Annotated in this window: 50 protein-coding genes (2 of these 50 running past the window's edge); all 50 read right to left on the bottom strand. The window is 39.0% G+C overall.

The annotated features are described in order from the left end of the window. Positions 1-1,071 carry the 5' portion of a DNA mismatch repair endonuclease MutL gene (mutL, locus tag C9J31_RS06165; RefSeq protein WP_107947878.1) on the bottom strand. Its footprint begins 783 nt before the window's first position, so only the first 1,071 of its 1,854 coding nucleotides appear in the window; its start codon is at positions 1,069-1,071; its stop codon lies off the left edge, out of view. 13 nt (positions 1,072-1,084) lie between these two features. Continuing rightward, positions 1,085-3,652 carry a DNA mismatch repair protein MutS gene (mutS, locus tag C9J31_RS06160; protein ID WP_107947923.1) on the bottom strand — a complete coding sequence of 856 codons (2,568 nt, stop codon included), beginning with the start codon at positions 3,650-3,652 and terminating at the stop codon, positions 1,085-1,087. A gap of 127 nt (positions 3,653-3,779) precedes the next feature. Next, the gene (gene cotE, locus C9J31_RS06155) at positions 3,780-4,445 is read right to left on the bottom strand and encodes an outer spore coat protein CotE (protein WP_193766988.1); all 666 of its coding nucleotides are present in this window, start codon (positions 4,443-4,445) and stop codon (positions 3,780-3,782) included. 210 nt (positions 4,446-4,655) lie between these two features. Further along, positions 4,656-5,093, bottom strand: coding sequence for a YlbF/YmcA family competence regulator (locus C9J31_RS06150; protein ID WP_054767160.1), 438 nt, complete (start codon positions 5,091-5,093; stop codon positions 4,656-4,658). Beyond that, positions 5,094-6,638: a tRNA (N6-isopentenyl adenosine(37)-C2)-methylthiotransferase MiaB gene (gene miaB, locus C9J31_RS06145; RefSeq protein WP_107947876.1), complete on the bottom strand. Its 1,545-nt coding sequence runs from the start codon at positions 6,636-6,638 to the stop codon at positions 5,094-5,096. It lies immediately after the preceding gene. Between the two features lie 341 nt (positions 6,639-6,979). Then, a complete protein-coding gene (locus C9J31_RS06140) occupies positions 6,980-7,993 on the bottom strand; it encodes a histidinol phosphate phosphatase domain-containing protein (protein ID WP_107947874.1) in 1,014 nt (337 codons plus the stop codon). Continuing rightward, entirely contained in the window at positions 7,993-8,775 is a 783-nt protein-coding gene (locus C9J31_RS06135) for a DeoR/GlpR family DNA-binding transcription regulator (protein ID WP_107947872.1), read from the bottom strand. Before C9J31_RS06135 ends, C9J31_RS06140 begins: the two co-directional genes overlap by 1 nt. Next, positions 8,772-9,773 (bottom strand): ABC transporter ATP-binding protein, encoded by a 1,002-nt coding sequence (locus C9J31_RS06130; RefSeq protein WP_107947870.1) that lies wholly within the window; start codon positions 9,771-9,773, stop codon positions 8,772-8,774. Before C9J31_RS06130 ends, C9J31_RS06135 begins: the two co-directional genes overlap by 4 nt. Next, positions 9,770-10,555, bottom strand: a complete 786-nt coding sequence (locus C9J31_RS06125; RefSeq protein ID WP_107947868.1) for an ABC transporter permease — start codon at positions 10,553-10,555, stop codon at positions 9,770-9,772. Before C9J31_RS06125 ends, C9J31_RS06130 begins: the two co-directional genes overlap by 4 nt. Continuing rightward, a complete protein-coding gene (locus C9J31_RS06120; protein ID WP_420798408.1) occupies positions 10,555-11,385 on the bottom strand; it encodes an ABC transporter permease in 831 nt (276 codons plus the stop codon). Before C9J31_RS06120 ends, C9J31_RS06125 begins: the two co-directional genes overlap by 1 nt. A gap of 47 nt (positions 11,386-11,432) precedes the next feature. Next, a complete protein-coding gene (locus C9J31_RS06115; protein ID WP_107947863.1) occupies positions 11,433-12,269 on the bottom strand; it encodes an alkaline phosphatase family protein in 837 nt (278 codons plus the stop codon). Then, entirely contained in the window at positions 12,259-13,347 is a 1,089-nt protein-coding gene (locus tag C9J31_RS06110; RefSeq protein ID WP_107947861.1) for an ABC transporter substrate-binding protein, read from the bottom strand. Before C9J31_RS06110 ends, C9J31_RS06115 begins: the two co-directional genes overlap by 11 nt. Before the next feature lie 712 nt (positions 13,348-14,059). After that, the gene (locus tag C9J31_RS06105; protein WP_238602005.1) at positions 14,060-14,437 is read right to left on the bottom strand and encodes a 2-oxoglutarate ferredoxin oxidoreductase subunit beta; all 378 of its coding nucleotides are present in this window, start codon (positions 14,435-14,437) and stop codon (positions 14,060-14,062) included. A gap of 129 nt (positions 14,438-14,566) precedes the next feature. Continuing rightward, complete coding sequence (locus C9J31_RS06100; RefSeq protein ID WP_107947857.1) at positions 14,567-15,961, bottom strand: sensor histidine kinase; 1,395 nt, start codon at positions 15,959-15,961, stop codon at positions 14,567-14,569. Beyond that, a complete protein-coding gene (locus tag C9J31_RS06095; protein ID WP_107923010.1) occupies positions 15,949-16,611 on the bottom strand; it encodes a response regulator transcription factor in 663 nt (220 codons plus the stop codon). Before C9J31_RS06095 ends, C9J31_RS06100 begins: the two co-directional genes overlap by 13 nt. Before the next feature lie 29 nt (positions 16,612-16,640). Further along, positions 16,641-17,396: a lantibiotic immunity ABC transporter MutG family permease subunit gene (locus tag C9J31_RS06090; RefSeq protein ID WP_107947856.1), complete on the bottom strand. Its 756-nt coding sequence runs from the start codon at positions 17,394-17,396 to the stop codon at positions 16,641-16,643. A gap of 4 nt (positions 17,397-17,400) precedes the next feature. Beyond that, a complete protein-coding gene (locus C9J31_RS06085; RefSeq protein ID WP_107947854.1) occupies positions 17,401-18,135 on the bottom strand; it encodes a lantibiotic immunity ABC transporter MutE/EpiE family permease subunit in 735 nt (244 codons plus the stop codon). 1 nt (position 18,136) lies between these two features. Beyond that, positions 18,137-18,844: a lantibiotic protection ABC transporter ATP-binding protein gene (locus C9J31_RS06080; RefSeq protein WP_107947852.1), complete on the bottom strand. Its 708-nt coding sequence runs from the start codon at positions 18,842-18,844 to the stop codon at positions 18,137-18,139. 294 nt (positions 18,845-19,138) lie between these two features. Further along, entirely contained in the window at positions 19,139-20,005 is an 867-nt protein-coding gene (locus tag C9J31_RS06075) for a 2-oxoacid:ferredoxin oxidoreductase subunit beta (RefSeq protein WP_054767154.1), read from the bottom strand. Next, a complete protein-coding gene (locus tag C9J31_RS06070) occupies positions 20,005-21,744 on the bottom strand; it encodes a 2-oxoacid:acceptor oxidoreductase subunit alpha (protein ID WP_107947850.1) in 1,740 nt (579 codons plus the stop codon). Before C9J31_RS06070 ends, C9J31_RS06075 begins: the two co-directional genes overlap by 1 nt. 660 nt (positions 21,745-22,404) lie before the next feature. Further along, on the bottom strand, positions 22,405-22,671 hold the full coding sequence (locus C9J31_RS06065; RefSeq protein ID WP_010858535.1) for a stage V sporulation protein S: 267 nt from the start codon (positions 22,669-22,671) through the stop codon (positions 22,405-22,407). 593 nt (positions 22,672-23,264) lie between these two features. Beyond that, on the bottom strand, positions 23,265-24,062 hold the full coding sequence (locus C9J31_RS06060) for a TIGR00282 family metallophosphoesterase (protein WP_107947848.1): 798 nt from the start codon (positions 24,060-24,062) through the stop codon (positions 23,265-23,267). 143 nt (positions 24,063-24,205) lie between these two features. Further along, positions 24,206-25,327 carry an acyltransferase family protein gene (locus C9J31_RS06055; protein WP_107947846.1) on the bottom strand — a complete coding sequence of 374 codons (1,122 nt, stop codon included), beginning with the start codon at positions 25,325-25,327 and terminating at the stop codon, positions 24,206-24,208. 72 nt (positions 25,328-25,399) lie between these two features. Next, positions 25,400-26,908: a lipopolysaccharide biosynthesis protein gene (locus C9J31_RS06050; RefSeq protein WP_107947844.1), complete on the bottom strand. Its 1,509-nt coding sequence runs from the start codon at positions 26,906-26,908 to the stop codon at positions 25,400-25,402. A 13-nt stretch (positions 26,909-26,921) separates the two neighbouring features. Beyond that, the gene (locus C9J31_RS06045) at positions 26,922-28,004 is read right to left on the bottom strand and encodes a glycosyltransferase family 2 protein (protein WP_238602003.1); all 1,083 of its coding nucleotides are present in this window, start codon (positions 28,002-28,004) and stop codon (positions 26,922-26,924) included. Beyond that, positions 27,994-29,340 (bottom strand): hypothetical protein, encoded by a 1,347-nt coding sequence (locus tag C9J31_RS06040; protein ID WP_107947842.1) that lies wholly within the window; start codon positions 29,338-29,340, stop codon positions 27,994-27,996. Before C9J31_RS06040 ends, C9J31_RS06045 begins: the two co-directional genes overlap by 11 nt. Beyond that, a complete protein-coding gene (locus tag C9J31_RS06035) occupies positions 29,337-30,518 on the bottom strand; it encodes a glycosyltransferase (protein WP_107947841.1) in 1,182 nt (393 codons plus the stop codon). Before C9J31_RS06035 ends, C9J31_RS06040 begins: the two co-directional genes overlap by 4 nt. Positions 30,519-30,577: 59 nt before the next feature. Further along, positions 30,578-31,696: a glycosyltransferase family 4 protein gene (locus C9J31_RS06030; protein WP_107947839.1), complete on the bottom strand. Its 1,119-nt coding sequence runs from the start codon at positions 31,694-31,696 to the stop codon at positions 30,578-30,580. A gap of 94 nt (positions 31,697-31,790) precedes the next feature. Continuing rightward, entirely contained in the window at positions 31,791-32,546 is a 756-nt protein-coding gene (locus tag C9J31_RS06025; protein ID WP_338016320.1) for a tyrosine-protein phosphatase, read from the bottom strand. 38 nt (positions 32,547-32,584) lie between these two features. Beyond that, a complete protein-coding gene (locus C9J31_RS06020) occupies positions 32,585-33,247 on the bottom strand; it encodes a CpsD/CapB family tyrosine-protein kinase (protein WP_107923292.1) in 663 nt (220 codons plus the stop codon). A gap of 49 nt (positions 33,248-33,296) precedes the next feature. Next, positions 33,297-34,001 (bottom strand): YveK family protein, encoded by a 705-nt coding sequence (locus tag C9J31_RS06015; protein WP_107923022.1) that lies wholly within the window; start codon positions 33,999-34,001, stop codon positions 33,297-33,299. Positions 34,002-34,258: 257 nt separating this feature from the next. Then, positions 34,259-35,818: a ribonuclease Y gene (gene rny / locus C9J31_RS06010; RefSeq protein ID WP_107923023.1), complete on the bottom strand. Its 1,560-nt coding sequence runs from the start codon at positions 35,816-35,818 to the stop codon at positions 34,259-34,261. Positions 35,819-36,598: 780 nt separating this feature from the next. Further along, on the bottom strand, positions 36,599-37,666 hold the full coding sequence (gene recA, locus C9J31_RS06005) for a recombinase RecA (RefSeq protein WP_107947835.1): 1,068 nt from the start codon (positions 37,664-37,666) through the stop codon (positions 36,599-36,601). A gap of 161 nt (positions 37,667-37,827) precedes the next feature. After that, on the bottom strand, positions 37,828-39,087 hold the full coding sequence (locus tag C9J31_RS06000; RefSeq protein ID WP_107947833.1) for a competence/damage-inducible protein A: 1,260 nt from the start codon (positions 39,085-39,087) through the stop codon (positions 37,828-37,830). 17 nt (positions 39,088-39,104) lie between these two features. Then, the gene (gene pgsA, locus C9J31_RS05995) at positions 39,105-39,683 is read right to left on the bottom strand and encodes a CDP-diacylglycerol--glycerol-3-phosphate 3-phosphatidyltransferase (protein ID WP_054767153.1); all 579 of its coding nucleotides are present in this window, start codon (positions 39,681-39,683) and stop codon (positions 39,105-39,107) included. 47 nt (positions 39,684-39,730) lie between these two features. After that, positions 39,731-40,624, bottom strand: coding sequence for a helix-turn-helix domain-containing protein (locus C9J31_RS05990; RefSeq protein ID WP_107923026.1), 894 nt, complete (start codon positions 40,622-40,624; stop codon positions 39,731-39,733). 25 nt (positions 40,625-40,649) lie between these two features. After that, on the bottom strand, positions 40,650-41,438 hold the full coding sequence (locus C9J31_RS05985) for a DUF3388 domain-containing protein (protein ID WP_107923293.1): 789 nt from the start codon (positions 41,436-41,438) through the stop codon (positions 40,650-40,652). A gap of 226 nt (positions 41,439-41,664) precedes the next feature. Then, entirely contained in the window at positions 41,665-41,922 is a 258-nt protein-coding gene (locus tag C9J31_RS05980; protein WP_107923027.1) for a DUF3243 domain-containing protein, read from the bottom strand. Positions 41,923-41,967: 45 nt separating this feature from the next. Next, on the bottom strand, positions 41,968-42,696 hold the full coding sequence (ymfI, locus tag C9J31_RS05975) for an elongation factor P 5-aminopentanone reductase (RefSeq protein ID WP_107947831.1): 729 nt from the start codon (positions 42,694-42,696) through the stop codon (positions 41,968-41,970). After that, positions 42,693-43,994 (bottom strand): EF-P 5-aminopentanol modification-associated protein YfmH, encoded by a 1,302-nt coding sequence (gene yfmH, locus C9J31_RS05970; RefSeq protein WP_107947829.1) that lies wholly within the window; start codon positions 43,992-43,994, stop codon positions 42,693-42,695. The genes ymfI and yfmH overlap by 4 nt, the downstream gene beginning before the upstream one ends. Next, positions 43,991-45,262, bottom strand: a complete 1,272-nt coding sequence (gene yfmF, locus C9J31_RS05965) for an EF-P 5-aminopentanol modification-associated protein YfmF (RefSeq protein WP_107947828.1) — start codon at positions 45,260-45,262, stop codon at positions 43,991-43,993. The genes yfmH and yfmF overlap by 4 nt, the downstream gene beginning before the upstream one ends. Positions 45,263-45,436: 174 nt before the next feature. Beyond that, on the bottom strand, positions 45,437-46,396 hold the full coding sequence (locus C9J31_RS05960; protein WP_054767151.1) for an ABC transporter permease: 960 nt from the start codon (positions 46,394-46,396) through the stop codon (positions 45,437-45,439). 1 nt (position 46,397) lies between these two features. After that, complete coding sequence (locus C9J31_RS05955; protein ID WP_107923030.1) at positions 46,398-47,444, bottom strand: ABC transporter permease; 1,047 nt, start codon at positions 47,442-47,444, stop codon at positions 46,398-46,400. Next, on the bottom strand, positions 47,444-48,985 hold the full coding sequence (locus tag C9J31_RS05950) for an ABC transporter ATP-binding protein (RefSeq protein ID WP_107947826.1): 1,542 nt from the start codon (positions 48,983-48,985) through the stop codon (positions 47,444-47,446). The genes C9J31_RS05955 and C9J31_RS05950 overlap by 1 nt, the downstream gene beginning before the upstream one ends. Positions 48,986-49,534: 549 nt before the next feature. After that, positions 49,535-50,617, bottom strand: coding sequence for a BMP family lipoprotein (locus C9J31_RS05945; protein ID WP_107947824.1), 1,083 nt, complete (start codon positions 50,615-50,617; stop codon positions 49,535-49,537). A 53-nt stretch (positions 50,618-50,670) separates the two neighbouring features. After that, positions 50,671-51,399, bottom strand: coding sequence for a GntR family transcriptional regulator (locus tag C9J31_RS05940; protein ID WP_107923032.1), 729 nt, complete (start codon positions 51,397-51,399; stop codon positions 50,671-50,673). 199 nt (positions 51,400-51,598) lie between these two features. Continuing rightward, positions 51,599-53,893 (bottom strand): FtsK/SpoIIIE family DNA translocase, encoded by a 2,295-nt coding sequence (locus C9J31_RS05935; RefSeq protein WP_107947822.1) that lies wholly within the window; start codon positions 53,891-53,893, stop codon positions 51,599-51,601. A gap of 274 nt (positions 53,894-54,167) precedes the next feature. Beyond that, entirely contained in the window at positions 54,168-55,835 is a 1,668-nt protein-coding gene (locus C9J31_RS05930) for a ribonuclease J (protein WP_107947820.1), read from the bottom strand. Positions 55,836-56,334: 499 nt separating this feature from the next. After that, positions 56,335-57,234, bottom strand: coding sequence for a 4-hydroxy-tetrahydrodipicolinate synthase (dapA, locus tag C9J31_RS05925; protein WP_107947818.1), 900 nt, complete (start codon positions 57,232-57,234; stop codon positions 56,335-56,337). A gap of 13 nt (positions 57,235-57,247) precedes the next feature. After that, a protein-coding gene (locus C9J31_RS05920) for an aspartate-semialdehyde dehydrogenase (RefSeq protein WP_107923036.1) crosses the window boundary here: on the bottom strand, positions 57,248-57,671 show its 3' end. It continues 614 nt past the right edge of the window; 424 of the gene's 1,038 nt are visible here — the last part of the coding sequence; the start codon falls outside the window, past its right edge; its stop codon occupies positions 57,248-57,250.

Genomic DNA, 57,671 nt, shown 5'->3' with positions numbered 1-57,671 from the left:
ATCCAGCTTCGGTGTAGGTTTCCATATATTAAGTTGCTCGGTTGCTGGGATGGCTACTTTTTCTTTCTTCACCATCTGCGGCACGCGGATAACACCACGAATCGTCTCACGAATCGTTTCCTCGATAAGCTTCAATAATTCAGGCTCTTTACTCAAGCGGATTTGATGCTTTGCTGGATGAACATTTACATCCGTTAAATAGGGATCCCCTTCTATATAGAGCGCAACAATCGGGAAACGTTCGATGGGCAAATACGTATGATACGCATCCACAATGGCTTTTTGTACCAAATAATGCTTTACCCAGCGGCCGTTCACAAACAGTGACATATAATTTTTCGAAGCACGCGTCACTTCAGGTAATGATACAAAGCCCGATACCTTATAATCATGTGACTCACCTTGAAATGACACCATTTTTTTTGCATTATGCACACCATAGATAGCAGCTAATACTTGCTGTTCGTCACCACGACCATTCGTCTGTAACAGTTGCTGACCATTATGGAGCAATCGGAAGGCAATTTGAGGATTTCCTAGCGCTAGACGATTCATCAAGTCGATGGTATGGCCAAGCTCGGTTTGAATGGTCTTCATATATTTTAAACGAGCAGGTGTATTAAAAAACAACTGCGCTACCGTAATATCCGTGCCTTTCCGTAACGGACCGGGCTTATGCGTAGTAACATGTCCGCCTTCTAACTCAACATATGTACCAGATTCACCATTTGATGTAATAAGCGTCATTTTTGATACAGATGCAATGGACGCCAATGCTTCACCACGAAAACCTAATGTACGGATACGAAATAAATCATGTTCCTGGTGGATTTTACTTGTGGCATGGCGTGAAAAAGAGATGAGTGCATCATCCTCGTCCATGCCTATGCCATTATCAATCACTTGAATGGAAGTGAGCCCTGCTTCTAGTAAAAAAACATCAATGGACGTACTTCCTGCATCGATGGCATTTTCCACAAGCTCTTTCACAACAGATGCTGGCCTTTCGACCACTTCCCCTGCCGCGATTTTATTGGACAGCCATTCATCCATTATTTGTATTTTACCCATAGCACATCACTCCTTATTTTTTCGCGTTGACCAATTGCTGTTGTAATTCATATAAAATATTCATCGCCTGCATCGGTGAAGTTCCTAAAATATTAACCTTCTCCAGACTTTTTAAAACCTCTGTTTCAGCTGGTGAAACGGGTTCTCCCTCTGCAAATAGCGACATTTGTACGGGCTGATCTGCAACTACTTGTGGTGCCGTCACCTCTTTACCTGCCTCGAAATTTTCGAGCAGTACACGTGCTCTAGATAAAATCTCTTCTGGCAATTGCGCAAGTTGTGCCACGTGTATCCCGTATGATTTATCGGCAGCTCCTTTTTTTACCTTATGTAAAAAGACCACCGTACCATTTTTTTCAGTAGCAGATACATGAACATTTTGCAGACGAGGAAGCTCTTTCTCAAGTGCTGTTAACTCATGATAGTGTGTTGAAAATAGTGTATTCGCCCCGATTTTATCGTGAATATACTCCATCATCGATTGCGCAAGGCTCATGCCATCATATGTTGAAGTCCCACGACCGATTTCATCAAACAACATTAGGCTATTTTTAGTCGCATGCAAGATAGCGTGTTGTGATTCTAACATTTCCACCATAAATGTAGATTGCCCTGCTGCTAAATCATCCGCTGCACCAATACGTGTGAAGATTTGATCGGTGATTGGCAATCTAGCTTTTTCGGCTGGCACATAACAACCCATTTGTGCCATAACGACAATGAGTGCCACCTGACGCATATACGTACTTTTACCAGACATATTCGGCCCTGTAATTAGCATCATATTGTGATGTTCTTCAAGTACACAGTCATTTGGTACATACATTTGCTTATTCAGCATTTTTTCAACAACGGGGTGACGTCCTTCAAGAATCTCTAGTGAACGCCCTGTATGAAATGCTGGTTTCGTAAAACGATATTTCTCTGACACGCTTGCAAAGCCAAGGAGGACATCTAACTCACTAATACTTGCCGCTAGAGCCTGTACACGTGGAATAAAAGCCTTTAATTCTTCACGGATTTCCACGAATAAATTATATTCAAGCAATAAACTTTCTTCCTCGGCATTTAATATGAGTGCCTCTTTTTCCTTCAGCTCTTGCGTAATATAGCGCTCAGCGTTGGCTAGCGTTTGTTTCCGTTCATAGCGCGTTAAATCTGCTAAATGAATATTCGATTTTGTTATTTCGATATAGTAACCAAAAATACGATTATAACCGATTTTCAAATTTTTTATACCCGTTTTAACACGTTCTTGTTGTTCCAGCTGGGCAATCCAGTCCTTGCCATTGCGAGATGCGTAACGCAGCTCATCTAAGCGATCATTGTATCCATCCCGGATGACATCGCCTTCTTTAATGGTAATTGGAGGATTATCTGTAATCGCACGTGCCAATAATGTCTCGACGTCTGCACATATATCAAGGGTGCTACCCAAATTCTGCAGTGTTTCTTTGCTTGATTCCAAAAGCTGTTGTACAATCACAGGCACTTGACGCAAAGAATCTCGCAGTTGTGCTAAATCACGGCCTCCCACATTGCCAAATGCCACACGTCCCGCCAAACGCTCTAAATCATATACTTGTTTAAGAGAAGTTTGTAACTCTGTTCTTACAAAATATTCTTCTAATAAATCAGTGACAATCTCAAGTCTTGACTCAATGGCAGAACGCGTAGCAAGAGGTTGATGTATCCATTGTTTTAACTTACGACCACCCATGGCTGTAACCGTGTCATCTAACAGCCAAAGCAATGTACCCTTTTGATCGCCACCTCGAATCGATTGGATCAGCTCTAAATTACGTTTCGAGCTAGAATCGATACGTAAATAATTTTTCATTTCATTAAATGTGAACGTTTGAATATGCGATAACGAGCGCATTTGCGTTTTGTCAATATAGGCCAGTAGACGTAGGCAAGCCACTTGTAATTGTGCTGGTACTGCTGCTACATAATTCACAACCTTGTCCAATGCCATTTCATCTACTTCAATAGACAGCACAATCCCCAAATTCACGGCATGCTCTGCCAATAAAAGCTGTAGACTCTCTGTTACGACAAGCTCACGAATACCATATGCCTGCATTTGCATTAGCAGTGCTTTGGCATCACCTTCAATCGATGAAGCAGTCGCCTCGCCTGTAGATAAGTCTAAATAGGCATAGCCAAAAGTTGTAGCATCTAACTGCTCAGCTGCACCAATAAAATGATTCGATTTACCATCAAGCGCCTTTCCTTCCATAATTGTGCCTGGTGTTATAAGTTGTACCACTTCACGTCTAACTACGCCTTTTGCTTGTTTCGGATCTTCCGTTTGCTCACAAATTGCGACCTTATAACCCTTTTGTACTAATGTTTCAATATAATTTTTAGCCGAATGATGCGGCACACCGCACATTGGAATACGGTCCTTCGCGCCTGCATCTCGGCTTGTTAATGTGATTTCTAAAATTTGTGAGGCATTAACTGCGTCCTCAAAAAACATCTCGTAAAAGTCACCTAATCTAAAAAATAAAAAGGCATCCTTGTAATCTTCTTTTACTTGCAAATATTGTTGCATCATTGGTGTATATGTTGTCATATCATCTTTCCCTCGCTCTTGCCATATAGATAATTTCATTATAACAAAAGATACATGCGAAACGCCCATTTCACCTTTGTAAAGATGCTAGCATTTCGCATGTATTAAAAATGTTTCAGCTTGTAGTTTATCTTGGGCGCTCATCAGGAAACGATGAGGACTCTAAAACATACCTTCCTTCACTGCTCGAACTTGAACTTGAACTTGAACTGGAGCTAGATGAAGATGAAGAAGATGATGAGGATGAGCTTTCATCATTAAAACTCCATTCCTCTTCGAAATCTAGTGGATGTACACTAATACAAATTGTCATTTCACCCATCACTTCTACGACAATTTCTCGTTCTACTACTATTTCAAATTTCGTTCCACATGGAGAAATTACCGCTTCCATGCAATTTGGTTCTTGGATTACACGAACACGTACATCATCGCCAACGCTCACTTCACCATCTCTGAAATGAAGCTTCACTTTGTCTTTATAGTGAACCGTTTCTGAAAACACTGCTGTTTTCGAATGGTTACTATAGGCATACCAAACATTGACATCAAATTTCCCTGATACTTCTACAAATTTACCGACTTTTTTTGCTGAGCAAGTATGATTGATTACCCAGCAACCAAGAATACTCGTCGGTTTATTTGTTGGGCATAATGTTACACGATCTTCCGTTCTTTTCTTCCCCTTGGCAACTACTGCTTTCGTCACGATTTGTCGTAAACGTTTCAGCGCAATTCCTCCTTCGACTCTTTTCACTCCATCATATGCAGGTAGCGCCCATTGGGTGAACATATTTCATAGAATCCAGTCGAATCACTTTATATCTTTTTCAGATTACGGGCACCGTTGGTACATCACGCAAAAAACTTTTTGAGCATACTAAAGCTACTGTAGCAGTACATATTCGCTTAGTCCAGGCAGCTTTTCCTAAGCATTACTATCCTTAATACCATGATAAAAAAATAGCCCGAATGCAATCATTCGAGCCATTACTTCTATTATTTATGAGCAGCTACCTGGTTGTGTATTCGCTACGTATGACCCCGTTTCACCACGTAGTAAATCGCCACCTGTTGAACGGATAATTTCATTTGTGACATTGTTAGCGATTGTGTTGGACACTAATTGTAATAAATCATTCACATCAACTTGTGATTCTTTAAATTGTTGAACGACTGGGATTGCGTTAATTTCTTCTTCGATTTTCGCAATTTTATCTTCAATCATTTTCAGCGCTTTTTCTTTGCCTAAGTGTTGGAAGTTTACAGCTTGTTTTTGCAAGCTCTTCAGACTAGCAATACGTTCACGTACAAGTTGATTTTCGTTAATTTGTGCTTCTGCCTTTTTGAAAAACTCAACCTCTGGTGTATTGGCAATCATATGTGCAATTTCATGTGATTTCTTAATTAAATCTTCTTTTGTATACATTACTTCTGTCATTTACGCTTCCACCTTTTCATTTTTTACTACTTCCACAAATTCACCACGTAATGAATAGGAAGTAGCTTCGATTATTTTAACTTTCACTAACTGACCAATAAGCTCTGCTGGCGCTTTAACATTCACGAGGCGATTTTTACGTGTGTAACCTGCAAGGACATCCTCACGACGTTTACTTGTTCCCTCAACTAACACCTCTACAATCTCGCCTTCCAAACCTGCCAATGCTTTTCGGGAATACTCTTGTACAACGGCATTTAAACGATGAAGTCGTTGTTTTTTCACATCTTCTGGCACATTGTCAATCATCTTCGCTGCTGGCGTACCCTCACGTGGAGAATAAATATACGTAAATGCCATATCGAAGCCAACTTCACGATACAAAGACAGCGTCTCTTCGAATTGCTCCTCCGTTTCGTTTGGATAACCAACAATAATATCAGTTGTTAATGTGACCCCCGGGATAGCCGCTTTAATTCTATCGACTAAGCCAAGGAAATGCTCCCGTGTATATTTGCGCGCCATTATTTTTAACACTTCATTTGAACCTGATTGCACTGGCAAATGAATATGCTCCACTAGGTTACCACCCTTTGCAAGTACCTCGATTAAGTGATCATCAAAGTCGCGTGGATGGCTCGTTGTAAAACGAATACGTGGGATATCGATTTTTCTTAACTCATCCATCAAATCTCCAAGTCGGTACTCCATGTCCTCAAAATCTTTTCCGTAAGCATTGACATTTTGTCCAAGCAACATGATTTCTTTATAGCCTGCAGCCGCGAGCTCTCGAACTTCGGCAATAATTTCCTCCGGACGGCGACTACGTTCCTTACCACGCGTATACGGTACGATACAGTAAGTACAGAACTTATCACAGCCGTACATAATATTCACCCAAGCTTTAATAGAACCAAGTCGTTTTTTGGGTAGATTTTCGATAACGTCGCCCTCTTTTGACCAAACTTCGATGACCAATTCTTTCGACATATAAGCTTCTTTTAAAATATTTGGCAGTCGGTGAATATTATGCGTGCCGAATACCATATCGACGTGAGGGTAAGTTTTTAATATTTTGTTTACAACGGATTCTTCTTGTGACATACAGCCACATACACCGATGAGCATTTCTGGATTTTTACGTTTATATTTTAACAGGAAGCCAAGTTCGCCGAATACTTTGTTCTCTGCATTTTCACGAATTGCACATGTATTCAGTAACACAACATCCGCTTCCTCAATTATCTCTGTAGCGGTATAGCCTAGTTGCATAAATATCCCAGCCATCACTTCAGTATCGTGCTCATTCATTTGGCAGCCATATGTACGAATATAAAACGTACGTCCCTCGCCCATGCCTGCAAACTCTTCTGCAATATTAAAATCCTTATGGTACTTAATTTCTTCTTTCCCACGTTTTTTAGCATCTTTTAATGAAGGTGCTGTAAAGACCTTCTCAAAATATTTACTATAATCCTTTTCAGGCTTGTCTTCTTTTTTAGGTTGATTGACTTGTTGACTGGCTAATCGTTGTTCCTCATTCATCGCAATCAGGTAACTCCTTTCAAACGAAATCCGTGCATTCGAATTCCCATTTTACTATTATACTGAATGATTACTACTTCCTACAAGGTTTGCGTACTAAATGTCGTGGTTTCGACTTAAATACACTTTCTTTCTGCTTGATGATTCTATCCGTCACTTTGCTGGTTCTATCCGTCACTTTGCCGGTTCTATCCGTCACTTTGCCGGTTCTATCCGTCACTTTGCCGGTTCTATCCGTCACTTTGCCGGTTCTATCCGTCACTTGCCGGTTCTATCCGCCTTACTCCGTTAACGCTAAAAAGCCACCGATGACCTGTATCACCGGTGACCTTACCTTCAAATTATAACTCGATATATTTCTTTTTACGCTCATCAAATCCTAGTATCGATTGAACACCAAGTCCTTTTAGCACATCCGTATTGGCAAAGGTATACTTCCCTACATCATCAGGGAAATGCGCATCTGAGGAAACTGTAAACTCTACGCCCTGTTCAACTAACACTTGCAAGAAATGAGAACCCGGGCACATTTCCTTTACGGGATAGCGATAATATAACCCTGCATTGATTTCCGTAGCTGTTTGTGTTGTAACAAGTGCCTCAGCAATTCGCACATACCAAGCATGTAGAAAAGTTTCATCTTTAAGCTGATAGTTAAAGACTTTAAAATTATCCAAATGCGCCACAAAATCAAACATCTTTGCGTGTATCATGCTCTCCACAGTCGCAAAAAATTGTCCATACTGCTCCCGCAATGTCGCTGCGTCCATGTGCTCAAATATATTCTGCGTTTGTGGATTGTCAAAGCCCCAGCCATCCACAAAATGCACAGAACCAATGACATAATCCCATGGATAGTCTTGTAACAGTGACGCTAGCTCTTCTTCACCACCCACAAAATAATCCGCTTCTATACCAAGCTTTAATGCAATACCGTGGCGATGCCATTTTTCCTTTGCGTTTGTAATGGCTGATACAAACGTAGCCATCTGTTCTGTCATAACACTATCTAGCCAGTAACATTGCAATTTACCGACCTCTGACCTTTCATCCAACTGCATATAGCGTTCAAAATAAGCACGTGTCTCCTTAAATCGATACAAATGATCAACAATGCCAACCTCTCGTAACCCTAGTCGCTTTGCTTGTTGCAAATATAAATCAAGCCACTCTTCACTGTAACAACCCTTAAGCAATCGTTGTGCTAAAACCTGTATTTGCCTCTCGATAAGCTCTTTTGAGCCCTTCGACATAACTTCAACTTCATCAAAAAATGCCATGGCCTGCGAAGTGCGTTCTAACCAACGGAATGAGTAGGGTCCCTCCTCTAAATGCACATGATAATCAATTGTCATCAGCTTTTCCCTCCACTACCTATCGTCCACATTTCTTCGTATGCTTGCCATTCTTCGGGGCATGTCGCATCACAAATTATTTCCGAGCAATCTACCAAGTGGCAAATTCGATAAAATGATTTGCTATTGATTTTGGAAGAATCGGTTAGTAAAATTGTCATTTTGCTGTTTTCAAGCATTTTTTGAGAAATCAGCGATTCATCTAAATCATAATCATAGACAATACCGTCCTTTATGCCCCCACACGATAAAAATGCTTTGTCAAAATTCATATTGCCCAACCATTCCAATGTCATGGCACCTGCGACAGAGGACTGTCTTGGATTGGTCGTCCCACCGAGCAAAATCACCTTGCCTGTCATACGTCTCTCTTCAATGGCTAAATTAAACTGTGCCGCTGCAGCTATGGAATTTGTGACGATAGTAATATCTTCGACCGCCATTAAGTAATCAGCAATATGTACCGTTGTTGTTCCTGTATCAACAGCAATCGTATCCCCATCACATATACGCTCCGCAGCTAGCCGAGCTATGTTACACTTTGCCTCTTTTTGCATTTGAAGCTTACGCAAAAACGCTGGTTCTGTTCTGACATTCGTATACTGTACTGCTCCACCATGGACGCGCGTTAATAAATGCTGTTCCTCTAGTTCATCTAAATCCCGCCGGATAGTTTCTGGTGCTACTTGAAGTGCATCTGCAATGATTGCGACAATTATTTTCCCATGTACTTCTAGTTGCTTTAAAATATAATCAAAACGTTCAATTTTTGCATAAGTCATGATAAAGCAATCACATCTTCCTTAGCCACATAGCACTCATATTTTTTGCCTATTTCAAACAATTGTCCTCGTTGATGTAATTGTTCCATTGTAAACATACACTCACCCTCAAAGGTAGTACGAATGACATTACCAGTCATCAATGACTGCTTCGCTACACCCGAAAAACAAATATCCCCTTCCATTGCCTGTGCATGAATGGCCTCTGGTCGAATAGCAAATTTCAAGCCATCTCCTGACAATACTCCACCGATCATTTTCTCCAGTACTTGCCGTGGCAAGACATTATAATGCCCGATAAAATTAGCAATAAATTCACTTTGTGGATTTGTATAAATGGCAGTCGGCGTTCCACTTTGCGCAATTTCTCCATTGCTCATGACAAATATTTTATCAGAAACAGCCATTGCCTCTTCCTGATCATGTGTTACTAATATCATTGTCATATTGAGCTGTCGTTGAATCGCTCGTAAATCTTCCTGCAATTTTTTTCGAATTTGTGCATCCAGTGCACTAAGTGGTTCATCTAAAAGCAATACCTTTGGACGTACAATTAATGCACGTGCTAAAGCAACACGTTGCTGCTGACCACCAGACAGTTCCTTTGGATAAGCGTACGCTTTTTCTGTTAAATGCACAATGCCAAGTATCTCTTGCACACGTTGTTCAATTTCAGCATTATTCACTTTTTGCATTTGCAAGCCGAACGCTACATTTTCTTTGACGGTCATATTCGGAAATAGCGCATAAGATTGAAATACCATTCCGACTTGACGATCTTTTGGTTGAATACCATGCATATCTTTTCCTTCAATTTGTATACAACCTGCAGTGGCATCTGTTAAACCTGCGACAATGCGTAAAATTGTACTTTTTCCACAGCCACTTGGTCCTAAAAGAGTAATAAACTCCCCTTGTTCAATCCTCATATCGACATTGGACAACACAGTTGAATGCCCATACTTTTTATGAAGCCCTTCTATGACAATATAGCTCATATATTTGTAACACCTTTCGATCTTTTTGTTAGCAGTGCGATAACGAACGTTAATAGACCCATAAGAACGAGATAAATAAAGACAACAGCACTTGCAATATGTCCACTTGAACTTAGTTTTTTCATTAAATAAATTTGCACGGTTTCAAAGCGAGAGCCTACGACTAAATTAATAAGTACAAACTCACCAAACAACACTGAAAATGATAACAATGCACCCGCAAATAGGCCTGGATAGACAGTCGGTAAAAGTATTGTCATAAATGCCTGCCTTTTAGAGGCGCCCAGTAATTGTGCTGCATCTAAAAGTTGCCTTGCATCAACATTTCGTAGACTATTGCGTGTGCCTTGATAAATGTATGGCAAAATACCAATAACATAAGCGCCTAGCACCACTAAAATCATCGGCACACCTACTGTCGTATACACACGAATTAATCCTACTGCTAAAATAACCCCTGGGAAGGAATACACCATGACAACTGCCACTTGAATCCATTTTTCATACTGTGGAAAATACAAAACAATGACAAATATCGCAGGGACAATCACGAACATTGCTACTCCGACCGCTCCACCTGATAATAAAACAGAGCGTCCAAACGCTTGGATAAACTCTGCATCCTGAAATAATGTGGCAAGCCACTTAAACGTCAGCCCCTCTGGTAAAATTGTTCTATTCCATTTAGCAGCAAAGGCATATAGTATCGTTGCAACTAACGGCAACACTAAATACAAAACGAAAAGGAGGAAAAAGAAATCAGCAAAGCCTCTCTTTTTCATTATAATTTCCCCCTTGTCTTTTTAATGCTCCACTCACTTAATAGTATCGCCATCACCATCGTTACCGCTAGCAACACGGCAATCGCACTAGCTAGTTCTGGCTGGGCAAAAATATCTCCCTTAATTAGCGCACCGATTCGAATTGCGACTAAATTGTAATTACTGCTGGTTAATGCATAGGCCGACGCGTAGGCGCCCATCGCATTGGCAAACAACACACTAAATGTCCCAACAATACCTGGTAGCATGACAGGGATGCCAATTTTCAACCAAAATTGCCCCGTAGAGGCGCCAAGCAGGGCCGCCGCTTCCTTCCATTGTTGTTGAATCCCATCATAAATTGGATACAACAGCATCAATGCTAATGGCAACTGAAAATAAATGTAAATGAGCAATAAACCGCTCCAGCTATAGAGAGAAAATGACGATAATGCACCAAGGTTCCATTTTTCAAAAAGCAACGTAAATAACCCACTGTTACCAAGCAAGACAATGAATGCAAAGGCTAATGGTATGCCAGAAAAATTGGATGTCAAGTTAGTCAAAATTAGTATCTTTTCGCGTATTGGCTCCGACAAGCGCATGACGGCATAGACTGCAAATAATGTAACAATTAGGGCTATCATCGCGGAAATCGCTGATAATGTAATGCTATTTTTAAAACCTTGTAAAATATATTCGTTAGTTAGGACAGATTGATAATGTTCAAACGTAAAACCTTCACTATTACTAAAGCTTGTGATTACCATATATAGTAATGGTACTAAAAAGAATAACAGCACAAGTAATAGAAACGGGACGAGCCAGGCAAATGATTGCCTTTTCGATATCACAACAACCACTTCTTTCTGTTAGTAACGTAGAAAAGAGGCATATACTAAGCCTTTTTTAGTGCATGCACTCCCTCTAATAAGAGTGGAACCATCTCCTCTGAGGGCTCAATATTTAATAGATGACAGCATAGTGGTGCGATCTGTAACTGCGACACAATGCCATTTTTAATACCAGCTTTCACATAATTTGAGATGACAAACAGTGGTACATGACGATCCTCCGCAGTTGTACCACCATGATTACCATCACGTGTCATGCCATGATCTGCTGTTACAATGATTTCATAACCCTGTGCCATACATTTGGGAATAAACATGGATAACAGTGCATCAACAGCTAACACACGATTACGGTACTGTAGTGAATCTGAGGTAAATTTATGCCCATCATCATCCACATTCATTGGATGTATATATAAGAAATCAGGTTGCTTTTGATCCATTAACCACACTGCATCCGCAAAAAGATGACTATCAGGATAATGATCTTCAAAATAGAACAAGCCATTTTCAATCGGTAGCTGCGTATCGAACTGCAATCTATCTTCCATATGCATAAATGGAGCGCGATTATATAACTCACTTACCCAATAATAAGCAGCAGCCGCTGTCGTTAAGCCGTTCGACTTTGCCAAATGAAATAAGCTATTTTGCACGGATAAACGCACGGTCATATTGCTTGTTACGCCGTGTACAATCGGCGGTGTACCCGTTAAAATAGTTTCATATAATGGTCTCGATAAAGATGGTACCTCCGAACACACCTCATATCTTGCCGCCATTTTACGTTCTATTAAATGTTGCATAAATCCCATATGTGAACAAGCCGTATCAAATCGAAGAGCATCTACGACAATAAGAGCAACTTTATTATTTCGCATGAATTAAAACCTGCTCTTGATAAATTTGTGGAATTTGCTTCGTTGTTTCTTCCCATTGCTTTTGATCTTTCACTGGCTGTGCCTTTTTATACATTTCTGCCGGCAGTAATAAGGCCTTCACATCTTGAGATAGTTCAACATTGTCACGAATTGGTCGTGCATACCCCTTCGCTAAGTTTTCCTGTCCTGCATCCGATAAAATGTATTCACGTGTTAACATGGCCGCATGTGGATTTTTGGCATACTTATTAATAACGGTTGCATAGCCAGATGTCACTGAACCTTCGGATGGGACAACTACATTAAATCGGTGTTCATCAATTTGATGGCGGTAGCCTAGCGCATTAAAATCCCATAAGATGGCTACATCAATTTCACCTTTTTCTAAATTGGCTACAGATGGATCTCCTTGTAAACGTCCTTGTTTAGCTAAATCTGCAAAGAAATCGATACCAGGCTGAATGTTCGATTCATCACCACCGAAAGCCATTGCAGCTGCCAAAATCGCAAATTGGGCTTGGTTTGCTGTTAAGGCATCACCAATACTGACCGTATAATCTCCATTTTTAATGTCTTCCCAAGATGTTGGTGCATCTTTCACATTATTAGTATCTGTTAAAAATGAAATTGTTCCCGTATAGCCAACGATCCAATGTCCTTCATCATCTTTAGCCCACTCGGGAATATCATCCCAATAAGATGTTTTATATGGTAATGTTAAGCCCTTGTCCTTGGCAATTGGTCCAAAAGCAATCCCTACGTCGCCAATATCAGCTGTTGCATCTTCTTTTTCAGCTTCAAACTTAGCTAGCTCTTCTGCACTCGACATATCCGTATCTTTGTGCTTCAAATTATATTCGGTCCCTAGTTCTTGCCATGTCTCCACCCAGTTCGCCCAAGTATCAGGCATGCCGACTGAGTTTACAACACCTTCATCTTGCGCCTTTTTAGTAATTTCGGCCAACGTCAAATCACTGTTTACTTCACTAGAACTAGATGAACTGTCAGTACAAGCAGCCAACATTGAAATAGCTAACACTCCAACTAGACTTTTCTTCCACAACTTTTGAATTGCCATGAGATGGACCCTCCATTTGTTTATGTTTATTTTTATTTGCTTACAACAGTAATCTTATAAAACAAACATTAAGCAAGTGTGGAGCGCTTAAAAATATTCGGTAAAAATTATTGAGGAATTATAAACTCTATGAAGCATGTTTAATAATTAGGGGAATTGTAAAGATTATTATTTTCTGGCTCATCACCAAAAGTTGGGGATGACATTTGTTAAAATGTATACCATTTATCCCGCATTAACGGTCAGTAATTTATCTGTTCCGAAAGCGAAGCGTCAGGTACAAGACGCCCACCTCAAGTGGAAAGATGAGTGAGAGTCAACTAGCTGGGCGATCAACTGTCCGTAAAAGTCCGATTGGTTCGGGGCAGCAGGATGTTGGTCACACAAGCTTTTTCACAGGATGTGAAGGTTTTAGCTTGTGTTCCTCTATTTATTGTGGGGGATGAAGAAAACCTCCACTGATTGAAGTTTCACTTTATATTTGTTGATTGGAGTGGAGGCTGGGCGACTCCTTGGGGATCAGCGTCACAGATGAGACCCTGGAGCAGTGAAGCGGCTCAGCGGACGCCCCCAGGAAAGCGCCCAGTCGGAACGGAAATCAACTCCACGTTATGGTGATGAGCCTATTTTCTTCTGATAGGGGTAATCAGTGGAATCTAGTTTTGTATGCGCACGTTTGTACAGTGCTTCAAACGTGCACATACCCTAGATATTATTCAGACAAACCAAGGAAATCTGCATATGTATGCGGTTCATTTTCCTTTAAAATAGATAAAAATGTAAAGGCTAACTGCACAATCGACCACCATTTCATATTGTAGTTCATTTCAAAACGGGCAGGCTCAAATGTAAAAACATCCTGAAAAATCTCAAGTGGTTCGATGTCTTCATCCTTTAAAATGGATAGAAAACCTAAAAATAATGTATGATCCTTCACTTCCAGGACTTTTCTTTCCACCAATGCATCGATATTTTCAGGCTGATGAAGCTTACAATGGTAGGCAACGTAGTGCTCTAAATCTTGTGCACGCTGCCTCTCTTCTCGTTCCTTTTTCTTTGCAATAAAATCAATGACGTTATCCACGTACATCGCCTCTTCTTTTTTCTTTTTATTGTAGCATTTTTTACTATTATTGCCCTGCTATCCCCTCTCTTACTTAGACAATAAAAAAGATGATTGCTAACTATGTAGCAAAATCATCTTCTGTTTACTTACTTTCTATTGTCTTTTTTCATTATTACGAACGGGAATAGTGATTGTTACCTTTCCTCCACCAGTTGCCCTATCATTATCAATTCGCAAAGTACCCCCATGGTTTTCTACAATTGATTGAGCAATGTAAAGTCCCATACCATGATGATTACCGGTATTCCTGCTAGAATCGCCCCGATAAAATTGCTTTGTCGCCTCTTTCACATCTTTTGGGGAGAAACCATTGCCATTATCTGTAACGATAAATCGAACATCATCAGAGGTGCCTTGAACAGATAGAGTAACTTTCCCATTAAAAGGGGTATACTCCACCGCATTGTCAATGACGTTTAACATAGCCCGATAAAAGGATTCTTTATTTAAAGCGATATACGCTGGAAGCTTTTCTTTGTGCATACACACCTGAAGACTTTTCTCACAAGAAAGAGCCTTCATTTGATTTTCCACTTCCGCAAGAAAAGCCTCTGTTGTAATGGATGTTTTTTCATGTTCGGTAATTTTCTCCATTTTAGATAAATCCATGAGTTCTTTTGTGAATTGTTCAATCACAATGGTATTTTTCAAAATATAGTCATTATATGCTTGTTGTGTAGCATCAAGCTGTGTGTCTTGTAATAGCTCAGCATTCCCGCGAATAATCGTTAATGGTGTTTTGATGTCATGAGCAAGAGCCGTAATCTGTTCTCTACGGGATTGCTCTAACTCCCATTGCTGCTTTAAAGAAATTTTCAGTGCATCCTTCATGTGCTCAAATGACGAAGCGATTTCATCGATTTCACGTATTCCGGACGGAGCAATCGAGAAATTTAGATTCTGCTGTTGAATTTCTTTAATGGCATCTTGTAACCCCATCATTTTCTTCTTTAAACGTCTGCCAAAGTGGATAGCAAGCACTGTCGCTTGAGCAAATATGCCTACTATAAATATTAGGAACATCAATAGTTGGGGATTTGGCAAGTACTCTCTTAATATGGCGGAGCGATACTGCGGTACTAAATAATAGCGCAATATGCACACCTCCTCATTTTCACGTTGTATAAACGTATAAAAGTGAGAGCCACTGTTGTTTTCCCCCTTTTGCATTAAATCCCAAGCATCGTTAGCTTCCTTTGCTGAAAGATTACCTGAAATAAATGTACCTTGCTTTGAATAGACCGCGTAGTCTACAAGATCAGGTATACTTTCAGCAGTTACAGTATTACTTGAAGCAATGTGATTTTTAGTTAAAGAAATCTGTGTTTCGGCATAATTTGCAGGCAAAATAATGTTTGTAGAAAAGGCAAATAGAAATAGACCAAGCAGTATAGCCACTAATAATATTGTACCGATACTGAGAAAAAGGAGATATCGAAGAAAAAATGTATGTAGGCGTGTTCCTTTACTAGGCCTTATTGTCTCCATTTATAGCCAATCCCCCAAACCGTGTCAATGACATCAATGTCAAAAGCATGCAGCTTTGCGCGAATATTTTTTATATGCTCGGTAATAGCCATGCTGTCACTTTTCCCGTCAAAACCAAAAATAGTTTCATAGATTTTTTCCTTTGTAAAAACCTGCCCACGATTACGTGCGAGAAACTCGCAAATCTCATATTCGCTCTTTGTTAGAGCTACTTTGTCCTCACTTACATATAACTCTTTGCCTGATAAATTGAAGTGAACCTCATCCGTATATAAAATGCTACGTCTACCTCGTTTTTCGCGTCTCAAATGGGCATGCACTCTTGCACGTAGCTCTCCGATACCAAAAGGTTTTACAATATAATCATCTGCTCCTAGTCCTAGACCATACATAAGATCTTCCTCTAACGTTTTAGCTGTTAGAAATAGGATAGGGCAATCTACAGCAGGACGAATTTGCCTACACAAGGTGAATCCGTCTATGGCCGGCATCATCACATCTAGTAATATTAAATCAAAATTGCCAAGATCCATTTTGCATACTTCTGTTGCATCCGATACAACAGTCACAAGGTGATTATCTTTTATTAAGGCATTTTTTATCAACACTAATATAGCTTGTTCATCATCCACTGCTAACACTTTTGCCATAGACCTTACCTCAACATTCTTTCTTTATTCTACCCCTCAGACTTTCTTCCTTCCCAACGCCAAAACCATAAACAAGCCCCTATAAATGCCAGCAATGTTGCACTAATACACGTAATCATACCAACTTGTAGTCCCGTATGCACGACAGAAAGCTCCACACCACTCTCGTATAGTGCCCAAAGAGAATTGAAATGTCCTCCCCAACCATAAGGAATAAAGGACCAAATGCCATCCCCTAGACCTGTCAGCAGTAAAGCGACCAAAAGTGCTTCCACGATACCTAGACCAATCGAAGCACCTTTGCCAAAACGAAGGCTCACAACAAGATGTAAAATATATAAAAATATAGTACTTCCGAATATAATACATGCACCTATCACATAAAACTGAACATCAAATTGGTCTTCATGTAAGATTTCAATAAAGCCAAAACTAAAAACTAAAATAGAGAACAGTATTGCAGCAAAGCCGAATAATAGTAAGTGCAGTAATTTGCTTACAAATGCCAATATTTTTATGCTTGTCGCCGTTAACATTAGCTGAAAATGACCGGCTGCTGCTTCCTGTTCTGCAGACATCGCACAAACTAATCCAATAATAATAGGGAAACCACACGCCAACCCTTGATAATAAGCATTTACCTTCCCATTAAAATCCCAAGGAGAATAGGAATAGTATGCTAAAAACAGCGCCGAAATAATGATCGGGACAAGTAGATGTGTGAGCAAAAATGGCGTCCTTTTTGATTTAACAAACTCCGCGCTCAGTAATCGAAAAATGACCATGCTGCTATTTCGCCTCCCTTCGCTGAAACCATCTTGCAGTAAGGAAGGTCAAACATACAAACCATATTAAAGCAATTATTACACCTGGTACGATAACGCCCGTGCTCAATAGTTCACTGCCATCCTGTACGGGTAGTCCATTAGGCATAATATGAAGTGTTGGACACAATAATCGCGCTGTAATTGCATAAGGAAAGGTAAACCAAAGCCCTCCATCTGCAAATGCGGCAACCCCAACAATATTGCCAACTAAATTTACTAAAATTGCCATATACGTGCCAAATTTCGCTGCTAGGAACAGACATAAGGGAATTTGCCATAATAACGTCACAAAAATTAAAAAACTTCCTGTTAGACTACTTTCAATGGATATACGATTACCAAAAAGTATCATTCCTCCAGCCGTTATACCAATGAAGAAAACAACTGTTATTAGTAACAGCCATGCACTACATGCAAAAATTTTGCCTAACCAAATCGTTTTTATATCAATCGGCATAGCGAGAATACTATGATATTTCAATTTTGAATCTTTTTCCACTATCAATGCACAACATATCGTCAGTGCGCCTGGTAGGAGCATTGTATACCACCAATTATAAGCCCCTGTTTGAAAAAAACTACCTCCCATTAAGACTGCACTTAGAAGCAACGTAACAATTGGAGTAAGCCAAACTAATGTTGGAATAAAAGTCCGTTTCCATTTCAATCTTTCCGCTTTCATAACGTGAGGTAACATTTTATTGTCCCGCCTTTCTGTTCGCGGCGACAACCTGCATAAATAGTGCTTCTAATTCTTGACCTTGTGGTGCAATCCCCTGATATCCTAATACTCCTCCAGCAATAATGCCGATTTCATCGACAACCTGTTCTACTTCGGACAAGATATGGCTCGACAAGATGACGGTAATACCCTGCTCAGGAAAAGAACGGATCAATTTCCGTAGTTCTTGAATTCCGATGGGGTCAAGGCCATTTGTTGGCTCATCAAGAATTAGGAGCTTTGGATAATTCAGCAGTGCGATGGCTATGCCTAAACGCTGTTTCATCCCTAACGAAAACTGACCGGCACGTTTTTTACCTGTATTGGTTAAGTCAACTATCTTAAGAACTTCATCTATACGGCTTTGGGGCAATCCAAGGGCAATTGTTCGGACCTTGAGATTCTCTCTTGCAGTTAAATTGTCATATAACGGTGGTGTTTCAATCAATACACCAATTTCGGTTAAATCTGTTCGATGCCAGTTATGTCCATTAAATAGTATGTTCCCTGCGTTTGGACGTAGCATGCCTGAAATCATTTTTAACGTTGTAGATTTCCCCGCTCCATTCGGCCCTAGCAATCCATAAACGGAGTTTCGCGGAATGGTCAACGATAAATTTTCTACAATCTTCTGTCCTTTAAAGCTTTTACAAAGATTTTCTGTTTGTAAAATAATAGCTTCCATAGTAAGTCATCATCCTTTCGATGACTTCATTGTAAAAAATGATTATAAGGATTTTATAAGGATTTAACTTTTAATAAGCACGTGCAACTTGAAATGAGCAAAATGAGTCGCCCAGCCTCCACTTCACTGGAAAAAGTAGCCTGCATCCATCGCTAGAAGCGTTTCTTTCCTTTGAGGTAGAAACGCGGAAAGGGAAGTAATTTTTGGGGGAACGCATAAAAAAAATGTAGGTAAACTCGATTTTCACAAGTTTACCTACAGCGCGATTCAATAAGCTTTTAATTCATCTTTTAGTTACATAAATTCATTGACTAATACATTAAATTGATCTTCGCTCATTTTAATATCAATATCTGTAAGCGGTAATTCAGAGTAGCCAGGGACTTTCTCTTGGTAAGAAGCCGTCGTTGTATCTTGATAGATAATACCTGTCACAAGCCCTTCATTTTCCATTACTGTACGCATTGCCATACCGCGATCTGAATTGTCATAGCCTTCAATATCTGCAAGCTTTGTTAAGTTCTCTTTGAACCAGTCGTAAGTGTTCACTTTGTTGTATGTTACACAGGGTGAGAATACGTTGATGAATGAAAAACCTTTATGGTTAATTCCTGCTTCAATTAGAGCTGTCAATTCTTTAATATCTGTAGAGAATCCTTGTGCCACAAATGTTGCACCACTTGTTAAAGCTACCTCTAATGGTTTTAATGAAGGCTCAATCGCACCACCTGGTGTAGATTTTGTGATAAATCCAGCAGCAGAACGTGGCGATGTTTGCCCTTTTGTTAAACCGTAAATTTGGTTATCCATAACAACGTATGTGATGTCAATGTTACGACGGATGGCATGAATTGTATGACCCATCCCGATGGCAAAGCCGTCTCCATCACCACCAGATGCGATAACGTTTAAGTCACGATTAGCCATTTTTAAGCCTTGGGCAATCGGTAGTGCACGTCCATGGATGCCGTGGAAACCATATGAATTTATATAACCTGAAATACGACCTGAACAGCCAATCCCAGAAATTACAGCCAGTTCGTTTGGCTCAATACCCACATTGGCAGCTGCACGCTGGATTGCGGCTTGTACCGAGAAGTCACCACAGCCAGGGCACCAGTTTGGTTTTACTGTATTACGAAAATCCTTAAATGTTGCCATTAGCGAGTCAGCTCCTTCACTTTATTTTCTAATTCACCTGGCAAGAATGGTGTACCGTCATATTTTGTGATTGTCTCAATTTTATCGTGGCCGCCAATATTCATTTTCATGATATTCGCTAATTGACCCGTGTAGTTATTTTCTACAACAATCACTTTTTTCGCTTGTGCCACAAGAGGTCCCATATCAGTAGATGGGAATGGATGAACTAAGCGAATATGTGCATGGTTCACTTTTATGCCTTGTGCATTGAGACGCTCTTGTACTTCTTCAATAGCACCACGCGTTGAGTTAAAGCCAACCAGTAGTATGTCTGCTTCTTCGTGTGGAGCATTTTTATAAACAGGTGTATCAAAGTTCAGTGCCGCAAGCTTACGGAAACGTTTATCCATTTGTGTACGACGGTTACCCGTTGCCTCAGAAGGCTTACCTGTTTCATCATGCTCAACACCTGTTACATGGTGAATACCATTTAACTGACCAGGTAAAACACGCGGTGATATACCATCTTCTGTATTTTCGTAACGTTTAAAGTAGGCTTTATCTACTGCTTCTTCAAGGTCTTCCGTAATGATTTTACCGCGACGAATTTCAATTTTATTGTAATCAAATGGTTCCGCAGTTTGTTTACCAAGTGATAACTGTAAGTCTGTCATTAAAATAACTGGTAATTGTAATTCTTCCGCAATATTGAATGCTTGTATTGTGTCAAAGAAAGCCTCCTGCATTGTAGAAGGGGCAATAACTACTTTCGGAATCTCACCATGTGTACCATAAAGCATAGCCATTAAATCTGATTGCTCTTGTTTTGTAGGTAGACCTGTCGATGGACCACCACGTTGAGTATCGATAATAACAAGTGGTTGTTCCGTCATACCAGAAAGACCAATGGCTTCCATCATAAGTGAAAGACCAGGACCTGCCGATGCAGTGAATGCTCGAACACCACCAAAGTTTGAACCAATGGCCATCGTAGCTGCTGCGATTTCATCCTCCGTTTGGATAACCGCACCACCGAATTTCGGTAATTTTTTTATGAGGTATTCCATAATTTCTGAAGCTGGTGTAATTGGGTATGCCGCCATAAAGCGTGTCCCAGCTGCAAGTGCACCTAGAGCTACTGCATCATTCCCAATCATGAACATACGGCGTTTGCCATCAGCAGGGGTTAATGCCCACTCACCAACGCGATCCCCTATTAGCTCATTCATCATTTCATGGCCGCGTGCAATAGCTTCCATGTTTTTTTGCACAACTTCTTCACCTTTTTTGCCAAAAATATCATCCACAACATTTTGGAAAACAGCATCCTCTAAGTTAAGAAGTGAAGCTGTAGCTCCGATGGCTACCATGTTTTTCATTAACGTTGTACCTAGTTCTGCCGCCACTTCTGTGAAAGGTACGGCAAATAATGGCGCCTTTGAGTCTTCCGGCTTTACAGGTTCAAATTTAGCATCAGCTAAAATTACACCTTTTTCTGTTAACTCTTTATAATTGACGTCGATTGTTTCTTGGTCAAATGCCACTAGTATATCTAAATCATCCGCAATTGAACGTACTTCTGTTGGACGAACTGTAATTTTATTATTCGTATGGCCACCTTTTATTCGAGAAGAGAAGTGACGATAACCGTATAGGAAATACCCTAAACGATTCATTGCCATTGAGAAAATTTCGCCTGTACTCTCAATCCCTTCACCTTGTTGCCCACCGACTTTCCATGAAAGCTGATGTAACATGTCAACAACTCCTTAAATCCATTGTGTACTATTATTTTTTCCTTCATAAGTTTAACACGAAGACACGGTCTGCACTATTGTTATTCCACGATTTAACCGAAATTCAGACCTTTGACCGAAAATGCCGTTCAAAAAGTTGTAATTTTCAGACCCATTGAATATAAAAAAATAACTTACTAAAATGCAATCAAGTATAGAATCCTCATTTGTTAGCAAAGTTATGTATAAAAGTTGCGCTTTCTTTGTACTATCAAGTTTGGCTTGCGGGTTTTTTTTGGTTGACTTGAGCGTTGCTCTCACTTACCCGAGCGCTTCTACTGCTGACCTGAGCACTACGATTCAAACGATATGAGACACAGCATATAATTGAATGCACGCCACAACAAAAAATGCCTCACACTATAACTAAGTGCAAGGCATTTCGGTTGTTTTTTATCGGGAACTAGCGAAGGCTTCATCTCCCACTTTCTTTGAGAGAACAAACAGCGTTAGTGCCTGATCGGTTCAAGTCAACAGGAAGTTCATTACTTATGCTCTGTAATTATTGCTGTTGCTGCGTTGACGCACAAATAAATTGCCATAGGAAGTGGCGTTCTTGTCATAAATTCCTAAATAATCGGTGGGGAATAAAAATCCCCCACCGATTAAAGGTTCACTTTATTATCGAACACGTTTTTCTACTAGCAATTTTAAAGCTGTACGTTCCTCACCAGCAATTAAAATATCGGCAAACGCCGGCGCGCAAATTAAATCTGTGCCACTTGGCGCTACAAATCCGCGTGCAATGGCCACTGCTTTCACGGCTTGGTTAAGTGCCCCCGCCCCAACTGCCTGCATTTCTGCTTGCCCTTTTTCTCTTATTACCGCGACTAATGCACCTGCAACTGAATTTGGATTAGAGCGTGACGATACTTTTAATGAATCCACAATTATTCCTCCCCGTTTCGCGAATAGTGTTTACGCTCAACAACTCATGTCCCCCTTTTCGGTCCTCAAGTTATTGTCCGTAGGTCATTTTATGCTCGCAATAACGAAAATAGACTATTTTCAATTCCGATATATTGCAAACCACTCAAATACATGAAATTTTATCATGCTCATCCTAAAATTCCTATGATGTAAAAGTGCATTTCCCCTTACTTCTACCAAGCGTTTATTTAAGGCATTATTGCCTTTTCCGATGACTCTTAGTTGTCGTATATTGAGCGATTAACGGACAAATTGCGCATGGAGTGTAGTGGATTTACACTGTCTTCTACCTTCTTCCGTTGCGTTGAACAGGATACATTAGTTGATTGGAGCACAGGCGGCGAGTTCTGCGAAAAATAGTTTGAGCGCAAGGCCCCGCAGAAGCGGAGCGACGAGAAGACTGAAGCCATGCCCGCGAAAAGCACCTGCCGTAGCGGACATTAATGGTTTCATATGGATACTGCAAATTTCAAAGAAAAAAGATTGTAAACAAACTCATTTTTTTGAGTTTGTCTACAATCTATCTTGTTCTTCACCAGTAGTTGTGCACATTATCCTTGGAACGGATAATCTTCATTTATATAAATTCTTTCGCAGTGCACAGCTTTTCCTGTTTTGTCATCAATTTCAACATAAAAGCCACTTAATACATCACGCCCTTTTTTCGGCACTTCAAAGCGAGATGGCATATTTGTCTGGAATTTGTAAATAACACTGTCCTTCGTCATCCCTAGAATTTCATCATAGGGTCCAGTCATCCCGACGTCAGTAATATAGGCTGTCCCATTTGGATAAATGCGTGCATCTGCAGTCTGTACATGTGTATGTGTGCCAACGACCGCTGACGCCTTACCATCTAAATGCCAACCAAGTGCAATTTTTTCACTTGTCGCTTCCGCATGGAAATCCACAAAAACAAGCGGTGACGTCTTACGTGCTTCTTCAATCAAGTCATCCGCCATGGCAAATGGATCCTCATGTGGCGGTAAAAATACTCGACCATGTAAATTAATAACCGATAATGTGACACCATTTTTTGAAATTTGCACCATTCCCTTACCTGGTGCCTCACTTGAAAAATTCGCTGGACGAATTAAATAATCCGCGTCATCAATAAAATCAAAAATATCCTTGTTGTCCCAAGTATGGTTACCCATTGTAATGACATCTACACCCATCTGTAAAAGGTCATTATAAATATTACGTGTAATCCCGCGACCTGCTGCTGCATTTTCGCCATTCGCAATGATAACGTCTAGATTAAATTTTTTCTTTAAACGTGGCAAATATTTTTCTACTGCATCACGACCAATTGAGCCGACAATGTCTCCAATAAATAGTACTTTCATTTTGCAAAACCACTCTTTCTATAAATAACAATCTTTAGTTTACCATTTTTTCTTTGCCAATCGCAAAATAAAACGTAAACCATGTCCGTTTACGCTTTACTAGTCTGACGATAGCTATCGTTCGAGCAATCCACCTTTAACAATCATTCAACAGTTGTATCATGACCGATGACCGAATGTGTTACGTTGTTTGCACTTTGTTTTTCATGAAGATGTACCTGCCCTACCAAGTAAGCACCGAATTTCCATTTGTTCAATATAGATGTCACATAAATAGCGCAGATTGTACTAACAAAAAATGATAAGAATACGACAAAAAAAATACTCAATTTTTCTTCGTAGTTCACTAAAAAGTTTTTCACCATAATATTGAATAGTGGGTGTAACAAATAGATTCCAAAGGAATAGCGACTAATGAAAATGATAAAACTTGGCATTCTCTGTATTTTGCTCGCAATATAAAATAATAAGAATGCAACGCTCAATGTATACAGGACGACATCTATTCTCTTTGAGTGAATTTCAGTAATTAAGCCCAAAACTTGGATCGCTAGTAAACCACTTAATGTGAAAAGAAATACAACAAATAGTTGATAACGAAAACGGTGTAACAAAGATAGAAAAATCTCATAATTCCTTCCGCAATAGTAGGCTGTTACAAAATAAGCTATCCATGCAGGAAAAGGCATCTTATTTAAAACGCTCCATTCCAGTTCTACATATGGCAGGTAATAAAAATACTCGTATGGATCAAAAAAATTAAAAAAGGCTAAATAACCGAAATTAATAATAAATGCGGTAATGATGACTTGATAGGCGGGATATTTCGGTGCAATATATTTTACGAACAGGGGATGTAAAAAATAAAACTGAAAAATGATGATGATAAAATAGCCATGAAAATTACCTTCGAATAAATTTAATATAACCTTTTTTTCAAATTCACCGCTATTCGTGCCAATCGAATGAAGAGCTGCATCTAGCACACCTATAAATAGAAATGGGATAAAAATATACTTAAAACGTTTCACATAAAATTTTTTGGGCAATTGATTTGGATAGGAATAGGCAATCACGAACTCTGAGATAAAAATAAAGAGTGGTGTTCCAAACATTAACGCTAATTGAATAGACGTCAGCACTGCTAATAATGGATTTTCCACTATGTCATACATATCTAACGCTAAAGTAACTCCGTGCATTAACACAATTCCCAAGCAGGCAATAAATCTTAGTAAAAATATTTCTTTCACAACTGGCTTCATTTTTCCCACCTGCCATTTCTAAGCAATCGCTTTTAGCTTAAAGATCATACTTACACATATAGGAAAAACTTTTTAGGTGTTGGTAATTGTACGTTTCACATGGTCCCAAATAGCTCGCATCATTTTAGGTTCAAGAAAAAAGTTCCCTAAAAGAACGATCGTAATGGTCCATAAGGAAACACATATAGCTGCTATCAACCAAGTACCGGCACCTGTAATATGGAGTTCAATGAAAAATGCAAATGGCGAGGCTGCGATGAATGCTAAAATCATATTGCGCGTTATTTTTTTAACAGTATGCAACGCTGAATTTTTTAAAATTTCTTTTGACGTATACAGAATTAAATCACAAGTTCGATAGGCATATGAACACAGCCCACCTATTAATACCCCCTCTACGCCCAAAAACTGTACAAAAATAATGGATGACACAAGGTTAATGACTGCTTCAATAATGGCACGGTTTTTCGTCTCTCTAAAATGGCCAGCAGCGTTTATTAAGGTATTAGAAGGAATGCGAATCGTATTCGCAACACCTACAATAACAAATAGCATCGCTAACCACGGTCGTATATAATTGACATCCTCAACACCCGCTGTATAAATAGTCATAAACGGTAAAATTAAAATGGCAGTACATGTATAACAGAAAGCAACAGCTGCATAAAAAACGGTCTCAAATTGTTGAAAATATTTATGAAGTTCGTCCCTATCCTCTTTTACAAGAATGTCCCCAAATGCTGCTAACATCGCCCCTGAAAAAGCTGAAACAAATAAAGTGACAGCATTAAACACCATATTGTACACCGTAAATACACTTACCTCAGCAAGCCCCAGAAAAACTGTAATTAAAATAAACGGAGTGTTAAAGACAACTAACGAAGCGATTTGATGAATTAAAGCATCCCATTTCGCTTTAATTGCTTGTGTATCTGGCTTTACACTTATATTAAAATAGCAATATTTTATTTTGACATAACGTCTTAAAAACACAATATCCAGTAATAACAAAACACTTGACCAAGCAATAACAACAACGATGGAGAAACCCAGAGTTATAAAAGTTATTGCCAGGATTGTACTTGCAATAACTAAGATTACTTGAATCCGAAAAATAACATAACTTTTTTGATCCGCTGTCAAAAGGACTAAATATTTCCCTATAAAAAAATACTCCCACATACCGCTTATCCCAAGAATAAGGACTAGATATAAGGCCGTACGTGGATTCACCTCGTCGCCCACCACTAACGGATAGAAGATAGCTAACAATGCGACTAACATAGTGAAAATAATGCCTGACCGTCTATAAAAATGATTTGTAGCTGACAGAATACCATTTATCTGCTCTTTATCCCTCAAGGACAAGGGCTTATAAAGCGCCGCGATTGACGCATTTCCTACCCCCGCTTCGATAATTTTTAAATAGCTTAAAAATTGCTTAATGGATGAAATAAGCCCATTTGAAGCGGAACCATACGTCGTCATAAATAATCGAGGTAAAATAAAATTAATGGCTGCCGTAACAATTTGAAGCATGATATTCGACATTAAATTCATTATCACTTTTTTTGTTCTCATGTTGGCAAACCCCTTATCCTTTCGTAACAACAGGATTAAAATCCCTCATGTCACTGCTGAACCGATTCACCAAAACCAATACATAGAGTAATTGAATCTGTTGTTTCTTTAATAACCTAATGTAAACCTTTGATTTAAGCGGCATTTCCTTTAGCTGAACAGCATGTAGTGCCTTATGGATATCCTCATGAGCTAATATTTTTTTGATAAAGGATTTTTTCTTATGGAATCTCTTATGATTGTACCGACTAAATTCATTTTGAACCGCTGCAATCGCTAAATACGTAAAATAATACTGTAATTGTTCGGTAAAATTAGGAACCACATCTTCTGTTTTTCGTTTACAGTCATTCAATTGTTCACACAACACAAGTATTTTTTCAAAGAACTTGTCATCATAATGCGCTGTCATGGAAGAAGGGGTTTGGCGATAATGATAAAGATACTTATCTTGTAATATAAATATCCTGTTTGCCTCAAGTAAACAGGGATACGTACAAGCAACATCTTCCCCTAGACGAATTCTCTCATCTACTTCAAATTGAAATTTTTCTAACAGCTCTCTTTTAAATAATTTATTGGAGACCGAAGGAAATAATCCGAAACGAAAATATTCGCCTGAATAGAGCATTACTGGATAAACCTCTTGCTTCATCCTATCTTTCCTGTAAAGGCCCGGCGCAACAAATTGCGTTCGTTTCACCTCTTGCTCTGAATAATTTTCAACAATATCACAAATTACAATATCTACGTCAAATTTACGTGCGGCATCACATAATGCACTGTACATATCAGCTTCAATCCAATCATCGCTATCCACATAGCCAATATATTGCCCACAGGCAATTGTCAATCCCGCTTTCCTTGCGCTGACAAGTCCACCATTTTCTTGATGAATTACAATAATTCTCGCATCACGCTCCGCATATTCCTCGCAAATTATTGGACAGCTATCGGTCGAGCCATCATTTACTAGAATTAATTCAAAATCTACGAATTGCTGTTTTAATATGCTCTCAATGCACTTTCTTAAGTAAGGCTCCACATTATAAATAGGCACAATAATACTTAAAAACGGCACCGCCTCATCTCCCATTCATACGGATTTCCTGACTTTTATGCATCGTTAATGCAAACATGAGTAATAAAATATGATACGGAAAATAATCCATTACAAATGAATCAAGTCCAATATTCGCTATTAACATGATATAAAGGGGAATGGCGTTGACCGATAGTAATGGAAAGCTCGTCTTTTCTATAATGCCAACATTGTTGTTCAGCACTTTATACAAACTTAAAAGGTATAGTAAAGCGAGTACTACTCCACATAAACCTAAATAATAGGGCGTCGATAAGTACATTGTATGGGCCATCTTCACTTTCGAGAAAGTTGTGCCAAAGCCTGCTCCTAATATGAATATTTTCGTACTTTGTAAGATTTCACTGGCAAACATCCCCCAACTACTCACACGCCCAGTCGTAATAGCATCGGTGGAAATTCCTGCTCCAAAAAAGCGAATCCAATAAATCTCGAATAACTTCTCGTAAAAAAAAAACAGTACTGTTCCACATATTACCACTATGAAAGAAGAAAACTTTATAGCTGTTTTTACATTATTTTTAAAGAACACAATAAACGTCATCAAAATTAAGGCCATTAATGTGATGATAAACATTTTAGAATAAGTCAGTATGCCAAAGCCCGCTAGGATAATAATCAAAACAATCGACTTTTTCTCCTTTTTCCCATTGACATTGAACAGTACTAATAAACAAGACATAGCTATTAAAATTTGCAGACTAAAATAATTAGGGTCTAAATCTAAACCAGTAAACCTAGTACTGATCATACTTAATGTCCTTACCGTATTCACAACTGTCATAGATTGAATAAAACTATCAATTGCTGGGACGGAAAAGCTGACTATACGAACTACTGCAGCTGCAAGTAAACCGAGCACATAGATATACGTGTACCTTCTAAAGTATTCTTTATCATGAATGGCTTCGACAGCAAAAAAGATGACACTATAGTTCAATACAAAGCCCAACACTTCAATAAGATTACCGCCGCTAAGTAGCGTTACAGCAACAGCATAAAATACAAAGAGAAAATAGGTTAACACTAGTCTTGTTGAAATACCCTCGTTTTGTAAAATAATCGTTATAATACTTAACACAATATAGAAAACGCTTAGGACTACAAAAAGTGAATAGCTCGTTAAATCGAACTTAATGACATACACCCACGAAATAAAAAATAACAAATAGTCAATTCTATGCTGTTGCTTATCACAAAGCATAGCCATAGACGTTAGAAGAAAAAAAATCCAAAGAAATAAATTGCTACCTGTGTACATTTTTAACACAACAAATATACTGGAAATAATACACATAAAAATACTGAAATAGTTATTTTTCAATATCATTTAGCATCAAACTCCAATACTAGTTGCTCTTGCGCTTTTTGATTTGTATATTGATTTTCTTCAATAAACTTTTTCATTGTTTGGAGCCTGTCAGCGTTTTCGATTACACTGGCAATGACTGGATAGAGATCCTCTACATTGCCGCTTGTAATCAAGCCATTTTGGCCATCACTGATTTGTTCCCTAGCGGCTGCAAAACTCGTGGTAATGACCGGCGTTTCTAATATCAACGCCTCTCCTACCACCATTGGATAACCCTCATAGGCAGATGTTAAAATGAGTACATCACTTTGTCTTATAAAAGGATACGGATTGTGACATTCACCGATAAATTCAACCACATCATCTACGCCTAATTCAAAAGCTAATCTTTTATTTTGTAGTAAATCTGGCCCGTTACCTAAAATTCTCCAACGAAAATTACTAATGGAAGCTTCCTTTAGTAACTTACATAGATGCAAAATTAACTCGAACCTCTTGGTGGCATTTTCAATCCTCCCAATAGATAATAAATCCATCGTGCCTTTTTCAAATGCTGTATATTGCCAGGCTAACTCCTTTATTTCTTCAATTGGGAAAAAATTATAGATGACTTGAATTTTAGTTTTATATTGTGGGAGAAAGTGCATTAAATTTTGCTTACATGCTTCAGACACACAAAACAATCGATCATAATTTTTATAGGTTATGACACATACATCATAATTAAAGTTAGCTTTAAGGGGATCCGTATGTATCCACGCGAACTTCCTATTTGCCTTAACAAATTTATCTACAAATAAATTAGTGCCTTGATTGAAATAACTATGTGGCACATCATTAAAATAAGAAATCGCAATATCATAAAGTCTATTATTGCTATGTGTTTTTAATAATATTGCATATAAATTGTTAGACCCAATCAAGCGAACGACAATCATACAAAAAATACGCAGCATGATATGCCACACATTCTTTCTTTTTTTTACTTCGGCAAAAGGAGTAGCGATTAGTTTTAACAGCAAGTTTCCAGTATATACATTTACATTAGGGGGAATGTCCTTCATTAATACTCCTTCAGCAAATGTAAAAACATCTATTTCATAGTGCTTATAGAGACTTACTTCTTTAAGCGTATTAATTAAAGCCTTTTGAATACCGCCCATCTGAAAATTTTGTGCCACAAATAATATCTTCATAAAGCCCCCCTAATCCAATATTATTGTCAATTTTCCTATCGCTGTTCCCCATAGACCTTTCATAAACTACTGTAAAGGTCCGTTAACCTCTTCTCCATTTGACTCCAACTATAACGTTCTTCATACAGTTCTTTCATTTTACGCGCAATTTCTGGCCATTCTTGTTTTCGCTTTACCAAGCTGTCAATGGCTTGTCGTAGACTCTCTCTATTAAAATCAATTAGTTCTCCTAGGTTGTTTTCAGCTACGACTTCAGACATACCTGTATTTTTTGCCATTATCAAGGGCTTACCAAGCATTAATGCCTCATAAAATTTATTTGGCGCAGCATAAAAATGATTAGTAAGTTTAGGATCGTAAATAGCTGTCATAATGTCGCAATTATTTTCTAACGCTAACGTCTTTTCATAAGGTAACTTACCGTAAAATACGATGTTATCATGCTCTTTGGCCATCTGCGCTAGTTCATCCGCAAATTCTCCAAACCCACCAATATGCAATTCGTAGTTTGGGGTATCCATCACTACTTCCACTAATTCCCTAATAAGCCTTTCCCTAGCCAGTATGCCTACATAAACTATTTTCACTTTGTCTGCATTCAACTTTAAGTCATGTTCTAGCTTTACATAATGCGGGGTATTATAAATAACTTCTAATTTTTTTGGTGATGATTTAGCAATCTGTTCCTTTCGTTTTTCTGTACAAATAATTACTGCATCCACGCTGTTCATTAGCATAATATCTATTTTTTCTACGATTTTCCCTAGAGTCTCTGGTCCGTTAAAAGGTGCTGTAACCGAATCGAACACATCGTAAATTACCTTTTTATGAAGTAATTTTCCGCATATTGTACCTACTAATGCCGTATCAAAATCACATGCATGGATAGTATCATACGTATTTTTATGTCGAAGCAGCCATTGCAATAGTTTTAGTTGAAATTTCAACAATGGAAAGAAATTTTTTTTAAAACCTCCCCCATATGTAGCCGGCACCCCAAATCTTGTTATATTAATGGTGTGTGTATGTTCTAGTAACTGCTCGTTCGCTCTATACTTGGCATCTCGATCCCACGCTAAAATTTGTACCCGCCAGTTATTGCTCACAAGGCTAAGCGCTTCCTTTTCAACCCTTGGATCTGGAGAAACAGGATTACTTCTCATTAAGACCACTCGCACCTATACAATCCCCTTACATGTTTAGTTACCTCTCTAACAAGTTCGTTTTTTTGATAAGTTTGTCTATCCTAATATCCGTACGAACTTTCTTCCTTCAAAAAAACTTCCACCATTTTTTTGTGAAAGTATCTTTTGGCTCATAACATAGCAATGGCTCGTTGTTGATGATTCTTGCATTATTTTCAAGGAAACAATCCACTGCATCGAATTCTTTGTGTTTTTCTAGAAATCTAAGCCCCTTGTCAAATAATAAGGGACGTGTTTTTAAGTTATGCACATCCGAACCATAACTATGAACAAGGTTCGAACGTACCAATTTCAAAGAAAGTTTTTGAATGGTCTTCCCAAACAAACCCGCTAAGCTTCCAGCGGTTATTTGGGCGAGTGCACCCTCGCGTATAAGTTGCTCTAAATGACCTGGATTTTGCGCAATAACACTATTTCGCTCTGGATGAGCAATGATGGGCGTGATACCTGCTGTTAATAAACCGTAGATGATATCTTTTGTATACTTCGGTATGTAATTAGACGGAAGCTCTAAAAGTAAATAACTTGAATGCGCTAATGTATGCAGTTGCTTTTTTTCACAAAGCTCTAAAATATTTCCTGACAAACGTACCTCATGGCCTGGGTAAAGTGTTAATGGCAAATTATGCTTATCGACTTCGTGCTGTAATTGTTTTATCTGTTCCTTCACCACCTCAAAACTGACATTATATAATGGATGTAAAACATGTGAGGTTGAAATCATCCCTGTAATCCCCTGTGCAACAGCTTGTTCACATATACTAAGTGTTTCTTCCAAATTATTTGGCCCATCATCAACATTAAATAGAATATGACTGTGCATATCAATCACTGTGTTTCACTTCCTATCTACCCTTAGAGCTACCTATAATATTCTTCGTAGTATTGGCTACGCGGCAATTTATAGTTATTTAAAACGACTCCTAAAATAGTCGCTTTTGAAGATTCAAGGCTCGCCTTTGCTTTGATAACGCTAGAATTTTCCACCGCACCACTATTCACAATCAACAGTGTGCCATCACATTTATTAGATAAAATTTGGGCATCCGTCACTGATAAAATCGGTGGTGCATCGAAAATTATGATATCAAACTCCTTTTTTAACTCTTCCATTACACTATCCAATGTTTTAGAAGCAAGTAACTCAGCTGGGTTCGGTGGTATTGGTCCACTCGTCAAAACAAAAAGATTAGGAATATCTGTACGATTGACGACTTCTAACATCGTCAATTGCCTTGTTAGTAAATTAGAAAGACCTCTAGCATTTTGCAATAAAAACGTATAATGCATAGTTGGTTTACGTAAATCTGCATCCACAATGACTATCTTTTTCCCTTCCTGCGCAAACACCACGCCTATATTAGCAACATTTGTTGACTTTCCTTCACCGGGTGTCGCAGAGGTCACTAAAATGGTTTTTATCTCTTTATCAGGCATTGAAAAAGTAATATTTGTGCGGATTGTTCGAAATTGTTCAGAGACAACCGAATTACTATTTGCAACTGTTACAAGCTTTCGAGCCATTTTTATACGCTTTTTCTTTTTCTTTTTCGCTTTTTTTTGTTGATACAAGCTACTCCCTCCTCGTTCTTCGATTATTGCCATCACTAATATGACTAATCAGTCCAATAATCGGTAGCCCGATTATTTCTTCAATATCTTGCTCTGTCTTTATCGTCGTATCCAGGCTCGCTACTACGATTGCAAAACCAGCACTCAAGATGAAGCCGATTAATGAAGCCGCCACAATATAGAGGGTTTTGTTTGGTGCAACTGGCTCAGGCTCTTCATCTAACTTTGCTACGGACAAAATATTAACATTATCGACTGTCATTAAAACTTGAATTTCCTCTTGAAAAACCTCTGCTACCGTATTAGCAATGTCGACAGCTAGGTCCGCCTGCTTATCTTCGACGTTAATATTCACGACTTGAGAGTTATTGGCACTGGTTACAGTAATTTGTTCCATTAATATTTCCGGCGACACATTCAAATCTAACTGATTGATGACTTTAGATAAAATAGCTGGACTTTTAATGATGATATTATACGTATTAATTAATCGTAAATCTGTCTCAACCTGTTGTACCCCTATATAGGGTTGGTCTATATTTTTTTGATTCACTAAAAGTTGTGTCTCTGCTTCATATATGGGCTGTAATATAAAATAACTAATAAAGGCTGTAACTAATGCCACAAAGAGCGTAAAGCTCATGATAAAAAGCACTTGTTTTCGTACTATTTTCATTACCTCTTGTAATGTAATGGTCTCTTTCACGTCCTTCACCCCTTGTCACAACATATGCCAGATAGACTATGTCACACTACAAAACTACTGTATGATTCTAAAATTTTATAAGGGTCGTTCAGCTAAGCTTTTATTTGCCAGTATATTGTTGCCGGCTTTTATTTATTCGAAGAATGGACACCTAGACTTTTGACAATTTAGTTGATGGTTTCTGTTATCTACTATGTACTGTTTACATACAAAGAGGCTTCCCTTGACCTAAGTCAAGAGAAGCCTCTAATTATTTATTATTTCGCATACTCCACAGCTCGTGTTTCACGAATCACTGTTACTTTAATATGTCCTGGATAATCAAGCTCGTCCTCAATTCGTTTACGAATATCGCGTGCTAGACGGTGTGACGCTAAATCGTCTATTTTTTCAGGTTGTACGATAATACGAATTTCACGACCTGCTTGGATAGCAAATGATTTTTCGACACCATCATAACTTTCCGAAATCTCTTCTAATTTTTCAAGTCTGCGGATATAGTTTTCAAGTGTCTCGCTACGAGCACCTGGGCGCGCCGCTGATAGTGCGTCAGCTGCAGCCACTAATACTGCAATAACAGAAGTTGCTTCTGTATCACCATGGTGAGAAGCGATACTGTTAATAACGACCGGATGTTCTTTGTATTTTTTGGCAAGCTCTACACCTATTTCGACGTGGCTGCCCTCTACTTCATGGTCAATCGCCTTACCAATATCATGTAATAAGCCTGCGCGACGAGCCAGTGCTACATCTTCACCAAGTTCAGCTGCAAGTAAACCAGCTAAATGTGCAACTTCTACTGAATGTTTTAGCACGTTTTGACCATAGCTTGTACGGTACTTCATGCGCCCTAAAATCTTCATTAAGTCTGGATGTAGATTATGAATGCCAATTTCAAATGTCGTTTGTTCCCCTGTTTCGCGGATTTGTTCATCCACCTCACGACGAGATTTTTCAACCATTTCTTCGATACGTGCAGGGTGTATACGCCCATCTTGTACTAGTTTTTCTAGTGCAAGTCGAGCCGTTTCACGACGAATTGGATCAAAACCAGATAAAATAACCGCTTCTGGTGTATCATCGATGATTAAATCTATGCCTGTCAACGTTTCTAGCGTACGGATATTACGGCCTTCGCGACCGATAATACGCCCTTTCATTTCATCATTTGGCAAAGTCACAACAGAGACTGTTGTTTCTGCTACGTGGTCAGCTGCAAAACGCTGCAGTGCCAGTGATAAAATCTCACGTGCTTTTTTATCAGATTCTTCTTTTGCACGCGTTTCAGATTCTTTCGTCATCACAGCAATATCAGTTGCGAGCTCTTTTTCTACCTCACCTAAGATGACAGCTTTTGCCTCATCTCTTGTTAATGCAGATATACGCTCTAACTCTGTTTTTTGCGCGACAACGAGCTCGTCCACTTTGCTTTCCATCTGTTCAATATGCTGTTGTCTTTCGGCAAGAGCTTGTTCTTTACGCTCTAAGCCAGCTTCTCTCTTATTCAGAGCATCATCCTTGCGATCAAGATTCTCTTCTCTTTGCAATAAACGGTTCTCTTGTTTTTGAAGTTCTAAACGACGATCACGAATGTCATTTTCGGCTTCAGTGCGAAATTTGTGAGTTTCATCTTTGGCTTCAAGTAGTGCTTCTTTCTTTAATGCCTCCGCTTCTCGTTTTCCTTCTTCAACGATTGTTTCAGCAACATGTTTAGCACCAGTGATTTTTGAGTCATTCACTTTTTTCATGTAGATATAGCTAACAGCGGCACCAACGATGAGTCCAAGCAAAGCGGAGATGATAGTAATTCCATCCATATGAACACCTCCTCTTGCTATTTGGGTAATACAGTTTCAAGTCGGCGCATACATCCATTTCGCCTTGGCTTAATTGCGTCCAGATTTTGAATTGTGCTCATGTGGTCTGCACGATGCAGATCAGTTAGTCGTTTTCGCAGGATGCGAAGATTTTAGACTAACATCCTTCTATTCATTCTTTTCAAAATCCGTGACATCCGCCGGAGGCTTTGGGCCAACATAATGTTGGTCACTCAGTCGTTGCCACAGGACGTGGCGTTCTTAGACTGAGTTCCTCTATTTCAGTAGGTGTTTGAACCCACTAAAAGGAACCACAACCGCATTCATCTCACCACCTTCTGAGGTGGGAGTCTTACGCTGAATGATGATAAAATGTACTGCCTATTTCAAAGTCATAATTCAGAAATTATACATATTTAATTGTATATCTAGCTTTTAGCTCTGTCAAGGATAGACGGTCACCTGTTCGCCCCGAACAAGAAAAAAAGTAAGCGATATCCATTAAGAGGATTTATTACCTGATACTTTTGTGCTAGTACTGCATCTAGTTATTATTTAATAAAATGGATTTACAGTTCAAAGGTTTCAATTTTCTATGTCCAAATGGCGTGTCATGAAACGTAACCACTTTATGCTAGTCATTAAACTTACTTTTATGACAAGGTAAAGAGAGAATAGCAAAAAAAATATCGCAAATTTCTACATATAATGACATATACATGAACTGTTAAGCAAAAAAAAACATCGTTCTCACTCTGTCGAGCAAGAACGATGTTTTTTTTATTTTTCGTCTTCAAGAAGAAGCATTAATTCTTCATCCATTTCCTCGTCTTCATCATGTGCCGCAATTGTATATGCGGATGAAGCAATACCGTAGGAAGCACGGATTTTATTGGCAATATCGTCTAAGACAGCAGGGTTTTCCTTCAAGTATTGTTTTGCATTTTCTCGGCCTTGTCCTAGACGCTCATCACCGTAGGCATACCAAGAGCCGCTTTTTTGCACGATATCTAACTCAACACCTAAATCGACTGTTTCGCCCTCTTTTGAAATCCCTTCACCATACATAATATCAACTTCCGCTGTACGGAATGGTGGAGCTACTTTGTTTTTCACAATTTTAATTTTCGTACGGTTACCCATAATGTCATTGCCTTGTTTAATAGCTTCTGCACGACGTACTTCTAAACGCACAGAGCTATAGAATTTAAGCGCACGTCCACCAGGTGTTGTTTCTGGATTCCCGAACATGACACCGATTTTTTCACGAATTTGGTTAATGAAAATGGCAATCGTTTTTGATTTGTTGATTGCACCAGAAAGCTTACGTAAAGCTTGAGACATTAAACGTGCTTGTAAACCAACGTGCGAATCACCCATATCTCCTTCGATTTCTGCTTTCGGAACTAATGCTGCTACTGAGTCAATAACAATGATATCGATAGCACCACTGCGCACTAATGCTTCTGCAATTTCAAGCGCTTGTTCTCCTGTATCTGGTTGCGATAATAATAACTCATCAATGTTAACGCCTAATTTTTGTGCATAGATTGGATCTAATGCATGCTCAGCATCGATAAATGCCGCTTGCCCACCCGTTGCTTGTACTTCTGCAATGGCATGTAAGGCAACTGTTGTTTTACCTGATGATTCCGGACCATATACTTCAACAATACGGCCACGAGGATAACCACCGACACCTAATGCCGCATCAAGTGCTAGCGAACCACTTGAAGATGTTGCAATTTCTAAATCTGTTTTTTCACCAAGCTTCATGATAGAACCTTTCCCAAAATTCTTTTCAATTTGCTTTAAAGCCTGTTCTAAGGCCGCTTTACGATCACTCATTGTTTTTCCTCCTTCGAAACTGTTCACTGTTTTTGTCTATCTCTACTATACTTGTTTTTGAGAAAACACGCAAGAAAAAAGCGAACATTTATTCGATTTTTCTCCAAAATAAAAATTTGGGTAAGTTTTCTCCACCCAAATTTCTATTTTCACGTTCTATTTTAATAACGTTTCATAAAGCCTCGTTCTTCCAATTGTTGCATTAAGTAATGACATGTAAACTTTACAGCACGCAAACGATTCGTGTTGCGCATACCCGATAAATGAAGTAAATATGTTATCGGCTCTTCATCCCCAATAGCAATGCCAATCCAAACCGTTCCTACTGGTTGGTGGTCATGTGCTGTAGGGCCAGCAGCACCAGTTAGGCCGATGCCAATATCTGTACCGAACTTTTCACGTACAGCACTAGCCATTGCCCCAGCGCATTCACTACTTACAATGCCATGTGAATCTAATATTTCTTGTGAGATACCAAGTTGCTTTACCTTCGCCTGTTCTGTATATGTGACAACACCACCAATGAGCGCTGTACCTACTCCTGGAATCTCAGCCAGTTCTGACTGAAATAAACCGGCTGTTAAGCTTTCAGCCGCTGAAATTGTTAATTGATTATCTAACAGCATTTCTACCGTTTTAGAGGCAAGTGAATCATCATCAATACCATATTGATAGTCTCCAACAATTGCCTGAATTTCAGCCACTTTCGCTGCAATCAATTGTCGGGCTTCCCCCTCAGTCTCTGCCTTCGCCGTTACACGCAATGTGACTTCACCGTCAGATGCAAGCGGGGCAACTGTTGGATTTGTCTGTGTATCTAGAATATCCTGCACACATACCTCTAGCTCTGCTTCTCCAATACCATAAAAGCGCATCACATGAGACACAATCACGCCACCATCATTGAGCATCGCACCAAGCTTTGGCTTTGCTTCAAATTGGAACATGGGTTCCAGCTCTTTAGGAGGACCAGGAAGTAGAATGTACGTACGTCCATCCTTCGTCAGTATCATGCCAGGGGCCATACCATGATGGTTTGCTAGCACTTCACTACCGGTTAATACCAGTGCCTGTTTACGGTTATTTTCCGTCATTGGCCGCCCTCGTTTTGCAAAAAACTGTTCGATATAGGTAAGAGCTACTTCATCAAATGCTAAATCGATACCTAAATGACGCGCGATTGTTTCCTTTGTTAAATCATCCTTCGTAGGACCAAGGCCGCCTGAGAAAATAATTAAATCTGCACGAGATTCTGCTACCGTGATTGCCTCTTCTAATCTTGTTGAATTGTCTCCAACAACAGTGTGATAAAACACGTTAATCCCTAGCTCCGATAACTGGCTTGAGATAAACTGCGCATTTGTATTTGTGATTTGTCCAAGCAATAACTCTGAGCCAACTGCAAGAATTTCTGCGTTCATGATTCACAAGACCTTTCTTATTTAGACTCCAGTAATACACGGCGATTTAGATAGAAATAATCCCATCCTGACCACAGTGTAAAGAACAATGCAATATATAACATGATTGTATCGAACGGGATACCGAAAAGTGTAAAGATCGTATTGTGTAGAAGTGCTGCAGCAATGGCCACAATTTGCGCCCAAGTTTTAATTTTACCAAGCTGATTCGCCGCTACGACCTCTCCGCCACCTGCTAAAATTAAACGCAGACCAGTTACCGCAAACTCACGGCTGATAATTATTATGATCAACCAAGCCGATGCCATATCAAGCTCTACCATTAATATAAACGCCGCTGATACAAGTAATTTGTCTGCTAACGGGTCTAAAAATTTCCCAAACGTTGTCACAAGATTGTACTTACGTGCATAATAACCATCTACCCAATCAGTCGTCGAAGCAAAGATAAAAATAAGCGCTCCCACAAAATGATGGACTGGCATCTCTGCCCCAAAAAGCGTCATTGTTCCCCAACCAAAATCAAACATCATAACAATAACAAAGAACGGAATAAGTAAGATACGAGAGATGGTAATTTTATTTGGAATGTTCATTTTTCTAACACCTTTCATGAAGAAAGAAAGTAGTCATCACAAGACGACTACTGTTCTTTATTGAAATTGATGACGATGTTTTGCGTTACGATTTGCTGCGCGTACGTTAAAAGTTCGTCATTAATATATACCTTAGCTTGTGATGAATTACCAAGACGGATACGAGCGTAGTTTTGTGCCGTTGCGTCAAATTCCACGACTTCACCTGCATTATACACACGTGTGTCTGACAGTAATTCTTGCTGCTGTTGGTCACGAATACCAATAAATGTAGGACCGGAAACCTCAATGCGTATTTTAAATGTATCTGAACCTGTCAATGTATAAGAAGTTGTCGCACCATCTGCTTCTACTGTACCCGCTGAAATCGTTTGCTTAACCTCTTCAACGTTATTTTCATCTGGTGTTTCTTCTTTTTCATCGTCTTTATTGGCATTCTCTTGTTCTTTTTTGTCTTTTTCCTCTTTATCTTTTTCACTATCAATTGGTTTTACTTTTTTATCGTACTCCATCTCTGGTGGTGTATCATCAATAACCGGTGTCCCTGCATTATTTTTTGATTGCCATAACACCCATATTGCAACAATAATTACAATAATAAATAACCCGACGATTATTTTCGGCATGGCCTCCATCATTTTATTAGATGGAACTTTTCTTCTACTTGGACTTTGTGTCATCGATTGGCTGACTTGATCGTTTTTCGTTCCTGGTAATTCACCCTTATAGGTTTCTAAAATTTCTTCTGCATTCAAACCAACAGCCTCAGCATACTGCTTAATAAAAGCACGCACATAAAACGAACCAGGCATAATCGAATAATTGCCCTCTTCAATACCTACTAAATAACGCTTTTGAATTTTCGTTATCTCTTGTAAATCGTCTAAGCTGTAGCCTTTAGACAGTCTCGCCTCTTTCAGTCGAGTCCCTAATTCTGCCACTCATAACACCTACTTTAATATCAAATTAAAAATTAAATCCTCCAAATGAATCGGATTCGGACATCATATGATTTTTTTCCATTATTTCATAAGTAATTTCTTCATCTGGATGATGACGTAGTTCAATGATATAATCAAAATCCTCTATCTTATATTCTGAATGCTGAACAAACATATCTGGATGCTCTACAACTTTGATGGATGGCATATTCATCATCTCACGCACTAGTTGCAAATGTCGCTCATCTGTTGAACGCCGTGTTACAATGCCGTCTAATATAAAAATATTATTGTCACTGAATTCATCGCCAGCTAACTTATTACGAACGGTTTGCTTAATCATTGTAGAAGATAAAAAAATCCATTTTTTATTGGCGCACACACTTGCCGCGACAATAGACTCTGTCTTACCAACACGAGGCATGCCACGTATTCCAATGAGTTTATGACCTTCCTTCTTAAATAACTCTGCCATAAAATCCACTAAAATACCAAGTTCATCTCGCACGAAGCGAAAGGTGTTTTTTTCATCTGCATCTCGAGGAATATAATGACCGTGCCTAATGGCTAAGCGATCACGGAGTTTAGGTTGTCGAAATTTAGTCACGTGGATATGTTCCATTGTCGAAACAATCGTACGAAAACGCTCAATCGCCTCATCATTGTCTGTATGTACTAGCATACCACGACGACCCTCATCGACACCATTTATTGATATAATATTGACACGAAGCATCCCTAAAAGTGAAGCAATATCTCCTAATAATCCAGGGCGATTCACCTGAATCTCATATTCAAAGTACCAATCGCTCAAACTCACTCGTTCCCTTCCTATTAGTTAACGTAAAAAATCTTTTATAAGTTCCATCATAGCTGATTTTTTATGTAATGGAAAGTTAGAATATATGGAATTACAGCGTTATTTTTAAAAACTGTCTATTTTTTTTTAGCGTATTGCAAATAGGCTTACATACGTTCCCTTTTCCTAACGAATATTACATTTTGATATAAAAAAAAGAGGAGATAAACTCTCCTCTTTCTTATTGTAAAGTTTTATTTTGAACAAGTTTTACGACACAATTCGCCAATGCCTGTTTCTCATCTTCAGAAGCAACGCCCCATAAATCCGACAGCACTCGCTCTTGTTCGTTTTTAGGATCGACATTTGTCGCCAAATAATCGCCGATTTGCATAGCTGCTTGTTGAATCATTTTTTTCGGCATACCACTTGATTCAGCCTGCATTACGTTTTGTCCTAAAAAAGATGTCCATTTTTGCCAGTTTTCTAAAATGGTCATAAGATTCCTCCTCCTTTACACAGGTAGTATGTGCAAAAAAAAATCTTATATGTACCAGCCACCATTTAATCTAAGTATTTGCCCTGTTACATAATCAGCCTTCCCTGAAAGATAAAAGCGTACCATTTCAGCTACATCAGTTGTTTTACCAACAGTACCAAGTGGAATTTCTTCTAAAATACTCTCTAGCTCTTCATCATTTAAATGACTGTTCATAGAAGTCTGGATAAAACCTGGAGCAATAGCATTCACACGAATATGCGACAATGCTACTTCTTGCGCATAGGACTTCACAAAAGCATGTTGAGCACCTTTTACCGTCGCATATAGTGTTTCCCCCGCTGAACCTGCCTCGCCCCATATCGAGCCGATAAAGAGCACATAGCTAATATCATGAGCCCGTAACTTTGATGATAGTAACGCTGTCAAGCGCATAGGGTTTTGCACATGGACACGCCATAATGCGTCCATGTCCTCTACTGTAGTATCTTCGAGCAGTGCATAGTGGGCTTGTCCACTCGCAAAAACGATCGCCTGCACACTAAAAATATGTGAGGCAATCGTTTGTGCTGCTGTAATTTTTGAAAAATCCCCCTGCACAAGCATAAATTCCTGCGTAGGAAAATTTTCCGAAAGCGCACAAAATAAAGTTTGTGCCGCTTCCTTATTATTCGAATAATGCACATAGAGTGACCAGCCGTCTTCTGCCAGAATCTGACAAATGGCACGACCAATCTCTCCTGAAGCACCTAGTACAAGCGCAAATTTCTTCACTGTTCGCCCTTCTCTGTTGGTAGAACTTTGAATACTGTTTGTTGCGACTCACCTTGTACCGTTGCAAATGCGGTAGTTAAGTCTTCAATCGTTAATTCTTCTAGCACTGGTAACACGTCAAATAGATTCATGTCGTTGAACGAGTAACGTGTGAATTGATTGGCAATAAATTCAATAGAATTTAGCGCTCGTAAGAAGAATCCGATTTTTTTACGTTTAATGCGTTCTAAATCGTTGCTTGCAAATTGTGCATTTCCCTCATACTTCGCTAATTCCGCTTTAATTGCCTGTTCTAATGCCACTGGTTCTGTTGTATCAGACCCAATCATAGCAAAACCAAAGCCATTTTCTAATGTAAAGTCAAATGCATACGACTCATCAATAAGCCCTTCATCATAAATACGCTCATAAAAATTAGATGTACGTCCGAAAATAAGTTCTAAAGCAATTTGTACTGAAAGCTCATGTTTTAACATGTCGCGACCAGAAAGCCCCGTCTGTTTTGCCTTTAAGCCAATATATAATTTTGGTTTTTGAACATCCATATGCAATGTACGTTCTTTCACGGCAACCTCTGTCGGTTCTTCGTCAAAGAAACGCTGAATTGGCGTCGGCTCAGGGAATTCTTTTTTGCCTTGGTTTTCGCGAATGAATGCCATCATTTCTTCTGGATCAACTGCACCTATGGCAAATAACAGCATGTTTGAAGGATGGTAAAAAGTATGATAACACGTATATAAATGGTCTGCGGTAATACCATCAATCGAATCAATTGTACCGGCAATGTCAATTTTCACAGGGTGACTGTGATACATGTTTTCTATTGTACCGAAATATAATCGCCAATCTGGCTGATCATCATACATCGTGATTTCCTGACCAATAATACCTTTTTCCTTATTGACCGTTGCTTCTGTAAAGTATGGCTCTTGCACAAAATTTAATAACGTTTCTGTACTTTTATAAATATTATCTGTGGAAGAAAATAAATACGCAGTTCGTGTAAAGGATGTAAAGGCATTTGCTGAAGCGCCATATTCACTAAATTTTTGGAAGACATCACCGTCTTCTTTCTCGAACATTTTGTGCTCTAAAAAGTGTGCAATGCCATCCGGCACAGTAACACTTTCTGTTTCACCAATTGGCACAAATGTACGGTCAACAGAACCGTATTTTGTCGTGAACGTCACGAATGTTTTTGAGAAGCCCTTTTTAGGCAAAATATAAACGTCTAAACCATTTTCTAGCTTTTCATAGTAAAGTGTTTCATCTAATTGTTTAAATTCAATTGTTTTCATTGGGCGGCTTGCTCCTTTCCACATAAGAAATAGACCGCTTCTAGCTGCACTTGTTTTGCCATTTCAATAACATCGTCCTTCGTAACAGCCTTCCATTTATTTGCCCAGGTTTCAACAGAAAATTCCTCGGGTAAATCTTTATATTGGTCATAAATTTCAATTTGTCCTCGCGCAGAATCAAGGGATTCTTTTAGCTGATTTGTCAGCATTGCCTTTGTTTGTTCCAGCTCTAAAGCTGAAATATCGCCTGCTTGCATGACAGCGAGCTGCTCTTTTATAAGTGATAAGGCCTTTTCTTCATTTTTAGCTTCAATCCCTGACACAACAAATAGCAAACCATAATGCGACGCGTACGAACTAGATGCATAGTACGCTAAACTTTCTTTTTCACGCACATTCATAAATAATTTAGCATGTGGATAACCACCGAACACACCATTAAAAATTTGCATTTTTGCAAAGTCTGCATCACCAAATCGTACAGGTGTACTGAAACCAATATGCAGCTTTCCTTGTTTCATGTCATGTTGCTCACGTACATAATCTTGTTGTGGATGTTTTTGCGGCAGTATAGCGGGAATTTCATCAGGTGTACGATCTTTAAATGGTAGAGCCTGCTTTAGTTTCGCAACGATTTCATCTTCATCAATATCGCCTGCCACATAGATGTCAATTTTATCGTTGGCTAGCATTGATTCATAAGCAGCAAATAATGATGCCACTGTAATGTTGTCGATTGCTTCTACTGTACCATTGGCAGAAATAGAAGCAGGCTCGTTTGGACGTAACATTTGTTGAAGGCGCTGTTGTGCAAAACGCGATTTGTCATCAAAGATGGATTCAATTCGTTGAATGACCATTTTCTTCTCTCGTGCTACAATGGATTCTTTAAATACGCCGTTTTCTAAATTCGGCTCGAATATTGCCGTGTGCAGTAATCCAAGCACTTCATTTAAAACACTCGTATTAGCCAAATACTGATCATTCACGGCTTCTACATTCATTAATACCGTATGCTCGTTACCACGCTTAGACGTGTCAAAATACAACACAGTCCCATATAAGTCATCTAAAAAGCTACGAAATGCGGCTGTTGTTGTATATTTTGCATTGCTGTGCTGCAATACATTTGTTAACACCGTACGTTCTGATGCACTTTCGGCCGTTAAAGGTCTTCTCCATTTAATTGAAAAATTTACGGTTTTAAATTGGGTCGTTTGTCGGATATGCAAATTGACACCTTTTGCAAAAGGTATTGTTTTAAACATATGAAACCCTCCTATCTTTCTTAATATAACAATGTACTACAAATACTATACATGTCTATTGTCTATAATTGCAAAAAGAATCCAAAGTATGTATATGAAAAGTGCAAAAAATTATTGCGTAACAAATAGAATAAGGAAAAAGACTGAGCTTTTGATCGCCCAGTCTTATATTTTTTAGCGTTTACCTTTAATGTAAGGCTGTCCACTCGCTTTTGGTGCATTTGCTTTTCCAATAAATCCTGCTAACGCCAGAATTGTTAAGACGTAAGGGAGAATTTGTAGGAAGACAGCTGGAACTTCTTGCACGTATGGAATTTGACCACCTGCAATACTTAGTGTTTGCGCTAAACCAAAGAATAACGCTGCACCAAGAGCTCCAATTGGATGCCATTTCCCGAAAATCATTGCCGCAAGTGCCATGAAACCTTGACCTGCAATCGTTGCATGTGAGAAATCATGTGTAATTGTTTGTGCATAAACCGCACCACCAAGACCACCTAGTGCACCTGAAATAACAACTGCGATATAACGCATTTTATTGACTTTTACGCCCATTGTATCCGCAGCCATTGGATGTTCACCAACCGCACGAAGACGTAAACCAAACGGTGTTTTATAAATGATAAACCATGCGCCGATTGCCACAGCAAAAGCTAAAATCGATGAACTATAGACATCTCGGAACAATAATGGCCCAAAGAAAGGAATATCCTGTAAATAAGGAATACTAAAACGACTTATTGGTTGGCTAATCATGTCTGTTTGGCCTTTATCATAAATCAGTTTTACTAAAAATACCGATACGGCTAACCCTAATAAGTTAATGGCTACCCCTGATACTGTTTGATCGGCACGGAATGAGATTGATGCCACAGCATGTAAAAGTGAGAAAATTCCCCCGACGATTATAGCCGCAAGCATAGCTACCCAAATTGTCGCAGACCCAAATGTAGCTGCAAACTCTAAGTTCACATAAATCCCAACAAATGCACCAATAATCATTAAACCTTCTAGCCCGATGTTAACAACACCTGAACGTTCAGAGAATACTCCACCAATTGCTGTGAAAATTAACGGCGTTGCATAAAGAATCGCAGAAGGGATGATGAAGTATAACATTTCTAAAAAGCTCATGTTATTGTCCCTCCTTTTTCTTTTTTAACTTTTGTAAACCGACGCGAATAATATAACCGGATGCTACAAAGAAGATGATCAATGCAATAATAATTGAGACGATTTCCTCTGGAATACCTGCAGCGTTTGGCATGTTGAGTGCTCCGTATTTAAGCGAACCGAATAATGATGCACCAAACACAACCCCAAGCGGCGTGTTTGCACCAAGTAAGGCAACGGCGATACCATCGAAACCAATACCTGTGAAGCCAGCTTTAATCGAAGCATTTTGGAATGTCCCTAATGCTTCCATTGCACCACCAAGACCTGCAAACATACCTGAAATTGTCATCGCTAAAATAATGTTTTTATTAACACTCATACCTGAGTATTCAGCAGCATGCTGATTAAGCCCCACTGCTTTAAGTTCATAACCTCGTGTTGTTTTTTCCAAGATGAACCACATAACAACTACCATTATTATTGCAACAATGATCCCATAGTGAAGACTTGAGTTGTCTGTAAGCTCTCTTAAAAACGGAGAACGTAAAGAAGCTGTTTCATGAATACGTTCTGTTTTAAAGCTACCATCGGACAATTTTTTAATAACAGCGTTGGCAATATAAAGGGCTGTGTAGTTTAACATAATTGTCGCAATTACTTCATGGACTTTAAATTTCGCTTTTAAGAAACCTGCAATAAAGGCCCAAAATGCTCCTGCTGCTGCTGCGGCAAGTAACGCTAAAGGTAAGTGAATAATTTTAGGTAGCTCAAATGCATAGCCTACCCAGGCAGCTGCTAGCCAACCTAAAATAAGCTGTCCTTCAACCCCGATATTGAATAGTCCTGTACGGAAGGCAAAAGCTACTGCAAGACCTGCCAATAAATACGGTGTAATCTGACGGATAGTGTTCCCGATTGAATATGAATCTCCAAATATACCTGTCCAAAGTGCAATATAACCTTGTACTGGGTCATAGCCGCTGACTACCATCACAATAGCCCCAACAATTAAACCGATAATAATAGAGATGATAGGAACGAGTATATTAATGACACGATTTGACATTAGTCGTTCCCCTCCTTACTCGTGCTCTTTTTACTGCTTTGTCCTGCCATTAATAGACCAAGTTCTTGCTCTGTTGTTTCTTTTGGATTTAGCTCGTCCACAATTTGACCATCATAGATAACTGCAATACGGTCAGATACATTCATCACTTCATCTAATTCGAAAGAGATTAAAAGAACTGCTTTTCCTTTATCGCGTTGCTCGATTAGACGTGAGTGAATAAATTCAATAGCCCCAACGTCAAGTCCACGTGTTGGTAATGCAGCAATCAATAAATCTGGGTTACGGTCAATCTCACGACCAATAATGGCCTTTTGCTGGTTACCACCTGAGAGCGCGCGGGCTGGGGTCATTTCACCATTCCCTGTACGTACATCGTATTCTTTAATGATGTGACGTGCTTTCTCAGATACTTTCTTGTAATCCATTACTAACCCTTTAGCGATTGGTGATTGGTAATAAGTTTGGAGTGCAATATTATGACCAATAGGGAAATCTAGTACTAAACCATGTTTATGACGGTCTTGTGGAATATGACCCACACCCTCTTCAGTAATTTTACGAGGTTTCATGTTTGTCACATCTTTGCCATTCAGTTTAACGGTACCATTTTTCACCTTACGTAAGCCGGTAATTGCCTCGATTAACTCTGACTGACCGTTGCCGTCGATACCTGCGATCCCTACGATTTCACCTTTACGAACTGTTAAGTTTAAACCTTTTACTTTATCGATATTTCGATAGTCTGTAACGACTAAATTTTCAATCGACAGTACTTCCTCAGTTGGATGTGCATCCGTTTTTTCCGTTTTAAACTCTACTTGGCGACCAACCATTAATTCTGCTAATTGATTTGGGTTTGTTTCAGCCGTAACAACTGTGCCAATCCCTTCGCCTTTACGGATAATCGTCACGCGGTCAGAAACTTCCATAATTTCTTTTAGCTTATGTGTAATTAAAATAATCGATTTTCCCTCAGCGATTAAGCGACGCATAATTTGAATAAGTTCTGTAATTTCTTGCGGCGTTAATGATGCAGTAGGTTCATCAAAAATTAAAATTTCTGCACCACGATATAAGGTTTTTAAAATCTCAACACGTTGCTGCATCCCAACAGTAATGTCTTCGATTTTTGCATATGGATCTACATCAAGGCCATATTTCTCAGAAAGCGCTTGCACTTTCTTCGCAGCATCCTTAATATTAACAATCCCTAGTTTAGTAGGTTCATTACCTAAAATAATATTTTCTGTCACTGTAAAATTTTCCACCAACATAAAGTGCTGATGCACCATGCCAATTCCTAAGTCATTAGCAACATTCGGGTTTGTAATTTTTACAGCATTCCCACGAACACGAATTTCGCCTCCTTCTGGTTGATACAAACCAAAAAGGACGTTCATTAAAGTCGATTTCCCGGCACCATTTTCACCTAGTAACGCATGGATTTCGCCTTTTTCTAGTTGGAGGGTGATATTATTATTTGCTACGAAATCACCAAATTCTTTACGGATTCCAAGCATTTCAATCACATATTCCAATATAGTCACTCCCTTATTAGGCACTTTTGTAATATAAAATTCGCCTTGGCATATTTGAGTCCAAATTTTGAATTGTGATTAGGCCTGCACAAGGCAGGTCAGTTCACCTGTAGCGCATGAACGCTAAGCTATTAGGCTACTTCCCTTTTGTCATTTTTTCAAAATCTGTGCCACCCGCCAGAGGCTTATCTTCGTTCAGCGGGGTTTCAATACCCAAAGAACAAAAAATCCACTCGCATGCATCTCTCACCTAGGTAGGCGCCTGCTATAACTGACTGACGCTACACTTTCGGTACATAAAATATCTGCTGAATGAAGATAAATTAATACAGGAAAGGTCATCGTTAGAAACCTTTCTTCTATTAACTTGCTACCATCATTATCTTAAGCTTACGATAATCTCATATAAAAATTCTACCCCTATTTGGGAAATCATGTAGAAATATAAATTTATCCATATAGAATATTAAAAATAGTCGAAATATAACGATAGATTGAAAAATCATCATAAGGGCCTTCAAAAAGCCCTTATGATGATTAAGAGATGAATTATTTTTCCACTTTTTCTGGAACTACGATTTCACCGCTAGCAATTTTTTCTTTATATTCGTCAATAACTGCTTGTACATCTTCTGGAATAGCACCACGAGAGTCAGCAAGTTTCACACCGTCTTCAGCTAAACCGTAAGTAAGCGTTGTGCCACCTGGGAAGTCACCGTTTTTCGCTTTATTTGAAATATCTACTACTGCTGCATTAACACCTTTTAACATGGAAGTTAAAGTAACGTTTGTTTTGTCGTCAATTTTACCTTCTTCGTATTGGTCAGCATCTACACCGATTACCCATACGTTTGCGTTAGGTTCTTTGGCTTTACGTTCTTTTGCCTCAGAGAATACACCATTACCAGTTGCACCAGCAGCGTGGAAAATAATATCTACGCCTGAAGAATACATGCTGTTGGCAGTAATTTTACCTAAGTCTGCTTTATCGAATGCGCCTGTATATTTTACCTGAATTTCAATATCTGGGTTAACAGCTTTAGCCCCTTCAACGAAACCAGCATGGAAACGATTGATAACTGGAATATCTACGCCACCAACAAAGCCAATTTTACCTGACTTAGACATTTTCGCTGCAGCAACACCAGCTAAAAACGCACCCTCTTGCTCTTTGAAAAGAACATTTACTACATTGTCTGCTTCTACTTCAGCATCGATTAATGCGAAATGATTGTCTGGGTTTTCTGAAGCAATGGCTTCAATTGCATCAGCCATCATGAAGCCGATACCGAATACTAAGTTAAAGTCACGACGTAATAATAGGTTTAAATTTGTATCATAGTCTGCGTCTGTTTTTGATTGTAAATAGTCGAAACCACCATCACCTTTTGATAGGCCGTGTTCTTTACCGTAAGCTTGAACACCTTCCCATGCAGATTGGTTGAATGATTTATCATCAACGCCACCTACGTCAGTAACCATTGCAATTGAGAACGCTTCTTCTGTATTTTTATCTCCTGTTGAAGCATTGTCATTTTCTTTGTCTTTGTCGTCTTTTGCACCACATGCACCTAGAATTGCACTTGCAGCTAATACTGAAGATAATACTAAACCAAATTTACGTTTTTTCATTGTGTTAACCCCCCAAAGGTATTGTAATTAGCAGGAAAATATTTAGAAATGTTCTACACCCTTTTTCTTACTACATGGAAGCTGAATTTATCAGCTCGGAAATAATTTTTTGAATACAGCACTACTTGATCATGGTCATCGTAATGCAGCTGCTTCAATACTAAAAGTGCCGTTTCACGACCACAATTTAAAATCGGCGATGCTTGTTCATGATAGCCAACTGGATCAATGTAAGTCACAGCGTAGGCAACATGAATTTTACCCGATTGTTCAAGTGCAGAAAAAAGTGAAACTTCTTTTTTGTCTACAAAGTCAGTAGGCAGGAAGCTAGCTGGTAATTTATCTATACAATAAACTACTGGTTCACCATCCGCTGTTCTGACACGTTCAATCGTGAGTATTTTATCTTCGCCATCACATTGGAAGCGTTTTAAATCTTCATCAGAAGGGACGGTTTCAGTTGCTTTTAAAAAACGCGATCCTGGTTCCATCCCTGCCGTTTCGATCATAGAAGAAATACTGGATAAATGCTCGATGCCAGATGTAAACAACGGCTTAGGATTAACAAATGTACCAACCCCATGTCGACGCACAATCACATTTTCCTCTTCCAACAGTCGAAGCGCTTCTCTAAGTGTTGCTCGACTGACTCCTAGTGATTTCGATAATTCAAACTCTGAAGGCAGTTTTTCATTTTCTTTAAAAACGCCAGTCTCAATATCAGATTTTAAACGATCAATTACTTGAAGATAGAGATGACGATGATCTGCTTTAATAGTCACATATATCACCACCAAAATCAGAGATCAGACATCTGATGTACAACATTCCTACTAATCGTTCATAAATATAACATTTTTGCAGAATGAAATAAACTGTTTTGAGAAAAATCTGTAATAGAAATCGCCCTATCACGACATTTATTGCTAACAAATGGACAAAAATATAGATATCACCTAAAATTTGGTCTCGCCTACATCGTTAATTATCGTACTGATGAATGAGCACTTGACGAGGTTTACTTCCCTCTGAAGGCCCGACAATACCGCGTTGTTCCATCTGATCGACGATACGAGCGGCACGGGAATAGCCAATGCGGAAACGACGTTGTAGCATTGAGACCGAAGCCGTTTGCATACCGACTACTAATTGCACAGCCTCATCAAATAATTCATCCGTTTCTTCTAAAACAGTTTCCTCTTCTGTTGGAATCATCTCTTCTTGATACTGTGCTTTTTGCTGTTCTATAACAAATTCTACGACTTCTTCTACCTCTTGATCTGATAAAAATGCACCTTGCACACGCTTAGGTTTAGAAGCACCAGCTGGTAAAAATAGCATGTCCCCTCGACCAAGCAATCTCTCTGCACCACCCATATCTAAAATGGTTCTCGAATCAATCGCTGAAGACACGGCAAAAGCAATACGAGAAGGGATATTCGCCTTTATAACACCAGTCAATACATCGACACTTGGTCTTTGTGTTGCCAGTATTAAATGAATACCCGCTGCACGAGCCATTTGAGCTAACCTTGTAATAGAATCCTCTACATCATTGGACGCCACCATCATTAAATCTGCTAACTCATCCACAATTACCACAATATATGGTAGTTTAGGGTGTTTTTCAGCAGTTTGTTCATTTACTTTTTGTACATGACCATTATATCCTTCAATATTACGGGTGCCTGTATGTGAAAATAAATCATAGCGTCGTTCCATCTCGGATACCACTTTTTTTAGTGCCTGAGATGCTTTACGTGCATCTGTCACAACAGGCGCTAATAAATGCGGAATGCCATTATAGACATTTAACTCGACCATTTTTGGATCAATCATCATCAGTTTTACTTCATGTGGTTTTGTTCGCATTAGTATGGATACGACAATGCCATTTATACACACACTTTTCCCACTACCAGTTGAACCAGCGACTAGTAAATGTGGCATTTTATTTAGCTCAGCTAACACAGCCTGTCCCGTAATATCACGACCTAACGCCACTTGAAGTAATGCATCCGGCTTGGCACCATCTTTAGATTCCAGTACTTCTCTCAATGTAACAATCGCTACCTCACTATTAGGTACTTCAATGCCAATGGCAGATTTCCCAGGAATCGGTGCTTCCATACGAATATCTTTAGCTGCAAGTGCTAAGGCAAGGTCATCTTGTAAGTTCACAATTTTGCTGACCTTAACGCCAATATCTGGTAAAATTTCATATTTTGTCACAGCCGGTCCTAGATGGACCTGTGTCACCTTTGCTTTTACGCCAAAGCTTTGTAATGTTTGCTCAAGTTTTTTTGCATTCGCCTGTATCACTGAATATTCGCCACTTTGGTCATGTTGTGGAGGCATTTTTAACAGGTTAAACGAAGGAAGCTGGTAATCTGCATTTTCAATAGCAGCTGTGTCTTCAATATGAACATCATCTACCAACTCCCCTTCTTCTATTTCCGCGTTCTGAGCGGGAACAAACGTCTCCTGTCGCTCATGCGAAACATTTTGTGTAAAGGCTGAGATAATTGGCTCATGCGCAATTTCATCTTCTTCTTGTACTGGTTGACTATAATCTACAGCAGCAATTTCATCCATACTTTCTGATCTTGTGCGACGATTCGTTTGTTTTTTCTTCGGTGCACTTTTCTTCTTTTCTTGCTGTTTTTTTTGCCATTTCCCAAAAAGAGCAGGCATTTTTTCCGCTAAATACGGCACAAGTGCTTTTCCAGTCACTAAAATCAATCCAATAAAGAAAATAACCCATGCGACGACCTTCGCACCAGTTGACTCAAATAGCACATGTAGCCCACTAAAAAGCAAGGCACCTACCATACCACCACCAAGCGAATTACTACGATGCACCACACCATCCGTATTAATTAATATACGCCAAGACTCACGCAATACAGAGTCTGATAATAAGCCACTCGATTTGGATAATTGCTCAAAAAGAATACTATGACTAAAAATTGTTAAGCTCATAATAATCAGGAACATTCCGAAAATCAGTCGATCCTTCATGCTTATTTTTTTGCGTCCTATCATTAGTATTAATGCAATAAATATCAGCATAAACGGTACAGCAAAATGTAAATTCCCTATTAAAAACATTGCAATTGTTTGGAGTATACGCCCAATCATGCCATATTCAAAAATCATAATGACCGCAAGCGCAATTAGGATGAGCCCTAAAATTTCATACATAAGCGGGTGCATTTCTTTATTTTCTGCCGATGGTTTCCCCTTAGTTGCTTTTCTTCTTTTACTAGTAGCCATTTTTTCACCTTCTTTGCAATCCATTCTATATATGTAGCGAATGATATCATGTAGAACTCAATTATTTCAAAAAAAAGGATTTTCCACCGTTATGCCGGCTAGAAAATCCTTTTTCATTTGCTACCTACCAAAAGCATTCACGATAAATGTTAAACCCATAATACGGGATTGATCATGCCAACATATTGTTGGTTACTTCGGCGTTAAGCACAAGTACATATATATCAGATGGAAGAATGAAAAATCCTCTTCCGTTTATAAATTTTACTTTGTTTTAATACTCCATAATGATTGGGATAATCATTGGGCGGCGCTTTGTTTTTTGGAATAAATAAGTATTTAATGTATCACGAATTTCTTGTTTAATATTTGTCCATTCAAATGTTTCTTTACCAACATATTTTTCGATTACATTTTTGGCAATTTCCGATGCTTCCACCATCAATGCTTCCGATTCACGAACATAGACAAAACCACGCGATAAAATTTCTGGACCCGACGCAATTTTCTTTTGCGCACGATTTAATGTCACAACAACAATGAATATACCATCCTGAGATAGTAATTTACGGTCACGCAGGACTATATTGCCCACATCGCCAACCCCAATACCATCAATGAGGACATTCCCTGCTTGTACACGGCCGCTCATTCGCATTTTACCGTTTTTGTATTCTACAATATCCCCTTTATCGGCGATGAAAATTTGTGATTTTTGCATACCTAATTGTTGTGCAAGCTTAGAGTGTGCAATAAGCATACGATATTCACCTTGTACAGGGATAAAATATTTCGGTTGCATTAAGTTGAGCATTAATTTTAAATCCTCTTGGCTACCATGACCTGAAACATGCACATTTTTACTAGATGTTAGAATTTCGGCTCCTGCTTTTGCAATCGAGTTCATGGCATTCGCCATTTGTACTTCCATGCCAGGAGATGGTGTGAACGTAATCAGCACTGTGTCATCTTTTTTAATCTTGATGTCTCTGTGATGTTTACGAACAATTTTTTCTAATGCATCTAGCGGTTCGCCTCTATTGCCCGTTGCAATAATAATAATTTCATCATCTTGATATTTTTGCATATCCGAGATTGGAATAATTGTATCTTCTTCAAGTGTTAAATAACCTAATTGTACACCTAAATCCACAGCTTTTTCTAAAGGTTTCCCTACAATCGCCACTTTACGGAACGATTTTTGAGCTTGCGCGAATACTTGTTGAATACGAATAAAGTTTGAAGCATACACAGCGACTAAAATACGCCCTGGTGCTGAATGGAATGTTTTTGATAATTGCTCTTCAATCACAATTTCAGATGTCGTATAACCTGGTCGTTCTGCTTCACAAGATTCCGAAAGCAGAATAAATACGCCTTCTTCCCCTAACTGTGCCATCTTCGCCAAATCCGGCTTGAATTTGCCAGTCGCAGATTGATCGAATTTAAACTCTCCTGTATGAACGATTGCTCCTTCAGAAGTATGGAACACTACCCCTAACGAATCGGGAATACTATGTGTTGTATGGAAAAATGTCACATACGTTGAGTTGAAATTCATACGGCTACGATTTGTTACTTCAAAGAATTTCACCTGATGTGGTGCAGGTAATTCCTTCAAATGCTCTTTCGCGAGTGCAATTGTCAGTTTAGACCCGTACACAGGTGCTTTTACTTTTTGTAAGATATACGCAATTGAACCAATTGCATCTTCATGTCCGTGCGTTAAGAAAATCCCTTTCACACGCTCTTTGTTTTCTTCTAAATACGTAATATCAGGAATGACGATATCAATGCCCAGCATCTCGTCTTCTGGGAACATTAAACCACTGTCAACTACAAATAGCTCTTCGTCGATTTCTACTACGTACATTGCTTTTCCAATTTCGCCCACGCCACCAAGTGGAATGATGCGAATTAATTCATTTTTCTTTTTTGTCAATTTATTTCCTCCTAAAAGATATCCCGAACAGCAACCACTTAATTTTCATTATACGGTTTGCAAAGCTTTTGCACAAATTAAAAATACATGTTTCGTGTTGGAAACATGCATTTTATTTCTACTATATTTAATTTTAGCTAGACTTTCCTATTAATAATAGGAACCAAGGGGCAAAGATGATTGCAAAATTAGGATGTGTATGGTTAGCTTCTCTTTTAGTAAGCGAAGCTGGCTGTTCGAATTGTCTCAGCACCATGTGCATGTAGTCTACATACCTTCGCTCAGGTAGTGACGTACATCGCTTAGATAGCCCAATGTACCGCTCAGATAAAGGGAAGGACCCCTCAGGTACAGAGAAGAATCGCTCATGTAGTCCCATGGACGCTCGGATAATCAAGTGCTATACGCGTGGGGAAACACCCATCACAACTCCTAAATTCAAATATACAGCTTTCGGCTCAAAAAAAGCGTGGCTGTTCATTCAGCCACGCCACACTCTTTATCTAAAATTCTTAGCTTTTTCTTGATAGGTTTCCCAAACTTGGTCAAAGCTTGCTTTTTCATCTGCTGTCATCTCCACCATAGGTAGACGAACATTTAATGTATCAAAGCCTAATTTTGTCATTGCATATTTTACAGGTGATGGATTCGGCTGTGCAAACAAAGCACGCACTAGTGGTAATAATGCTCGGTGAATTTTGGCAGCTAGCTGATGATTTCCTTCTTCAAACGCTTTAATCATTTGTTGCATATCATTACCAACAACGTGTGAGGCAACTGAAATAATACCAGCCCCACCAATTGCAAGTAACGGCAGTGTTAAACCATCATCCCCACTATACACAAAGAAATCATCTGCAGCGTCAACATTCTCAATAATATCGCCCATTTGATCTAAATTTCCGCTCGCTTCTTTAATCCATGCGATATTCGGAATTTTACTTAAAGCAACAGATGTTTCATATGCAACGTTAATGCCGGTGCGACCTGGTACATTATAAAGCATCACTGGGAGCTTCGTTTCTTTAGCAATGGTTTCAAAGTGCGCAAAAATACCACGTTGGTTTGGTTTATTGTAGTACGGTGCTACTAACATAATACCGTCTGCACCGTTTTCTTCAGCTTTATGCGTCATTGCAATAGAGTAGGCTGTTTCGTTATCCCCTGTACCTGCAATAACTGGTACACGACCTGCCACTTTCTCTACTGTAAATCGTACAACTTCAATTTTTTCTTCAGTGGTCATCGTTGGATTTTCAGAGGTTGTGCCACAAGCAACAATACAATCAGTACCGTTTTCTATTAAATGATTAATAATTCGTTCTAGTTCTGGATAATTAATCGTGCCATCTTCCTTAAACGGCGTAATCATCGCCGTTCCAATTCGACCTATATTCATCCTTACACCCCTCTTATAGTAAGTTATCCTCAAGCATTGCTTCTGCAATTTGGATAGAGTTTAATGCGGCGCCTTTTAATAGATTGTCTGATACGATCCATAGATGGAATCCTTTTTTATTGTCTAAGTCTTGACGGATACGTCCTACAAAAGTAGCATCTTCCCCTTCTGCATAAATTGGCATTGGGTAAGTTTGTGTTGCAATATCATCTTGTAATTCAATTCCAGGTGCATTACGTAATACTTCGAAAATTGCTTGAACTGTTGTCTCTTTTTCTACTTCAATATAAACAGATTCAGAGTGTCCAGAAACGACTGGCACACGTACGCAAGTTGCAGCTACTTTTAGTTCTGGTGCATGCATGATTTTTTTCGTTTCATTAATCATTTTCATTTCTTCGTATGTAAAGCCATTGTCAGTAAATTTATCGATTTGT

The sequence above is a fragment of the Lysinibacillus parviboronicapiens genome (genome assembly GCF_003049605.2).
In the GTDB taxonomy this organism is placed as follows: domain Bacteria; phylum Bacillota; class Bacilli; order Bacillales_A; family Planococcaceae; genus Lysinibacillus; species Lysinibacillus parviboronicapiens.
Note: the sequence above shows the minus strand (reverse complement) of the source record. Positions and strands in the feature narration are given on the sequence as shown.

Coding starts and splice junctions, on each gene's coding strand:
- C9J31_RS06115 (WP_107947863.1), bottom strand. CDS start 12,269: ATGCGAAATAATAAAGTTGCTCTTATTGTCGTAGATGCTCTTCGATTT.
- C9J31_RS06150 (WP_054767160.1), bottom strand. CDS start 5,093: ATGACAGAAGTAATGTATACAAAAGAAGATTTAATTAAGAAATCACAT.
- miaB (WP_107947876.1), bottom strand. CDS start 6,638: ATGAATGAGGAACAACGATTAGCCAGTCAACAAGTCAATCAACCTAAA.
- C9J31_RS06020 (WP_107923292.1), bottom strand. CDS start 33,247: ATGGCTCGAAAGCTTGTAACAGTTGCAAATAGTAATTCGGTTGTCTCT.
- C9J31_RS05980 (WP_107923027.1), bottom strand. CDS start 41,922: ATGACCATTTTAGAAAACTGGCAAAAATGGACATCTTTTTTAGGACAA.
- C9J31_RS06125 (WP_107947868.1), bottom strand. CDS start 10,555: ATGAAAAAGAGAGGCTTTGCTGATTTCTTTTTCCTCCTTTTCGTTTTG.
- C9J31_RS05960 (WP_054767151.1), bottom strand. CDS start 46,396: ATGAGCTTTTTAGAAATGTTATACTTCATCATCCCTTCTGCGATTCTT.
- C9J31_RS06130 (WP_107947870.1), bottom strand. CDS start 9,773: ATGAGCTATATTGTCATAGAAGGGCTTCATAAAAAGTATGGGCATTCA.
- C9J31_RS06090 (WP_107947856.1), bottom strand. CDS start 17,396: ATGGTCATTTTTCGATTACTGAGCGCGGAGTTTGTTAAATCAAAAAGG.
- C9J31_RS06055 (WP_107947846.1), bottom strand. CDS start 25,327: ATGAAGCCAGTTGTGAAAGAAATATTTTTACTAAGATTTATTGCCTGC.
- C9J31_RS06075 (WP_054767154.1), bottom strand. CDS start 20,005: ATGGCAACATTTAAGGATTTTCGTAATACAGTAAAACCAAACTGGTGC.
- cotE (WP_193766988.1), bottom strand. CDS start 4,445: ATGTTCACCCAATGGGCGCTACCTGCATATGATGGAGTGAAAAGAGTC.
- C9J31_RS05945 (WP_107947824.1), bottom strand. CDS start 50,617: ATGAAAAAACGTAAATTTGGTTTAGTATTATCTTCAGTATTAGCTGCA.
- C9J31_RS06035 (WP_107947841.1), bottom strand. CDS start 30,518: ATGAAGATATTATTTGTGGCACAAAATTTTCAGATGGGCGGTATTCAA.
- C9J31_RS06100 (WP_107947857.1), bottom strand. CDS start 15,961: ATGGAGACAATAAGGCCTAGTAAAGGAACACGCCTACATACATTTTTT.
- C9J31_RS06040 (WP_107947842.1), bottom strand. CDS start 29,340: ATGATATTGAAAAATAACTATTTCAGTATTTTTATGTGTATTATTTCC.
- C9J31_RS06060 (WP_107947848.1), bottom strand. CDS start 24,062: ATGAAAGTACTATTTATTGGAGACATTGTCGGCTCAATTGGTCGTGAT.
- C9J31_RS06070 (WP_107947850.1), bottom strand. CDS start 21,744: ATGTTACATCAGCTTTCATGGAAAGTCGGTGGGCAACAAGGTGAAGGG.
- C9J31_RS05935 (WP_107947822.1), bottom strand. CDS start 53,893: ATGGCTACTAGTAAAAGAAGAAAAGCAACTAAGGGGAAACCATCGGCA.
- yfmF (WP_107947828.1), bottom strand. CDS start 45,262: ATGTTTAAAACAATACCTTTTGCAAAAGGTGTCAATTTGCATATCCGA.
- C9J31_RS06080 (WP_107947852.1), bottom strand. CDS start 18,844: ATGGAAGCTATTATTTTACAAACAGAAAATCTTTGTAAAAGCTTTAAA.
- C9J31_RS06135 (WP_107947872.1), bottom strand. CDS start 8,775: ATGACTTATGCAAAAATTGAACGTTTTGATTATATTTTAAAGCAACTA.
- C9J31_RS06045 (WP_238602003.1), bottom strand. CDS start 28,004: ATGGGAGATGAGGCGGTGCCGTTTTTAAGTATTATTGTGCCTATTTAT.
- C9J31_RS06095 (WP_107923010.1), bottom strand. CDS start 16,611: ATGGCAAAAGTGTTAGCAGTGGATGATGAACAAGCTATATTAGTGTTG.
- C9J31_RS06105 (WP_238602005.1), bottom strand. CDS start 14,437: ATGTACGTGGATAACGTCATTGATTTTATTGCAAAGAAAAAGGAACGA.
- C9J31_RS05955 (WP_107923030.1), bottom strand. CDS start 47,444: ATGTCAAATCGTGTCATTAATATACTCGTTCCTATCATCTCTATTATT.
- mutS (WP_107947923.1), bottom strand. CDS start 3,652: ATGACAACATATACACCAATGATGCAACAATATTTGCAAGTAAAAGAA.
- C9J31_RS06110 (WP_107947861.1), bottom strand. CDS start 13,347: ATGGCAATTCAAAAGTTGTGGAAGAAAAGTCTAGTTGGAGTGTTAGCT.
- dapA (WP_107947818.1), bottom strand. CDS start 57,234: ATGAATATAGGTCGAATTGGAACGGCGATGATTACGCCGTTTAAGGAA.
- recA (WP_107947835.1), bottom strand. CDS start 37,666: ATGAGTGATCGTAAAGCGGCCTTAGAACAGGCTTTAAAGCAAATTGAA.
- pgsA (WP_054767153.1), bottom strand. CDS start 39,683: ATGAACATTCCAAATAAAATTACCATCTCTCGTATCTTACTTATTCCG.
- C9J31_RS06085 (WP_107947854.1), bottom strand. CDS start 18,135: ATGTTACCTCACGTTATGAAAGCGGAAAGATTGAAATGGAAACGGACT.
- C9J31_RS06025 (WP_338016320.1), bottom strand. CDS start 32,546: ATGCACAGTCATATTCTATTTAATGTTGATGATGGGCCAAATAATTTG.
- C9J31_RS06050 (WP_107947844.1), bottom strand. CDS start 26,908: ATGAGAACAAAAAAAGTGATAATGAATTTAATGTCGAATATCATGCTT.
- C9J31_RS06000 (WP_107947833.1), bottom strand. CDS start 39,087: ATGAACGCAGAAATTCTTGCAGTTGGCTCAGAGTTATTGCTTGGACAA.
- C9J31_RS06140 (WP_107947874.1), bottom strand. CDS start 7,993: ATGACAATTGATTATCATGTGCATTTAGAGGAGGGACCCTACTCATTC.
- yfmH (WP_107947829.1), bottom strand. CDS start 43,994: ATGAAAACAATTGAATTTAAACAATTAGATGAAACACTTTACTATGAA.
- rny (WP_107923023.1), bottom strand. CDS start 35,818: ATGGATGGAATTACTATCATCTCCGCTTTGCTTGGACTCATCGTTGGT.